This window comes from Methanosarcina sp. UBA289, from assembly GCA_002496565.1.
In the GTDB taxonomy this organism is placed as follows: domain Archaea; phylum Halobacteriota; class Methanosarcinia; order Methanosarcinales; family Methanosarcinaceae; genus Methanosarcina.
This window is the reverse complement of the sequence record DAKJ01000025.1, coordinates 60502-118172: the sequence shown is the minus strand read 5'-3', so window position 1 is coordinate 118172 and position 57671 is coordinate 60502. Positions and strand designations below refer to the sequence as shown.

The following is a 57671-nucleotide window of genomic DNA, read 5'->3' as shown; positions in this document are numbered from 1 at the left end:
CCTGTTATTCTGCCAATATCTATAAATATATTTTCTATTTAATATATTTTTCTTCCAATACTTTTTCACGTTTTAAATTCACAGAAATTCGGCATCTTCATCAACAGGCTCCTCAAGAACCTTTGCATTATAAGCGTTGATCTCTAGCGAGTTACGTTTCCCCTTTACTTCCCAGACAGGGATATAAACGAGCTCCATATCGAGCTGTATGTCTTCATGCCTAGGGCTGAGACACCTGTGCTCATATATAACTGCCTGTCCTTCCGTATTGTTAAAATGTATTTCGCGTGTGTTTTCCTCTATAATTAAGTCTAGAAGAATCTTCTCTGCCTGTTTTTTATCCACATTCGGTCTTTTTAACTCATACTGCACGGCTGGGATCCTTGTAGGCGCGCCAAGCCCCTCAATTTCCATCTCTTCTTTTGATTTGTTTAAAGCGTTAAGAAATCCCTTTCCCTTTTCGTCAATACTTAAGACTTTTGACCTGAAGCGTTTTTCAACTTCTACGCTATATCTATATTTCCAGAAAGGTACAAATTTTAAAATTGCATCCTTAGGGTTGCTTATGTATGGTTTCGAAATAATAATCGCCTGATTTTTAGAAATCCTTGGCTCTACAGACTGTATGTTTAGTATCTCGTACGATTTGGTCTCTGGAGCCTCAACCTGCTCCGGTTTACTTAAGCTTTTTCTCTCCTCAAAGCTTCGTGTTGGAGGTTGAGTTTCAAAAGAATCTTTTTCAACCTCTGAGTGTTGGTTCTGAAGAGGCAAGAGTTCTCCGTTAAAGTAGGGTTCTTCTCTGAACTTTTCTTTTAGCCCACAGTTTTCGACAGGTAATTCGGAAGTTGCTTGTCTGTGCTGATCTCGTGTCTCATTCTCTGCTTGAATTTCCGGTTCAGCATACGAGATCTTTAACTTCTTTTCCAGATTTACAAGAATCGCTCTTCCAATTTGAAGAGCCAGCTCGTTCCTGTCCCAAATATAGATCCCAAGTTCAGTTGCATAATTGATTATTTCTTCAGACCCTTTACGGGTCATTACGTAGATTCCTGTACAGTCCCCTATCTTTTCGGAAAAAGCTTTTATTTCCTCATAATCTGGCTGCAGGGCACACCTGATGTAAGCCTGATGCCCGTTTTTCTCCACAAGGATGTCACACTGGCTGGATATTGTGACATTGTATCCAGAGGATTTGAAGATGTCAACAAGGATTTCTAAAAGGTCTTGCTTCATGATTCTCACCTTCTTATATCCTACACAGCTAAAATAGTTTATGTTCACACCTTAAATTAAATAATTTGACATTTTTTTACTATAAGCCGGCTTTTCTCCTTTTTATATTTCCCCAATTCTTTTTTCTAAGGGTACAAATATTTAAGAAATTAAATCCTAACCAGATATTTATGAGTGGTATCAGGTTTGGAGCAGATTCCTTTTCCACATATGAAGAAGGAATAAAGAAAGAGTGGATCGTAGGAAATGGACTCGGGGGATATGCCTCATCTACAGTAATAGGGGCAGGCACAAGAACCTATCATGGACTGCTAGTAGCAGCTCCAGAAAACTCTCCAGGAAGGTTTGTATTGCTTTCCTCTCTTGATGAGGAAATCTCAATTAAAGATGAAGTTTATCGGCTTGCAACCCATAAGTATCCTGGTACTGTTTTTCCTTCAGGCTTCAATTACCTCTCCAAATTCGTCCTTGCTCCTTTTCCTCTCTGGGTTTATCGCCCTGGCGATTTTACCATAAAGAAAAAGGTCTTCATGATTCACAACAGCAACACAACCTGCATTCTCTATGACATCAGATCCAGAAGAGAAGGAGCTATGCTAAGAATTTTCCCATTGGTAAATTCCAGAAATTTCCATTACACCGTTCGCTCAGGAGAGCTTTCCTTCACTCAGAAAGCTAATCCTGCTGGAGTAAAACTTGAAAGCTCAAATGGTTTTACTTTTTCACTCTCATCCAATCTCCAGTACCATTCTGACCCCAAATGGTACTATAACTTTGAGTATGATATTGAGAGACAGAGGGGGCTCAACTTCCAGGAAGATAATTTCAACCCAGGTTATTTCGAAAGCAAACTCAAGCTGGGAACCTCACATTTCTTTATTGTTTCTTCAACCGAAGATGTTTCTTCTCTGAATCTCGAGCAAGTTAAGGAATTTTATACAAGGGAAGTCTATCGACAAAATCTCCTTGCCTTTAATTCAAGGCTTACCGAGCCCTTTGCTCTTAAGCTTCTCAGGGCAGCGGACCCTTTTATAGTAAAAAATCCTTCTTCGGGTGAAAACACGGTGATTGCAGGATATCACTGGTTTTCAGACTGGGGGAGGGACACCATGATCTCTATGCCTGGCCTGCTTTTAATCCCCCGGCGCTTTGAAGAGGCAAGATATATTCTCAAAAACTTTTCCAGGCATTGTAAGAGAGGTCTGATTCCTAATGCTTTCCTGTCGCTTGGAGGAGAACCAATTTATAACACTGTGGATGCTTCTCTCTGGTTTATTCACACTGTAGGCCGATATTTCGCATATACTAAGGACTTCCTTTTCCTTTCGGATGTCTGGGATACAATGGATAGTATCATAGATAATTACCGTAAGGGTACGGACTTTGGAATCGGTATGGATTCCGATTATCTTATCAGGCAGGGACCTCAGTTAACCTGGATGGATGCGAAAATTGGGGAGCAGGCGGTAACCCCAAGAGCAGGTAAAGCCTGCGAAATCAATGCCCTCTGGTACAATGCTCTGAAAACGGCTTCTAATCTTGGTAGTCTCTTAGGGAAAAACATTTCCTCATATGAAACTCTTGCAGCCGGAGTAGCTTCTAATTTTGAGAATGTTTTCTGGAACCCGGAGACTAATTGTCTCTTTGACCTTGTATCTCAGGACGAAGCAGGAAATCAGGTTAAAGATCCGGCAATCCGCCCTAATCAGATCTTTTCAGTGGCTCTACCTTATACCATGCTCTCTTCTGATAAAGAAAAAGCGATTGTAGACCGAGTTGAAAAAGACCTTTTGACACCATTTGGGCTTAGAAGCCTCTCGACTGATCATCCTTTATATAAGGGACATTATTGTGGAGACGCAGTAACAAGAGATGCGGCTTATCATAATGGGACCGCCTGGCCCTGGCTCCTTGGCGCTTACGTGAAAGCTTATCGGAAGGTTCACAACTATTCTAAAGAAAGTCTTGAAGATATGCGGGCTCTCCTTCAGGGTTTTGATGTGCACCTTGAAACAGCAGGTTTAGGTACTATTTCCGAAGTATTTGATGGCGACTATCCTTACTCTCCAGGTGGCTGCATTGCTCAGGCTTGGAGCGTTGCGGAAATTCTCAGGGCATACGTTGAGGATGTACTTGGAATAAAGCCTTGAAAAAGTACCAGGCTTACTGTTGTCTCTTCAGCAGCTTTTAAATCTAATTCCCTCCCTTTTTTATACTAGTTTTGCAATCTATCTCCCATGATTGATTTTGATACCTTAAAATCCGAGAAAGGTCTAATCCTTGCTGTCGTTCAGGACCAGCTTAGCAGGGAGGTGCTGATGTGTGCTTATATGAATCGAGAAGCTCTTGAGAAGACTGTAGAGACAGGAATTGCACACTTCTGGAGTCGAAGCAGACGACAATTATGGAAAAAAGGAGAAACCTCAGGACATATACAAAAAGTAAAAGATATCAGGGTTGACTGTGATATGGATTCTCTTCTCCTGCTGGTAGAACAGGTTGGTGGAGCCTGTCATATGGGGTACAGGTCCTGTTTTTATAGAAATCTTGATGGAGAGATTGTGGGAGAGAAAGTCTTCGAGCCGGATAATGTATATTAATCTAAAAATTTGGTAAATTTTTATTCATTTCTTTTTTCCTTTTGTATTCTTTATATCTTTATACTATTATGAATAGGACTTACGCAGTTAAATTGAAAAAAGATGGTGAAAAGATGGTATGGAACGTTATGTTTCCTTTAAAATATTTGCTACAGACCTATCTACGCTTCATTTTAGCTCTCTTCCTACGTAAGTCCTATCAGTAAAGACTCTTTAGTTAATTTTAAGAGTCTCGCTGCTTCTAATCAAATGTGGAATTTACAAATGGGTCGTTATTGGTATGGACTTATGACTAATTTGATCGTTGGCTGAATTTGTCAACATTAACAATCCCAACAGTCGTTGAACCAACCGTTGTCACAATATCTCTCGCCGCGTTCTGTGAAACAGCCACCGACGTTAAATAACTTTATTTTGAAATTGTCACGGAAGTCGCCCTTCCAACCGCCACCGAACCATTTATTTTCTGCAAAGCCTAAAACTTTGTTTTCCACTTTCTCTTTAACTACTTCTTTAACTACTACTTTTTCTTTAGCTACCTTCTTAACTACTTTCTCTTTAGCTACCTTCTTAACTACTTTCTCTTTAGCTACCTTTTCTTTAACGCACTTTTCTTTAGCTACTTTTTCTTTAGCGATCTTTTCATGAGGAGTGCTTTTACATTTTTCGTTGCTAGTCTTTGAGTACCACGCACTTGCTGATGCAGCTGTCAAAGATATTACAAGAAAGACAGCCAACAAAACAATAACAGTCTTTTTTATTTTGCTAAACCTTTTCTCTCCCATCTATTGCCTCCATCATTCTGGTTAATTAGATACAATTTCACTTTATTCGGCTTTTCAATCTCATATCATTAGACAAATATACTTACTCTCTGAATAAATGATCTAAGTATATTTTAAGAAGACAAATTAAATAGTATATTCCATTTATTCCTTATTTGCCGATAAAAAAGATTCTCCATTGTATCACTAGTGTATTATTATTCCAGAAATATAATAATTAGAGAAATATAAATTAGAAACCAATATTAATTAAAATTAGATCTTTTATGTCCAAAACTGTGATTAATATTTATTTAGTTACTATATTTTAGAATAAATCCTGATAAAAAAATCACGTTTCTATTATTATCAAAAATTTGTGTATTTAATTAATCATCTTTATTTTTATTAGTCAAAATTTAGCTTTCCCAAATCTTTATTCTTACTCTGCACCACTTTCTGGTTTCTTTCTTATAAAATAAATTGCCAGAAGTTTTATTATATACTTTCTAACTCTATATTTCCTTATATGGCTGATGAGAAGCGGATATGGAGAATTGTTCCGGATACAAGCGTGATTATTGACGGGAGACTTTCATCCCGAATTAAAAGTGGTGAGTTCGGGAGCGTTGAGGTTATCATTCCCGAAGCTGTAGTCTCGGAACTTGAGGCTCAGGCAAATAAGGGCAGAGAAATAGGTTTCAAAGGGCTTGAAGAACTTTCAGAACTTCGCAAGCTGGCAGACAGGGGAGAGATTCAACTTAAATTCAGCGGGGTTCAACCCACTCTTGAGGAGATAAAGCTCTCAAAAGAAGGTAGAGTGGATGCTCTTATCCGAAGTACTGCTATTGAGGTCGGAGGGTTGTTTTTGAGCGAAGACAGGGTACAGTCTCTTATAGCTAAAGCAAAGGGACTTAATGTTGAGTATATACATCCCAAAACCCTGGATCCCTCAGAGTTTACGTCTCTCAAAGTAGAGCATTTTTTCACTGATGATACTATGTCTGTACATCTCAAAAACGGAGTTTCTCCTATGGCCAAGAAGGGGCCTGTAGGGGATATACATTACGTAAGGATTCGTGATGAACCTGTTACTTCGTTGGAACTTTCCAGTATCTCGAAAGAACTTATTGAAAGGGCGAGACTGGACCCGGAATCTTTTATCGAGATGTCTTCAAGTGGAGCTACTGTCCTGCAAATCCGAAATATGCGAATTGCAATTGCTCACCCTCCCTTTTCCGATGATATGGAAATTACGGTTGTGAGGCCAACAGTTATTGTGGATCTTGAGCATTACCGGCTAAGTGATAAGCTCAAAGAACGGATTGTAAGTCAGCGTGGTATTCTTATTGCCGGTCCTCCAGGAGCCGGAAAGTCTACTTTTGCCGCCGGAGTTGCCCGATACCTGAATGACCAAGGGCAGGTGGTAAAAACTATGGAATCCCCAAGAGACCTCCAGGTGCCTCCTGAAATTACCCAGTATTCACCTCTGAATGGCAGGATGGAAAATACGGCGGATCTTTTGCTACTGGTCAGGCCTGATTATACGATATATGATGAGGTTCGGAAAACAAGCGATTTCTTAATTTTCGCGGATATGCGGCTTGCAGGCGTGGGAATGATTGGGGTAGTACATGCAACCAGGGCAGTGGATGCAATTCAACGCCTGATAGGAAGGGTTGAATTAGGTGTGATCCCTCAGGTAGTGGATACCGTTATTTTTATTGATAAAGGAGAAGTGGCAAAGGTTCTGGTACTTGAATTTACGGTTAAGGTTCCGCATGGAATGACCGAACAGGACCTTGCAAGGCCGGTAATTGTTATTTCAGACTTTGAGACCCGAAGAGTCGAATATGAGATCTATACCTATGGGGAACAGGTTGTTGTTATGCCAGTTGGGCCTTCTACCGAACTCAGGAAACCTGCCTGGAAGCTTGCGGAGGAGGAGATCGGAAATGTTATTGGCAGGTATGCCTCCGGTCCTGTTGAAGTAAAAGTGACTTCAGATGACAGCGCAATCGTAAAGGTCCGGGAAGATGAGGTGCGGAAAGTTATTGGCAAAGGAGGAAACGTCATTGACCGCATTGAAGATATCCTTGGGTTGCACATCGATGTAAGAGAACTGGAGGTTGGAGCTCCAAAAGCTGAAGAAAAAGGCAGGCGGAAATACGGAGCTGAAAGCAGAGCTCCCAAAGAGAAAAGAAGAACATCTAGCTTTGAGGAAGTGCCTGCTGTTTCTTCCGTTCATCCTTTTATCGAAAGAGATAAGAAGCATCTTATTCTTGGGGCTCCGGAGCTTGCAGGAAAGGATGTGGAAATATATATTGAAGACCAGTACCTTTTCAGTGCAACCGTAAGCCGGCATGGAGACGTTAAACTCAGGGCAAACTCAGACCTTGCATCCGATATTCTGGAAGCCCAGGATAAGGGAGAAACGATCGAGATCAGACTAATCTGACCTCTCCCAATTACCTTTTTTCGAGCTATTCTCTCTCTTTCCCACTATTTCTTAGTTTTTCTCCCCTTATTTTTCTATTTTACTGTTATTCATTCTTTATTTATTAATTCCTTTTTCCTCTCTCTCCTTCTTCTTCTCTTCCTTTTAGTATTCTGTTTTTCCTGTCCTTCTTCTCTTTTGTTCTTCTTTTTTGCTGCTTGCTTCATTCTATTAATTTAACAATCTCTAAACCTCAAAAATCTTATATAGTGTTTGACATAATTCTGTATTATTAAATTTCAGGGGTTGTGGTCAGATTGAGTAAATTACATCACGCAGAGCCAAAAGTCAGGGAGAATTTACAGTGTAGAATTGAGGTTTTTGACCAAAATTAATTTCAAATCCTTATGTTTGTGTATCTAGAAATGTGGAAATATGCTTAAAACCTTAATCTTTCTATTTTCTCTCTGCTATCTAAAACTATAATCTAGGAATGCGTTTTTCACTCATAATTGATGTTTACAAAATATGGGGGAGTTTAAAAGATGAATGATGACCTAGCTGGGATAATAGAATCATGCCCTTTACAACAACAGATTCTTTGTTTCATCGAAAGTGTAGGATTTGCAACAAGTACTGACTTATCTAAAACATTTGGGAAGGGAGAATATACTTTATCTGACCCTGAGCAACGAAATGTTTTACATGCTTTTGGACTTTCGGAATCAGTATGCATAGCATTAAATGCATTAATTGAAATGAGAGAACTTATTCCAGTGCCTTGCATGAGTATTCTTTTCGAACACTTCTCAGGTAATATTCCAGATTTGCCACTCTCTTGGGATCTTTCTGAAAGTGATACTCAAACTAAGTGTTGGCTTCCTGTGATCTTTGTAACTGTTGGCGAGTTCAAGAAGTTTGCAGATAAAGTATTTTCAGATAAAACTGAAGCTGAAGCTATAATCACTGAAATAACATCGGAACAACAAAACTGCAACATTAACAAAGCTTATAGTGAATGCATATTGAAAGTGCATTCTTCTGATATCGTCGTTTTGCAAGTCCCTTACGAACACTTTGATGAAGCAAGTAATAGATTAAAATTAGGAGGGGTGAACTACAGTATACATAAAGGCTGTGTACGTTTTGGTAAAAGAGAATTGTTTGTTGTGAAGAATACCGATGTGCCAATAATAGCCAAGTTGTTTATATCGGGGCGTTTAAACGAAAATTGTATGTATGCATAATTGATGACTGTCTTAAAATTCAATCAATTTATACAATTTTAGAGCTTACACACTTATGATTCAAAATTAAGTACAATAAACTCATAATTTTCTAAAACTCAAATTTTCTCTATAATGGTTAGTATACTCGATTTTGAATCATAAGTGCGTAAGTCCTAATTTTTGCATGATTGGAGAAAAAGGAAAACCAGAAAATAATAAAAAGTCTCTAATTTCGGGAGTAAAATATTGTGGCAAAAGCAGCAGCTAAAACAGGAGTAAGTCCAACAGTGCTAATCGCTATTGAGCAATATTTTCCAGAAAAGCAACGCATTATAGAGGATAACTTGGCATATCGTGTATTGCCATTCAGCGCAAGAGTGTTAGTATGATTGATGCGACCCAACTGGGTCAGAAGCTGTCTGATCCATGTGACCGAGAAAGATTTTCCCGGCATCTGGGATGGCTTGGCGTGTAAAAAGCGGTATATAGACGATAAACTAACGAGAAACTAATTAGACGAGAAACTAATCTATTCGAGCAATCAGATTGGAGCGGTAGTGAAGCTGGGTGCAGGATTTGATACCCGAGCATATCGTTTACCTGCTCTATATGACATACCTGTTTGGGAGGTCAATCAACTTGAAAACATCAAAGCCAAGCAGGGCCGACTTTGTAAGGTGCTTGGAAAAATTCCTTCACATATCAAACTTGTTGCAATAAACCTCGACCTCGAAGATCCTGGTACCATACTGGAATCACACGGTTATTCTACGAAACAAGCGGACCTTTTTCATATTTGAAGCTGTCACTCAATATCTGACAGAAAAAGGCATCAGGTCAACCTTTGATTTTCTGGCTAAGGCTGCACGGGGCAGCCGCCTTGTTTTTACGTATATTTGCAAGGACTTTCTTGATGGTCGATTCATGCATGGTTGGGAGAATTTCTACAAAAAGTACGTGGTAAAAAATAAAATCTGACTTTTCGAGATGGGGCCAGACGCATGGCCAAACTTTCTAAAAGAGTATGGTTGGCAGGCAATCGAGGACGTGGGTTACGACGAAATGGCCGAGAGATATATCAAACATACTGGTCGGATACTTGCCTCGACACCGATAGAGCGAATGGTCTACGCGGAAAATTGTAATAACTTTTTAAGACAATGCCGATTTTTATGATAAACGACATAATCTATGTTTTGTTGTTTCAATCATTACAACCTGATTTTTTTCCATATTTTATCCCTTTTAAATTTGTTAAATTATTCATGCTAAAGTTTCTTATATCTTTATGTTTATTTTTTCTCTTTTATTTTTAATCAAGCATTGTTTTATATAAATCAACTTTTTGATATCCTCATTGAAAACTATATATTTATATAGTTCTTTTACCCATAATTTTCTTATTATTGTAGAATAACCTTAACAATCAGAAACGAGGGGAAACAGTTTTTTGACTCAGGAATGCTCTGATGACTCAGACGAATCGGATCGTAACCGTAGTTTCTTGTGTTTTTTAGGACTGCATGAATGGAAACGAAAAAGCGGGGCATTGTGCTTTTTGCCAACAGTGCTCGAAAAACGCTATGAATGCATACATTGTGGCAAATACAAGGTGATTTTTGAAAGGGAGAAAAGCTCTTGCAGCCTTCCTGCTGGCAGGTCTTGACCGTAAAAGATTTACAATCTCCTTTATTTTTCGTCTTATTTTTCTTTCTTTTAATTATTTCCCTGCTATCTTTTTTCTTGCTCGTAAAGTTAATCTATCTTAACTTTGTTTGTTAAAGCTATGAAAAGAATTGTGATTCTCGATTACGGGCTTGGAAATCTCCGCAGTGTTCAAAAAGGGCTCGAACACGTCGGATCAAGTCCCGTAATCTCCGGGGATCCTGAGGAGATTCTTGCCGCAGACGGTTTAATTCTCCCTGGTGTCGGCGCTTTTGTGGATGCGATGAAGTGTCTTGACCCCATCAAAGGGATTATAGAAGAATATGTACGGTCAGGCAAGCCGATGCTCGGGATATGTCTCGGGCAGCAAGTTCTAATGAGTTCTTCGGAGGAAGGAAAGCTTACTGGCGGGCTTGACCTAATTTCCGGCAAGGTACTGCGCTTTCCAAAATCCGATTTAAAGGTACCTCACATTGGTTGGAACAATATTAAAATCAAGCAGGATCACCCCCTGTTTGAAGGGATTCCTGACAACTCTTTCGTATATTTCGTGCATTCCTACTACGTGGACACATCTTCTGAAAATACCCTTGCAGCTTGCAATTACGGGCTGGATTTTTCAGCTTCGGTTGTAAACTCTAAAGGCAATGTTATGGGCACCCAGTTCCATCCTGAGAAGAGTGGAGCTATTGGGTTGAAAATCCTGAAAAACTTCGTAGATATGTGCTAAAAGGAATTCTTTTGGGAATTTGCCCTCGTGCTCGAAATTTGTTTTTTCATTTTCTTTTGGTTGCTGAATTCTGATTCCTACTTATCTTATACTGAAGCATCTGAAATTAACAGACTACTTGAAATTAATAAACGATACCTGAATGCCAAATTATCCTGCCCTATACCTTTCAGGGCAGAAATATCTGCAAGAGATGGTGACTATGGATATAGAAGGCTACGCAAAACGGGCTCTCAGGGAGGACCCTTCAAACGAAGCAGGGCTTGAGGAAAAGCTAGCTTCAAGAATTCTTGAAATTAAGCATATAAGCTTGGAAAGAGCTCATGAGATAGCGGCTGCGGTCGTTTGTGAGGCAAAAGCAACAATTGATGTGGAAGGAGACGTGTTAAGTCCAACTTTCTCAGGAGTTTCTATGGGAGAATTCGGGGTAGGTTCCAGAGGTACAGGGGATTTCTACGTTCACTCCAAGCTTGGAGAAGTTATAGGTAAGACTGGTGCAGTTGTGGACAGCTCCCAGCTTGACGACTCCGGAGTTGTCAAAATTGGGGAAGATTACCTTGTAGTTACTATTGATGGGATTCACTCTCGCCTTAGCGACTTTCCTTTTCTCTCGGGCTTTCACGTAGCCCGGGCAGCTCTGCGTGATATATACGCTATGGGAGCTCGACCCCTCGCAATGCTCTCCGATATTCATGTAGCTGACGACGGAGATGTAGCAAAGATCTTCGACCATATTGCAGGAATAACCACGGTCTCGGAACTTACCGGGATACCTCTTATTACTGGAAGCACGCTTCGAATCGGCGGGGATATGGTTATAGGTGAACGCATGACAGGTGGAGTTGGGGCTGTAGGTATAACCTCTTTGCTTACCTCGCGCAACCGCACCAAAGCAGGAGACCTTATTCTTATGACTGAAGGTGCAGGCGGGGGCACGATTTCTACAACTGCGCTTTATTACGGGATGCATGAGGTTGTAGAGGAAACCATTAATATCCGTTTCCTGGAAGCCTGTGAGGCTCTGTTGCAGTCCGGGCTGCATGAAAAGGTTCATTCGATGACAGATGTTACTAATGGCGGAATCCGGGGTGATGCCAAGGAAATTTCAAAGACCGCACGTGTAAAACTGGTCTTTGAAGAGGAAAAGATAAGGGCTCTTGTGAACCCAAAGGTACTTTCAATGCTTGAGCATCTAAAAATCGACTATCTGGGAGTCTCTCTCGATGCCCTGCTTATAATTGTCCCCCCTATATATGCTAACGAGATCCTCGATAATATCAGGGCTGCAGGTATTAAGATTGACATTATAGGGCGTGTTGAGGAAGGAAATGGAGCTGAAATCTTCTTAAATGGAGAATGTAGGGACTTCACACCAAGATTTAGGGAGTCCGCCTACACACCAGTGAAAAAAGTACATGGGGAAGAAAATCCCAGGGACTTTGAAGAAATGAAAGCAGCAATTGATAAGGCTGCGCATGAAGCTATCGAAAAGAAACAAAAAGTCCTTGAAAAAATAAGAAGTAGATAAAGCTTTTTAAAAAAAGCCTTTTCAAAAAAGGCTTTAGCGAAAACTGCTTAAATTACCTAGTTCAGGTTAAGCTAAAGCCTTTTAAAAAATACTTTAGCGAAAAATTGCTTAATTCAGGGCTTAACCATGAATTATTAACTTCGTAATTAAAGTAAAGTCAAAAAGTAATTAAACTGGAGAAGAAGGAATAATTACACTTTTCTTTTTACTAAGAGTACTTCCCTTACTTTTCCAGTGATTTCTACTTCTACCTTCGGTTCAATTTTCTCTTCTGATTTGGCTTTCCAGTATTCGCCTTTATAACGAACAAAACCTGTTTTTCCAGGTCCGAGAGGATCTATGGTTTGCGCAGTATCTCCTATAAACTCTCCAATGACCGGTTTTTTCTTTCTTATCTCGTTTACTTTGTATATTGCAAAAACCAGAAACAGCCCAAAAACAATCGTTGGAGCAACAACTGTCAAGGTAAGAAGTCTCCTGAACTCGGGGGTGTAAATATTTTCGCTTCCCATGGGTACAAGAAGTATACTTCCTATTATGAGACTGATGAGTCCCGCAAGCCCGAATATTCCAAAACCAGGTACTTTGATTTCAATAATAAGAAGTCCTATTCCTAAAAGAATAAGAAAAATTGCCCCGATATTGATATCAAAGCCTGTACCTATCAATCCCAGTGCAATTGAGATGATTCCAAAAACCTCTGCTCCAGCTCCTGGACTTGCGATTCCAAAAATTAGACCATAAATCCCTAGGGTCAAAAGAAGGGAGGAAATTATCGGATTTGAAATAAGCCTTAAAAGGGATAGAGAAAGAGGAGGTTCATAGTTTTCGATCTCTGCATTTTCGGTTTGCAGGATTCTTCTTTTTACTTGTTGCCCGTCAATCTGTACTAATAGGTCTGGAATAGAAGGAGCTACATATTCTATTACGCCGGCCTTCAGGGCTTCCTGCGCGTCAAGATTTTTGTTTTTAGTTATTACTTCTTCTGCAAAGGTCTCGTTTCTCCCATGTTTACTGGCTGTTGCAACCGAAAATTTGACAAGAGCGTTTATTATTTTCTCGTCTTTAATGGGTTTTGTCCCTTCAGCCGACATCTGAACAGGCTGAGCTGATCCGATGACCGTAAAGGGCGCCATTGCAGCAATATCTGTTCCCATAAGGATAAGAGTGCCGGCTGACCAGGCTTTTCCGCTCTCAGGCACATACCCAATAACAGGCACGCTCGCATTCTCAATTGAACTTATGATTTTTTGGGTTTCATCCAGTCCTCCCCCTGGGGTATTCAAACTGATTACTAAAGCCTCAAAATTTTCGTTTTCAGCTCTTTCTATTGCATCCGCTATAATGTCATCCGAAGCTGGTGTAATAGCCTCAGATATCTCAAGCACAAGCACTTTCTGTTGAGGCCCGGCATCCACAGACGGTATATAAGCGGCTGTGAGGATGAAACACAGGAAGAAGATAAGGAGAAAATGGTGAATCCCTTTTACAGGCATTTTTATCAGTCCTTTCTTACTTATCCATCTCCTTCAGTTCTTTTTTGCATTATCATCCTTTTCTTCAGTTTTTTCCTTCATTGCTCTTTTCTGTCGGCAATAGCCTTAGATAAAGCCGCTATATTTCCGGTTTCAAGAGACTGGGACTGTGTTACTACTATGAGATTCTTTTCCCTGGCAATCTCGGCTAAAGTTTGTAGTTCTCTCAATTTAATCGCTGAGAGTGTTCCCTCATAAAAGGTTGCAGCTTCTTTCATTTTCTGTGCAGCCTGAGACTCTCCTTCCGCAAGGATAATCCTGGCACGCTTTTCCCTTTCGGCTTCAGCCTGTTTTGCAATTGCTCTTTTCATTGTTTCTGGCAGGGCAACATCCCTGATTGTAACGCCTGTAACTTTGATCCCCCACGGATCAGTATATGCGTCCAGAAGCTCTTGAATTTGTTTGTTGATATGTTCTCTTTCCGAAAGCAGTTCGTCAAGCTCCATCTGGCCCATTACGTCTCTCAGGGTAGTCTGTGAAAGGGTAGAAGTTGCAAACATATAATTTTCAACCTGAGTTATGGCAGCTCCAGGTTCCACGACTTTATAATAAACAACTGCATCCACTTCAACCGTGACATTATCCCTGGTGATTACGGCTTGCTTGGGCACATCGATGGCAACAACTCTCAGATCGATTTTTATAGCTTTATCAACAATCGGTATGATCAGGAAAACCCCTGGCCCTTTTACACCACTTAGGCGGCCCAGCCTAAAAATGACTACTCTTTCATATTCGTTAACTACTTTTATTGATTGTGAGAGTATTAATATTAAAACTAACAATACAGGAAGATATATTTGACTTGCAAAAATACTCATAATTGTTATGCCCTCTCATTCCATTAATGTTTAAATCATATCTAATAATAATTAAGTATTCTTTGTTAGGATTATTGATAATAAAAGTTTCTATAGAGTAAGTATTCATCATTCAAAAACTTTGCACCCTGAATTCTCAAAATAACTGAAAAACTATATTATACTATATTATCTATTCTTAATTTCTTCTCTAGATTTTCTATTGACTTCAATTTTTCAGATTTTGAGCGAGATCGGAGAAGGAAATGCGAGATCGGAGAAGGAAATAAGTGTTAGAAATGCAGATACCTGATTGTACAAAATTATGAAGTGGCTGCTTGAGAGACTCATTCTGAGAAATAGTTATCTCTGAAAATACTTATATTTGAAACATAGAAAATATAAAACAGGGAAAAGTGAGTTGACAGGGAAGAGAGCAGAATGGAATTAGTTTTCGGTCTGGGTAGGGCTGTATAGTTAGATCAACGTACTTAAAAGCTGACAATAAAAACGAGAAACACTGTCCAGGTTCAGGAACATGTTCTGGGCCGCAACAGTAGTTCAAGAAAACGCGGGTTCGGAAGAACCATTGGTGTTGGTATTATATGAGTAAGGAATGTCCAGACTGCCACGGACGTGGCTATGAAGTTGTTTCAACTGAAATCTGCCCTCAATGTAAGGGCAAAGGTAAATCAAAATCAATTGATTTCATGAAAATGTCAGAAAAAAATCTTGACAGTTTTCTAAAAAATGGTACTGCATGTGATAAGTGTAAAGGCACTGGAAGTATCGACATAACTACCCCCTGCAAAACCTGCGAAGGACTGGGAAAGATATACACATGCAAGGCTTGTGGAGCGCGTATTGAGAACCCTCAGGATCCTGATGAAGAACTATGTGATTCCTGTGTCCGTTCTCAGTATGTTTATGCCCTTGATGAATCCTGCGACCTTAAGGACGTGGAGGCAGGAAAGCTTTACCATGGGATAGTGAGCAGTAAAGCTTCTTTTGGGGTCTTTGTGGATCTTAACTCTCACGTAAGAGGGCTTATGCACTCTAGCAATGTCGGGGTTCCTCCTGAAGTCGGGGAAGCCGTAATTGTTCTGGTAAAAAGCGTCAAGGCAGGAGGAAAGCTGGATCTGATCCCGAAAACCCTTAAAAAATACGAAACTATCGAGCTTGAAAAAGAACTTCCACTCAAGAACTCAGCTGAAATTGACTCCAGTATGAAGGGCAGGCTACTAAGAATCGAAGGGGAAGTAATTCAGGTAAAACAGACTAGCGGGCCCACGATTTTTACCATCGGCGATGAGGGAGGTTTTGTGCCCTGTGCAGCTTTTGAGAGTGCTGGGAAAAGATCCTATCCACACATTGATGTAGGAATGATAGTTTCCATTACTGGAGAAGTGACTCTGCGAGATGACCAGATTCAGATCGAGGTCATGAGTATGAAAAAGCTGACAGGTGAGAAGGAAGCAGTTGTCAAGGGCAGAGTTGAAAGTGTAATTAACGAAAAAGCAGCTCCTGCGGATATTCCTTTCCTTGTCAAAAGCGAGATTATGGAGAAACTTAAACCTAAGATGCTCCATGTAGCCAGAGAGATAAAAAAAGCTATTCTCCATTCAACCCCAATTATTCTCAGGCATCATGCTGATGCGGATGGAATTACCTCGGCAATTGCACTTGAGAGAGCGATCCTACCCCTTATTACAGAAATAGGGGGAGCAGATGCGGAATATTACTTCTACAAACGCGCTCCTTCTAAAGCTCCTTTTTATGAGCTTGCTGACGTTACGAGAGATATTTCGTTTGCGCTTGAAGATCTTTCCAGGCATGGGCAGAAAATGCCGCTTGTGATTCTTGTTGACAATGGATCTACCGAAGAAGATGTTCCTTCAATGCGGCAAGCCAGTGTTTATGGAATCGATATGCTTGTAATTGACCATCACCATCCCGATGAGATCGTTGATCAATATCTTATAGGGCACGTAAATCCTGCGCATGTGGGAGGGGATTTCGGGGTTACTGCCGGAATGCTCTGCGCTGAAGTTGCTCGTATGATCAATCCCGACATTAGCGATACAATAAAGCATCTTCCAGCGGTTTCGGCAGTTGGAGACCGTTCAGAGGCTCCGGAAGCTGAAAGGTACATAGCTCTTGCCTCGGATTGTTATACCCTTGAAGAATTGAAAGAAATGGCTCTGGCTCTGGACTATGAACAGTTCTGGTTGAAATTTAGTAGTGGAAAGGGCCTTATCGATGACATTCTGGATCTTGGGGATCACGAGACTCATAAAAACTTGGTTTCCCTGCTCTGCGAACAAGCAAATTCCATGATACAGGAACAGCTTGAGACCTGCCTCTTTAATGTCAAGTCTCAAAAACTGGCAAATGGGGCTATTATGAATGTGATAGACGTTGAAAACTACGCCCAGAAATTCACCTTCCCGCCACCAGGAAAGACCTCCGGAGAAGTTCATGACGTGCTTACTAAAAAGTATCTGGATAATCCCGTGGTAACCATCGGATATGGTCCTGACTTTGCAGTTATCCGCTCCAAGGGCGTGCTTATGAATATTCCGAAAATCGTTCGGGAACTCCGGGAAGAAATGAAAGGTGCCGGCGTCAGCGGAGGAGGACATCTTGTTGTGGGCAGTATCAAGTTTGTAGAAGGAATGAGGACTGAGGTGCTATCAAGGCTTGCCGAGAAGATTGCATCCGCAGACGTCGAGTATTAAAGGGCTTTAATAGCCTCTTTCCTTCCTTTGCTTCTATTCTGGATAAAAAAATACTATTCTTAATTAGTTTATTTTAAGAAATTCTATTTTTACAAAAGCTCTGTTTTTTCAGATTTTTCCTTCAAAAAAGACTATCAAGCTTATTTTTATTCTAAAATTATGCAGATGATTTTAGTTATTAAAAATTTTAAAGATAGCTGCAGATTTTGGGAAATTTTTAGCTAGTAAACGAAAACGAGAAGAGAACTTCTTATTTATTTTGCTTGAAATCTCTAGACTATTTATTTTTAAAATTTGTGGTTCTAAGTAGTAAATTAAGTTATTGAAAAATATGTGCATAAGACTTTCCCTACACTTCTCTCAAATTTATACCAGCTTTTTCTCAATCCTAGTAAGTTGATCTTGTAGTCCTGCATCAGTTAGGGGTAAATAGTTAACTCATATAAAAGAAAGAAAATTAAGTTAAAAAGCTTGCCTTTCCTATTTATTTCACCAGGAAAGGCTTTCTGCGCAAAAAAGTTTTAACAATTTGTCCTTACTTTGCCTTTTAGTCCAAGCGTACAATCCTTACAAGAGACTGGATCGGGACATTAGCAATCATGTCTGCGCCTTTTTTGTCTACAAGAACCACTACGGCTCTAGGTTTCGCGCCCATTTCCCTAAGTTGCTCTATAACTTCCATCGTTGTAGAGCCTGTAGTAATGACGTCATCCACGATCACGCAGTTCTTGCCGGCAACGCTTCCGAAATTCCTGCTTATTGTTCCTTTCTGGCCTGGCTGAACCACGTCTTGTCCTTTACGGGAATGATAGAGGGCAAAGTCAGCTCCTAGCTCATTTGCCATCATGCTTGCTAGAGGAATTCCACTGGCAGCGACACCGACAACTACGTCGACTTCGGCGTTTGTTTTTTCCAGAGTCTCAAGCACCATGTCGCAGAGCGCAAGCGAGATGTAGTGGAGCCGCGTAGCACTTTTTCCTATACTGCTCCAGTTCACGGAAATATCCTTCGGAGCGGGGACTGCTACTTCTTTTTTTGAACGGGTTAAAAGCCAGGTAACCGTTTCCCTTGAAACGTTGAGTTCGTCAGCAATCTGGCCGGTTACAAGCCCGTTGCTTTGCAGTTCCACAGCTTTCTGGATTAAGTCTTCTATATTCTTCATGCCTCCATTCCCACCTGAGTTTTTTTATCTGGCTGTATTTTTCGACACATTTTACAACTTACTTATAATCTGCCTGGAATACTGCCTGGAAAACTATATTCAAATGTATATTCTCTCAATTAAAGACACTATTACATTATCAAGCATTATATCTTTTTCTTCAGCTCAAGAGTAACTCTTCTCTTTTCTACTTTTTTTTCTTTTTTTCTTAAGGGGTGAACCGCATATAGGGCAAACATCCCCCTTGTCAAAAGTTTTTTTGCAGCCAATACACTGTTTTTGCCAGATAATAATATCCTTTATTTTTTTCTGGGCAATGGGTTTTACCTGAATCCCAAGTTGTACGGCAACGTTTTGGACTGCATAATCATCCGTAAGCAATATGCCTTTGTCCCTGTATTCAAGAGCTTTTGCAAGGATTTCAAGGTCAGTTTTTGAGAGTTCCTCGGAGTCCCGGGTGTGCTCAGCCATTTCCCTAACTTCTTTTACCATTTTGGGATCTGGCCATTCCACACGTAACCCTCCTTCTTTTGCAAGATCAAAACGAAGTGCGGAGTCCCTACTTTTCAATTCTTCTGCAACCGAAGGGACGGTAATTATCAGGGAACTGTCCAGGTCACAGTTTCCCATTATAAAAACCGCTGAGTCTGCTATGTAATAGGTCATTTTTCTTCTCTTTTCTCTTTTAGTATATAATTGATTCCCGCCCCGAGTCCCGTCTCGGGAGGACGGGGTCCGTTTCGCTCACTTCGTTCGCTCAAGCGGACTAATTTACATAAAGATGCAATTCACTCAAAAAGGTTGACTCACGGGCAAAGGAAATTGTTTTTAAATTTGCTGAAGAAGGTTAGTTTGGATAAGCTCTTTTGGCTTTCGCTCGGTTAATGAATTAATTTATACAGTTAAATCTTTCCCGCATGTTCATTTTCTCTTGTAGGTACTGAATCAATGGTGAAACTTAAGTTAAAGCGGGTGCCCGTGTAAGAATTTGAATGATATGTTCTGTGCTTTTGGAGGAATTAATAACAAAATTGAGTCAAAAGAATGAGTTAAATATGTCTATTTAAGGGGTATTGAGATTTCTTAATGTGCATATCATAAGCTCTTGCCCTTTCATGGAATTTCTTATTTGGAGATTTCTTGAAAGGGCTTGAGCACGAATAAATTTTTTATTTGAAAGGCAGATACTCTTTCTGGGGTTTACTTAGCGCAAATTTCCTTGAGGCCAGCGGCTACATCGGCAAGAAGTTCGATAGGAATCCCCATAATCATTTCTTCATCTGCAATCTTGGTGTATGTCCTGCTGCCGCTGCAGCCGACTGTAACTCCGACTTTGCCTTCTTTATACGCCTGTACAACCCCGTCCGAGCACAAGCTCTGCTTTCCTGCAAAACTTGCTTCGACTCTGCCTCCCGTTTTATACATTAAGGCCTGTGTAAGTAACATAACCTGTTTGGGGGTGCAGATAACCACAACAACATCCGGAGTAAACGTAGCTTTTTCCAGGGGAGAATACAGGATAGCTTCTGTTGAATTCGCGGGAAGCTTGGGGACCCTTTCAAGAGTACGCCTTGCAGCCCCCTGCGTGCTGAACTGTTTGAGTTTATTAAAATAAAATTCTCCACTTGCAACTTTTGGAGGCATTTCGCCAAGGCCCATCGCGCCAGCTCCACCTTTACACATTTGATCTTCTCCCAGAGTATAGAACTCTTCTCCTGTTCTTCTCACTCTGTCAACCAGCTGGCAATGTCTCATAGTCTCATCTACTTTCTTAACTCCCTCCGGAACTTCTCCTCCCTTTGGGATCAGTTTTACTGCAACAGGGGAAGTCTTGAGTTTCAGGCAGTCTACAAGTTCTTGTCCGTACTTGTTTATCTCTTTTACATCCATGTTTTCAACTCGGGTTTTGAGATTATTGTTAGTTCTGAAAATAATGTTTTAGTAGTTCTCAAGTATTTTATAAGCGATTTGTCTAGTGTCTATTTATAAGTAAATTTATATATGATCAGGTTTTTATCAAACTTTTTCCTAAAAAAGTTTGAGACTTGTCTTGTCCACTTTTGGGCAAATTATACATGACAAGATTCGATATAAGCATTCCCGAGTTTATATGTATGCAGGCAATTTCCCACAGTACTACCATTTTCTGCTGGTTTCCTTCCGTACTGTCCATCTTTCCAAAGGAAATAAAGGGGTTGTTTGGGGAGTTGTTTGAAATTTAGAAAATTCACTCCAACTTATCAAAGATAATCTCCATCTTTCCCATTCCTCGAGCAAGATTCTTTGAAATCATGCCGTTTTCGAGCCAGCAAGCATTCATTACTGCTGCCGGAACAAGACAAGTAGGTGTAAGGGGCGCTTCAGTCATTTTTTGGTCAAGTACGCTTTCGGGGCCTCCCATAAGATCTTTCATTTCCACATCAAAATGTGTGCCCCACTTACTGAGCTTTTCGCATGTGGTCTTAATATGTATGTGAGTTGTCTTCCCTTCTTTTGTGGCAATTATTTTTGTTGTATGTCCACATATTGTATTCAATGAAATCTCTGTAGCCATTATTTTTCTCCCCTGGGTACTACATTTAAGATCCTGTAATCTATATTTACAACTCTCTAATTTTACAACTCTCTAATCTTATCTCCTTTTACAGGCGCAGGCATGATGCAAGATCAAGTTTTTTCTGAATGCCTGATCGCAAAGTTCTTATACGATTCTATTTGTATTGAATAGTCCATAGCAAATATGCTAGTTAAGCACTCCTGCTAATATAATTAATATATAATCAGAGCAATTAAGCAATAGGTATGCCTATGCCCTGACACGATCACCATATCAGGATCATCAGGATTATAGTATCTATAATCAGAAGTACAGAATTATAATAGGAATATAAATAATCATTAAAGAAGCATTGATTCTAATTTCAATACACGATGAGGTTTTAATATGAGATGGCAAGGTAGCTCCAAAAGAAAAGTGACCGGTGGGAAAGTTATTGCTGCCCGCGGGAAGCGCAAGTTTGAAATGGGCCGCGAATCTGCGGAAACCCGTATCAGTGATATAAAGAGGAAAAATGTTCACACAATGGGAGGCAACAGGAAGGTAAGACTTCTTCAGTGCAATATTGCAAATGTAACTAATCCCAAAGATGGAAAGACAACTTCTGCCCCCATTGAGAGAGTTCTCGACAACACTGCAAACAAGCACTATATCAGGCGTAACATTCTTACAAAAGGCTCCGTAATAAGGACCCCTCTTGGGACTGCTAGAGTTACGAGCAGACCGGGGCAGGATGGAGTCGTAAATGCTGTATTAATTGAATAAATTATATATAATATACCCCGGAAACGGGATTCTTTGTCAAATTCCCTTACCTTTGTGCCGGTGACCAATATGGATGAAAAGATTCGACATATACTGGAAATTCTTGAAACTGATGCACGAACGAGTCCAGAGGAAATCGCATCCCTTACAGATATGTCTGCACAGGAGGTTTCCCAGGCAATTGTAAAACTTGAAGAGACGGGCGTAATCCGGCACTACAAAACCATAGTTGATTGGGACTTAGTTGGGGAGAACTATGTTTATGCCGTTATTGAGCTGAAGGTTACTCTTGAACGCAATCAGGGCTATCAGGCAATTGCAGAAAGAATCTATAAGTTCCCAGAAGTCAGGTCAGTCAGGCTCTTATCAGGGAATTATGACATATCCCTTACTGTCCGGGGGAAATCAATGAAGGACGTGGCATTTTTCGTAGCAGAGAAAATTGCAACTCTTGATCAGGTACAGAGCACATCAACCCACTTCGTACTGAAAACCTATAAAGAAGACGGGGTCATCCTCCGTGAACCTGAAACAATTGAGAGGCTACCAGTATCATTTTAATACGAGCCAGTTCAAATTCTGATCTCCCTATTCAATTTTACATTTTATATAATTTATATGGTTTTTACAGGGTGTTTTGCTTGAGACCTTCATGCAATCCTTCTAAGTTTGTTGCCGACGCTGTGAAAGAAATTCCCCCTTCAGGAATACGCCGTTTTTTTGATCTGGTTTCCGGGCTTGAGGATGTAATCTCCCTTGGTGTGGGAGAGCCTGACTTTATTACTCCGTGGCACATCCGTGAGATGTGTATTCATTCTCTGGAAAAAGGGCAAACTTCATATACCTCAAACTACGGGCTTCCGGAACTAAGAGACGAACTTACCAGAACCTATTACAGACGTTACGGTCTGGACTATGATCCTTCATCCGAGATACTCATCACAACAGGTGTGAGTGAAGCTCTGGATATAGCAGTAAGGACCGTGGTTAATCCTGGTGATGAGGTTATTATCGTCCAGCCCTCTTACGTGGCATATATGCCTTCGGTTGTTCTTGCAGGAGGCAAGCCAGTTATCGTTTCCACCCACAGGGACGATGAATTTAGCCTGACTGCAGAAGCTCTCAAACCTGCAATCACTGACAAGACGAAAGCAATAATTCTCAACTTCCCTAACAACCCTACGGGAGCGATCATGGAACAGGAAGACCTCGAGGGTATTGCCGACCTTGTTGTGGAGAATGATCTGTTTGTTATCTCAGATGAGGTTTATGAGTGTCTGACCTATGGAGGCAAGCATGTTCCGTTCTCTTCCCTTGATGGCATGAAAGAACGGACTGTCATGCTCAACGGGTTCTCAAAGGCTTATGCAATGACAGGACTAAGGCTTGGTTTTGCAATGGGCTCTCCTGAGATTATACATTCAATGATGATGATCCATCAGTACTGCATGATGTGTGCTCCCACAACGGCTCAAATTGGAGCAATCGAAGCACTCCGTCATGGTAAAGAGGAAATGGAGAGGATGGTCAGGGAATATGACCGGCGCAGACACCTTATTGTCAGAGGCTTTAACAGGATAGGACTCGAATGCTGTAACCCTAAAGGGGCATTTTACGCCTTCCCTTATATAGGAAATACCGGTCTTTCTTCCTCGGAGTTTGCGGAGCGCCTTCTGGATGAAAAGAAAGTTGTTACAATTCCCGGAGACGTTTTTGGGGAGTCAGGCGAAGGGTTCCTACGCTGTTCTTATGCCGCATCCGTAAATGATATTAAAAAGGCATTGGAGAGAATGGAAGACTTTGTGGATGGATTAAAGCAGTAAACTTAACCGAGTTTCTCGGACATCTTTTAAATTTTTTTATTAAACTTTATTTTCTAAACCTTATTTTCTAAATTTTGTTTTCTAAACCTTTTGTGCTCCCTTGTAATTAGTTGACATTTTAATGTACTTACAACTTAGTAAGTCATTAAAATTGTAATATTCAAATCTAATGTATGAAATCAAATAAATATAAAATAGTACTTAAACTTTCGAAAAATAAATTAAAGTTATAGGATTTCCATATTACTATACAAAAATTTTATAAACGTTCGGCTTTAATTTATTTTTAGAGTTGGTTATACTTTCCAAAGTTATCTGAACTCTACTATACAAGGAGTAAATAAGTATGATAACAAATAAAAGACTTGGTATAAGAATGATGCTTTTTTCAATGCTACTGGTAAGTATATTTTTTTGTCAGTAGTAAGCGCAACATCTGATAATATAAAAGAAGCAAACGAAAAGTGTACTGTTGGCAGTAAGGAAATTATATTTAGCAATCATCCAGATTCAAATAGCGCTACTTTGATGAAACATCAAACAATTCTACAATTTTCTATACTGTGAACGTCGATAAATTAGATAATACATATAGAGCAAAAATATATAATATTGATAAAAATTAATAAAGACAAAATCTTATTCTTCAAATCCATTGCTTTCGTCTGATGGTCGTGCTCCTGCAATAATAGATTCGATTATTGTAGAAGCAAGTGTGGATATTTATCCAGACAAGTACTTGTATACTAAAGGATCTGAAGGAACTGTCAATCTTGTTGTTGACATTATGCTCTTCCAGACGGATTTACTATTATTATTTAAGAATACCATTACCAGCTAAATACATAAATGTATATGATGGCTTGAGTCCAGACTATGTATACAACCTTTCAACAAGTAGTAGCTATGCCTTTATACAGAAACTATGAAGGTTAAAGTTAAATATGATAATACAGGAAGCTTCAACTTCTATGCATATGACCATGAACAAGAGGTAGCTAGTGGCCTTCCTGCATGGGATAATGATAGTTCCACTGTAACAGTGTCTTAAATATTTTAAAGGGGGATAGTAATGTCGCTAAAAATATCGAGGGATTTTTTAACAATGATATTTTTAATGATATTACTATTTATTACACTATTTTATTATATTTTCCCAATGTGTACTAATTTGTTGACAAATTTAAGTACTTTTATAGGTACCGTTGCTTATATTTTTACCATGATTGCTATAATAAGTATAATTATTGTAATTGTTAAATCTGTTAGTAAGTATATTAAATTTTGGTAATTTTGAAATGTAAAGTATTTCAAAATCGACAGGTGAACCATCAACAATATCTAGTATATTTTCCAATTAATTACCCTTTTTAAACTTTATATTGGCATTTTGTGGATATAGTTTTATATGTGCAATTATAGCCTTTATTCTGTAAACAAAAAATTAGTTCTCCTCCATTAATTAACTGATATTTTAATATATTTACAACGTAGTAATTCTTTTAATATTTGTTTCTTTTTCGTAATTCCAGATCTTCTGTGTCTTTTTTCTTGAATTTCTACGTTCTATTCCTTTTTTAACCTCTCTACGATACCTATAAAAGTTAAAATGGATGCAATAAAGTCTCATTTGGTTGTAAGTGTTCTAAATTTCTTTGAAAATCCGATTGTTTTTCTTGAGGTTCTATTATTATCCTATCTAAAAGTTAGATTTTATCTTTCAAGTGAACTCGTTAAGATTTCACTTTGATCTATATTTTGACCAAAGATAATCATTTTTTCAACATAAACTTTATTTATTAAATTTTTTTGTTTGATTCTACTCATGATTTGTTTTTGGGACGAGAACGATTATTTTAATGAGGAAACTTATTTTTACCGTCCATTATCTCGATTAACTCCTTTTTTGTTTGATTCATTTTTGAAATATTTCTCAAACCTATGACTTCTGAGGCTGCCGATTCAGTTAATTATATATACAATTTCCAGGCTCAATTAGTGAAGTCTATGAAACCAATTATTCCTGAGGAAGAGCGCTCTAAAGAACCTCTTGACACTGATAGGGTAATTTATCACCCGGATATGATAAGGGCTAATGAATGGGTACTTAATGAGTATGAAGCTCCTTATAGGGAACTCTGTATTTTTGTTCCCTGCGCCAAAAGAAAACCCTATCATGAAAGCCCTTCCCATAAAAAATTCGACAGGGTGATCTTCGGGATTGTAAAACCTGAGGATGTACATATAGTAACCTTCGGAACCTGTGGAATTACTCCCAGGGAACTTGATACGCAATATCCTTTCATGCATTACAGTTTTATGATGGGCAAATGCAATGTGGCAAAGATTAAACGAGATTTCATAAAAATGGAAAGCGAAAGACTTGCCGCTTATCTTGAAAAGACAAGGGATAATTACAAACACAGAATCGCTTACTGTATAGGGGATTTCCGGACTGCGATGGAAAAAGCCGTGGAAATGGTTGACATAAAAGTTGATATCGTGCCCAGGGAATCAACAATTCAGAAAATGATCCAGCCAGATAAGCCTTTTATCTATAACAGCCTCTCCTCAAAAGAATACCTTCAGGACTTTTCAGACGCAATTACGGATGCTCTTAAGCTCCCAAGGAGAAAAGTAGGACTTAAAGAAAGTTTATCGGTTGATGATACTGACTGGTATCTCCTTTAAAATTTAACTCTAGTTTCTCTTTTTTAATCAAATAGCGCTTAAGTTCCACTCTTTTTGGCTTTGTAGAAATTCACAGGAACAGCTAATCTCTATTAACTTAAACTCATATCATAACATCTTTTTGTCGATTATTACCTCTTGAAGCTTGATAGAGAGGTTTCTACAAAGCCTTTTTTCGATTTAAGATCTTATTTATTAACTACTATATATCTGGACCTAGTTTCAGTACTGCTGCTTTCTGGATTATCTACGGTTAAACTAACAGTATATCGTCCTGTCTCATTGTATACATATACAAGATTCTTTTCTGTTGAATTATTTCCATCTCCAAATGCCCATTTCCATGAAGTTGGTGATCCGGTGCTGTTGTCAGTAAAACTGACATTAAGCGGTGCAGGCCCCGATATCGGAAATGCAGTAAAAGAAGCTACAAGGGAGTTTGAAACCGCAATATAGCCGGTTTTCGTCAGCACATTACTGCCGTTTGCATTACTTGCTGTCAATGTAACAGAGTATAGTCCTGATTTATTGTATGTGTGTACTGGATTCTTTTCTGTTGAAGTGTTCCCATCTCCAAAAGTCCATGTCCACGCAGTTGGTGATCCTGTGCTCTGGTCAGTAAAACTAACATTAAGAGGCACTTTTCCCGATGTAGAGGACGCAGAAAAGCTGGTAGCAGGAGTGTTTAAAACTCCTGAGACAGCAATATAGCTCTTTTTTGTCAATGCATTACTGCCGTTTGCATTACTTGCTGTCAATGTAACAGAATATAGTCCTGATTTATTGTATTTATGTACCGGATTCTTTTCTGTTGAATTATTTCCATCTCCAAAAGTCCATTTCCATGATGTTGGCAATCCTGTGCTCTGATCTGTAAAATCAACAGTTAGTGGGGCTTTTCCTGAAGTTGAAGATGCGGAGAAACTTGTAACAGGAGCAGCTAAAACGCTTGAAACAACAATGTTGCTGGATTTTGTCAATACATCACTGCCATTTGCATTACTCGCTGTCAATGTAACCGTGTATCGCCCTGATTTATTGTATTTATGTACCGGATTTTTTTCTGTTGAAGTGTTTCCATCTCCAAAAGTCCATCTCCATGCAATTGGTAACTCTGTGCTCTGATCCGTAAAACTAACAGTCAGAGGCATGCTTCCTGAAGTAGGGGATGCAGAGAAACTTGTAACAGGAGCAGCTAAAGTATTTGACACATAAATATAGCTGGTTTTTGTCAACGCATCACTGCCGTTTGCATTACTTGCTGTCAATGCAACAGAATATAGTCCTGACTTACTGTATTTATGTACCGGATTTTTATCTGTTGAATTACTTCCATCTCCAAAATTCCATCTCCATGCAGTTGGTGATCCTGTGCTCTGGTCAGTAAAACTAACAGTCAGAGGCGTACTCCCTACAGTTGGAGTTCCTGAAAAGGCAGTGGTAGGAACAATATAATCTGGATTCGATGCCACACTGTCGTTTTCAGAAATTACATTTATATACCTTGACTTTTGCACCTTATCACTGCCTCCCGCATTAGTTGTCGTTAAAGCAACAGTATAATTTCCTGACTTATTGTATGTGTGTACTGGATTCGTTTCTGTCGAATTACTTCCATCTCCAAAATTCCATTTCCATAGCATTGGCGATCCTATGCTCTGATCAGTAAAACTAACATTAAGAGGCGCTTTTCCTGAAGTAGGAGATGCAGTGAAGCTGGTAGCAGAAGTATTTAAAACTCCTGAGACAGCAATATAGCTGGTTTTTGTCAACGCATCACTGCCGTTTGCATTATTTGCTGTCAATTTAACTGCATATAGCCCTGATTCATTGTATGTGTGTACCGGATTTTTATCTGTTGAATTACTTCCATCTCCAAAATTCCATTTCCATGACGTTGGTGACCCTGTGCTCTGGTCTGTAAAATCAACAGTTATTGGGGCTTTTCCTGAAGTAGGGGATGCAGAGAAGCTGGTAGTAGGAGTATTTAAAACTCCTGAGACAGCAATATAGCCGGATTTTGTTAACGCATTACTACCTTTTTCATTACTTGCTGTCAATGTTACAGAATAAAGTCCTGACTTATTGTATATATGTACTGGATTTTTATCTGTCGAATTACTTCCATCTCCAAAATTCCATTTCCATGACGTTGGTGACCCTGTGCTCTGGTCTGTGAAACCAACTGCAAGAGGCACTTTTCCTGATGTAGGTGACGCAGAGAAGTTGGTGGCAGGAGCATTTAGAATGCTTGAAACTATGATATAGCTGGATTTTGTTAATCTATTGCTGCCGTCCTCGTTACTTGCTGTTAATGTAACAGAATATAATCCTGGTTTACTATACGTATGTACAGGATTCTTCCCGGTTGAATAAGCTCCGTCTCCAAAATTCCATTTCCATGATGTTGGTGATCCTGTACTCTGGTCAGTAAAAGTAACTGTATGAGGCGTTTTTCCTGAAGCTGAAGATGCAGAGAAAGCAGCAACGGGAGCTTCATACCCATTTGAAGCAATAATATAGCTGGATTTTGTTACTGTACTACTGTTCCCTGTTTCGTTTAATATCAATGTAACGGAGTATTTTCCTGATTTTTTATATATATGCACAGGATTTTTTTCCGTTGAATAACTTCCATCTCCAAAAGTCCAGTTCCATGAGGTTGGAGATCCTATGCTCTGGTCAGTAAAACTAACGCTAAGTGGAGTTTTTCCTGAAGTCGGGGATGCAGAAAATTTTGGTTGTGCTAGAACAGTTACTGTGGCGAATCTCGAATTAGTGCCGTTTGCATTGTTTACTTTAAGCGTTACATTGTAATTCCCTGCACTAGAATAAGTGTGTACTGAATTCTGCTGTGTTGAACTGGATTTATCTCCAAAGTTCCAGTCCCACTCATCCGCATTCTTCGATAAATCCATAAACTGGACCGAAAGAGGAGCATAACCGAATGTGAGGTTGCTGCTGAAGTTTGCAGTAGGATAAACTGGTTGTGCTGGGAGAGGACTAATAAATTGACCGAAAGCAACAGGACTGAAACCTGTATTTACCGTGGCTGTAACCTTGTTTGTGGCTGTATCAATTACCGAGACTGTTTTTCCGAGATTATCATTGTCGCCGGAGTTCGCTACATATGCCTTTGTTCCATCCGGTGTTACTGAAATTCCGTATGGATTTTTTCCGACTTTTACAGTAGCTATAACAGTTTTTGTTTCTGTGTCAATTACCGAGACATCGTTACTGCCTTCATTTGCCACATATACTACTTCTCCGTCCGGGCTGACTGCAATTCCCATGGGCCATTTTCCTACAGTTACTGTGGAAGTAACAGTGTTTGAACTCGTGTTAATTACAGAAATCGTGTTACTTTCGCAATTTGCCACATATAGTTCTGTTCCATTCTGGTTACCTGTAACCCCACAAGGGCCAAGTTCAACCTTCACAGTCGCTATAACGGTGTTAGTGGTGGTATCAATTACAGAAACATTGTTGCTATAACGGTTCGTCACATATACTTTCGTTCCATCCGGTATGATTGCAACCCCTAATGGATTAGTTCCTACAGGCACTGTGGCTGTAACAGTGTTTGTAGATGTATCAATTACAGAGACACCTTTAACATCACGATCCGCCACATAGAGTTTTTTCCCATCTTGGGTGATTGCAATTCCACAGGGACTGTATTTATATCCTATATCCACGGTAGCTGTAACCTTGTTTATTGCCGTGTCAATTACCGAGACAGTCCCACGGTCGCCGTACTTGGTATTAGTCACATATGTCCTTGCTCCATCCGGGCTGACTGCAACTCCCATAGGATTGGTTCCTACAGGTACCGTGGCTGTAACATTGTTGTTTCCTGTGTTAATTACAGAAACAGTATTGCTGTTGAGATTCGTAATAAATGCGTATGAAGGTGCAGGAGAGCCTTTTGGTACAACATTTACTGTAGCCAACTTTGAATCTGTGCCATTTGAATTGCTTACTGTCAGGCTAACAGTATAGATTCCTGCTGAAGAATAGGTATGCGTGGGATTCTGCTTTGTTGAACCAGACCCATCTCCAAAGTCCCAAACCCATTTGGTTGCATTCTTTGAGAGATCTGTAAACTGGACAGGTACAGAAGGAAAAACGTAATCTGATGTGATGTTGCTGCTGAAGTTCGCTGAAGGATAAGATGGTTGTACCGGGATAGAACCTATAAATTGGCCAGAAGCATAAGGACTGTTTCCTACACGCACTGTGGCTGTAACAGTGTTAGTCGTAGTGTCAATTACAGATACGGTATTATAGAAGTTGATCGCGACATATACTTTTTTTCCGTCCGGTGTGACTGCAACTCCCATAGGATTTGATCCTACAGGTATTGTGGCTGTAACTTCATTTGTTGCCGTGTCAATTACCGAGACAGTGCTGAAATATTCATCGTTATTAGTCACATATACTTTTTTTCCATCTGGATTGACTGCAACTCCAAAAGGAACTCCTCCCCCAACCTTCATTGTGTTTGTTACACTGTTTGTTGCCGTGTCAACTACAGATATACTCTTACTGTCGGAGTTCGCTACATACACCCTTGTTCCATCTGGTGTGACCGCAATTTCCTTTGGACCTTTTCCTACGGATACCGTAGCTATAACAGCTTTTGTGGCAGTGTCAATTACCGAGACAGTATTATCCCCATAATTTGTAACATATATCTTTTTTCCATCTGGACTTACCGCTACTCCTTCAGGGTATTTTCCTGTGTTCAACGTACTTACAACAGTATTTGCACCGGTATCAATTACCGAAACATTTTTGCTGTTACGATTTACCACATATACCTTTTTTCCATTAGGGCTGACTGCAACCCCTTGAGGATAACTGCCTACAGGCACTGTTGCTGTAATTTTGTTTGTTGCCGTGTCAATTATAGATACATCGTTGCTGTAAGCATTTACCACGTATATCTTTGTTCCATTGGGATCAATTACAACTCCTATAGGATTGGACCCTACAGATATCGTGGCTGTAACTTTGTTTGTGGCTGTGTCAATTACAGAGATATCATCACTCTCTGCGTTTGTAATGTATGCAAATGGTGAGGCACCTGCGATGCTCACCAACATTAAAAAAGTAAGTGCTATTATTCCCAAAATTTTATTGAAGCTCTGCCCCCTAAATCTTCTATTACAATTCGTTCCTTTCATTTAAGATCCCTGAGTATATGTATTTTTAAATTTATTGAAAACTTCAAAGAACCTTAAAACTTGACCAGTTTTCATAAGGTAATATAACAATTCGTTGAAGTCATAGTTTTTTAGATTACATTGGTTACTGCAACAAGGTACGGCTATAAAAACGACGATGTGAAGAGAAAATCACAAAACATTATTGAATAGTTGTAAATTAATGGATAATAATCTTTCTTTTATTAGCCGGTTTAATAAATATATGTTCTTTTTTTAATATATATATTTATTTTTTAATATTACTCTTCCTCAAAAATACCTTCTGAATGAAAAATTCCTAGAGAAAAAATCTTTGTTATAGGAGACACCGTTAATTGATGAGACCAAACAGAATTAAATTTCAGTATAAAAACAAGGAAAAATTCGAAGATATTAGGAAGATTTTACTATAAGAACTATAAGAAGACAGATACAATAAATCAATCATTTTCAATGCTTACGGTCTCTCCTACAGAAAGCATGAGTTCTCCGTAGAGCAGCTTTTCCAGAGTTTCTGCTACATATTTCCTTTGCTGGTATTTCTGGATATCCTCATGCATTCTGAGGTCAGAATCTACTTGTACTCTCACGAGGGCGAAATGAAAGGCTTTTTCGTTCTTAATAGGTGCGGTATAGAAAGTTTCCAGCAGGTAAGGGAGTTTGAGGGGATCTTCTATAACTTCGCTTAAAAGCAGCATCTCTTCAGGAATATCCTGATAGTGTGAGGATATATCTTTTCTCCCTGTAATAAGTTGCAGGTTTTTTTCGGAATACTTTTTTTCGAGGATAATAATTTCGCCAATTATGCTTTTCACCTCTTGTTCAGATTAAGTTTCCCTATACAGGCTTTAGGGTAAGTTGTCAGTATTCTCTGAATTTCCCTGAATGATACTGAAGCGGTAATTCTACCTACTCTTTGTAAAAGGGAATAAAAAGGCTTCAAGCCAGCATTCCCTTTACTATAGTGTCAATAGCGTCGTCTTCTTCAAGACCGCGAGCCATGAGGGTTTCAACTTCTTTTTTGTCCACACACCCGATTGCAGCCTCGTGGGTTACCTTGGCAAGAGGATTATCGACCCGTACAATGGGGATAGCTTCGGCTTTTGCATTGCCCTGGATAACCTCCATGCAGTCTACATGACCTCTTGCTCTTGGGGCATGGCCTTCGGTAATTCCCCTGAACTCTGATTCTGCGTTATCGGTAATGGCTAATCGGCTTTTGATTACGCTTCTGGCATTTTCCCCATTAAGGGATACTTTTTCTATGACTTTTATTTTATCGTCTTTTTTCCCATAAACCTTGGTAACCATCTCACAGACGGAGTCTTTCTCGGCATCTACGCTGTAATCAAACTCCAGATAACCTACCCTACCCGAAACCAGAGAGAAATTAGTACAGTAACTGCCTCCTTCCTCTATCTTTATATGGGCCCTCGGAACCACCTGAATTCCTCCATGGGGGCCGTGAAAGTGGGTTTCTATATACTTTAATGAGGCGTTTTTTCCTATATGCATCTGAGCGTCCATTCTATGAATAATCTTTACGGCATTAGGAAATGTACAATGGGCAATGAGTTCAACAGCCGAGTCTTCTTCGGCCACGAAATTCATATTTATTTCTTGGAGTCCGTCTTCAGGAATAAGCCCGAAGCAAAGGTGGACAGGAAGTGGAATCTTGTACCCTTTTTTGATGGTCATTTTAACATCCACTCCATGTTTGGTCTCCTGGGTTTCTAGCACGATTCCTTCTGTCCCATTCGCATTGAGTACCTTATTTCCGCTAATCACAAGGCTTGCAAGTTCGTGCTGATGCAGGACTGCAGCATCTCCCCCGGCTGCCGAATAAGCTGCATCCATACTTTCAATTTCATTGGAAAGCGTATTAATAGTTATTTGAGTCATTTTTCAGGCCGCCTTTGGTGGGGATACTCTGCTGTCACACGGTATGCACCTGTTTTTGAAAAATTCACTAATTTCCAGAGGGTCTCCGCTTCTGAGGATAACTCCTTCACACATAAGGGATGCTTTATCGGAAGCGGCTGCAATTTCTTTCCGATGGGTAATTACAAGTACCGAGGAGCCGTTTTCCTTGAAAGTCTGGATCAGGTTTACGATTTCCTTTAAGGAAACAACATCAATTCCGGAGTCGGGTTCATCGAGAATTGCAAGCTTCGGTTTCATTGTAATTATGGAAGCAAGTTCTATGCGTTTTCTTTCGCCTCCGCTGAGCGCCTCGCCAACTTCCCTATCAAGGTATTTTTCGGGTTTAAGGTCGACTTTCCTCAGGGCATCTTTCAGTTCCTCTTCAGTAATGCCTCCCTTATTTTTTGCCCCGATTGCCAGGTAATCTCTGACCTTGAGCCCTTCAAAACGGGCTGGTTCCTGCCAGGCAAGGGTAATGCCCTTTCTTGCGCGTTCGGTTATTGAAAGTTTTGTAATATCTTCCCCATCAAAGATGAGGCTGCCTTCTTCGTGTTCATAACCCTGGAGTCCCATCAGGGTGTAGGCAAGGGTACTTTTTCCTGCACCATTTGCACCGATAATGCTGTGAATTTCCTGGTCGCCGACCTCAAGATTGACCCCTCGTAGGATTTTCTTCCCATCACGGCTCAGCACCAGGTTTTTTAAAGATAGAATCTACGACACCTCTATAATTTTTTAGTTTTTGCCCTGCAGCAGATCCTTGCAGTGCTGCAAATCCTTTACGGTATTTACATTTATTGCTAGTTCGGGATTATCAAGTATCAGATTAAAGTCTTCCTGTTCTTGTCGGATTTGAGAACTGTCCAGAATATTAACTCCGGCAGGTACTATCAGCTTTCCATCCTTGTTAAATACCGTATCCGGCCTGATTCCGGCTCCTTTGCAGATATTGATAGGAACATAGACAGAAAGCGCCGGCTTTCCTTCTTCCTTATATTTTTCGATTACCGAATCGATCAGCTCAGGGGTTATCAGGGGAAGGTCTGACATAATAATCATTACAGGGCCAACTGTTTCCGCAGTTTCAACCGCATGGATCATATCCCCGACATAATTTCCGCCAAAAGTCCTGATTACACGGACTTCTCCTTTGTAGCGTTCCTGGATCATAATTTCGGTCTTGGGGGTAACAGGAGAGACCGCTACAAAAACCCTGTCTATATTCTTTGAGGCCCTGAGGGTATCTATCACGTAGGCTATAAGCGGTTTTCCAAGTAACTCTACACAAGGCTTTTCCCCCATCCCAAGCCTCTGTCCGAATCCCCCTGCCATTACAATAGCGTCCATTTTAAACCTCCCATATATCCGTTAAATGAAAGTTTCAGGAGAACTGCGAGAACAATGAGCGCAGTTACCCGACCAATTTCGTTAGCAGTACCTATTCCGTCGCCATTTAAGCCTCCGAAATGGGCATAGCTTCGGTTAAGAATTACCAGAGCCGAGATACAGGCTCCCAGATAAGGCAACAGTCCTATCCACCCGAAAGGCAGAAAGCAAACAATGGCCCCGAATACAAATCCTATCAGGAAATTCTTTCTGGTTGCCCCGCTTATAGTCATGGCTCCCAGGCCAGGATAGGCCTGTTTTTCCTGCGGAGGTATGGGCTTTCCAAAGGCCGCGATAGTTAGCATTGACTGCTTTGCACTGACCTCTGCAATAAACATTGATGCAAACATTAAAACCGGAAGGTTAGCCCCGAAAACAGCGGAGCCTCCTTCATGGACTGCCCTTATAGAACTGTATAGAGTAAGTAACAACAGAATGCAGAAGGACACGCCTCCTGTCCCGATGGTTGTATCTTTCAGGGCCTTAATCTTCTTCTCAATAGACCCATGGGCCATAAAACCGTCCCCTATATCCGTGACTCCATCGAGGTGGTTAAAGCCAGTAAGATAATATATGAATCCCATGATAAGGACTGCAAGTACAGGCCCGGGAAATATTACCTGTCCTATGTATGCAACTGTCCCTATCAGAAGCCCAAGTACGGCTCCAACAACGGGATAGAAATAGATTTTCTTCATGAGTTCGTCAATTCCTTCCATGCTGATCCCCACAGGGATCGTGGACAGGAAGCCAAACCCCGATTTAAAAGCAAGCAAATATGAATTCATTGTGAACCGCCTGTTTTTCAATCCTTTCTGTCTTTCAGTCCTTCCCTACAAATTCTGCCATTCCTCTTGAATACATATTTGAAGACACGCCTCCTATAAGACCTCCGATCACGTCATCCATAAAAGGCCCGAGCTTTGCAAGTATTCCAGGCTTTTGTTTATCAAACCTGACAAACTCAAAAGCGCCCTTGGAGCCGCTGATATAGGTTGCAATACTTGTACCGAGCACTTCATCCGCAATTATAAAAGTAAGGTCCTTTTCATAGGAACTTTTGCTGAGGTTCGGAAGGGTTCCTGCCCTTCCTTCTCTCTCCAGCAGGATTCCGGAATAGATCAGAAGGCAGAGGTTTGGATCCGAAAGTGCGTACTTGAGTTCCCTTTTAAATAAAGCATCGGCTTTCTCACTGGTCTCAATCCCTGGATGGGGGACATACATTTCCAGAGCAGTATCAGCAAGGTCCTGAACACTGATGCCTTCTTCAGCAAGGACATCGAGGATGTCGACTGTAGCTTTTTCTTCTACTTTCTCAGGCTGCCCTTTTTTAAGGTCTCTTTCCTCAATATCGGATAACTTCATATGATCACTTCGGGGTTGTTAAAACGGTTCTATTAATTTTTGAAAATCTTTAACATTATAAGCCGACTTTTCACAGAGTCCCTGTTTCCGTAGAATACAGATTATCTCAGGAACCGGGCTTCTGGCAGGTAAAGGAAGGGTCATGGGTGCAGGTATGTCCCTGCTAACTGAATTACTGCAGCACAGGCAGCAAGCGAGAAGCCTGAAGCAACTGCTATTAATTGGGATACCCTTTTTATATCTTTTACTTCGGTCGGGGGATATAAGGCCCCAAGTATATAAGTACCAGGTTTTTCGAGTTTGACTCCGAGCGCTCCTGCAGTAGCTGCCATGGGATAGCCGGAATTAGGGGACGGAGTTTTCATTCCATCTTCAAGAGCACTCTTTATGCTGTTGAAGGGGGAAGTTTTTCCCTGTTTTTTCGAGAGCAGACTCACTGTGAAGGCTGCCACAAGAATAAATATGACTGAGATGCGGGCAGGAATCCAGTTCAATACGTCATCGGATTTCGCTGAGAAGTATCCGAGTTCCCTGTAGGGTTCGGTTTTGTACCCAACCATTGAATCCAAGGTACTTATGGCTTTAAATGCATATGCCGCCACAAGCCCAAATTCTCCGAAAAGGGCATAATAGAAAATGGGACTCAGGATGCCGTCAACATAGTTTTCTGATACGGATTCAATAACTGCGGAAGACATCTGGGTTCTGGTAAGTTTGGAAGTGTTCCGGCTTACGTATATTGGGAGGAGTTCCCGAACTTTATCAAGCCTGTTTGCTTCAAGATGCCCATAAATTTCCCTTGCAGGGCTGAGCAGGCAGTTAACAGCAAAAGTGGCTTTCAGGAAATAAGCTTCGAGAAGAAGGGCAAGCACTCTGGGAATTCCCGGAAGGGTGGCAATGTAAAGCACGGAGTACCCCAGCAAAGCTGCGAAAAAGACACAGCAGAGAGCCATTGCAACTCCGTAGGCTTTCCTGTGGGTTTGAGGAGCCGCATTTTTTAATACATTAATTAATTTTCCTATCCACACAACAGGGTGTACGGCAGCAGGCGGCTCCCCAAAAAATATATCTATAGCGGCTGCTAGCAAAAGCACAAGGGCAAGGTGCCCGCTGTCCGGCACAATCATAGGATAGGCTCCATTACTTTCTTCCAGGCGACTTTCACAAGTTCATCCGTATTTCCTTCCTGCATAAGGCAGTCAAGGATCTTCTGCGCGGTTTCCGTATTGTGAACCAGATGACAGTCAACGCAGCTCCAGACTTTTCCGCCTCTTGAGCTCTGGATCCATTTTCCTCCTGTGCGCTCGTCTTCACAGGGATAGAACGGACAGAAGCAGAAGGTACAGTTCTGGCCTTCAAAGTGACAGGGATAGTATTCACAGGTTTTCCTACCTCCTATGCCTTCTTCAGAGGCTTTTTCAATCACATTCTGGAGCTCTTGTTTTGCCTGTTCTTTGCCCCACTGGGTAATTACATCCCCGATTGCAGCAATTAGCCTGTCATTTTCTTCTGCAGTCCGAACTGCAAGCCTTATGTAATCCTTTCCAAGGCCATGGAGGGAAGAACAGTCCCTTATAAGTACTCCACGTGCTGCCAGACGTGCAGTTAATTCCGTTGAATCAAGCATGAATTTGCTGATATTGACTAAGATAAAGTTTACATTCACTTCCCCGGCTTTAAAACCCCTGATCCTGTCGAGTTTGGCTTTAAACTTCTCTCCTTCTTCTTTGATCATATCCCTTGCTTTTTTGAGGTACGGATTTTCAATTCCGCCTTCAACATTAAGAAGAGCAATCCCAATAGCGTTTGCCACAGTTCCTAAGTTCCAGGAGAGCCTGGCAGTATCCAGGATTTCAGCCACTTCAGGGGAAGCTATTCCAAAACCCATCCTGATTCCCGGGATTGCAAAGTCCTTTGTAAGGGAACGCATGACAAAAACGTAATTATTGCTTGCTGCAAGGTCTGCAACGCTTTGTGTAGGATCAGAGAGCTCAATAAAAGCCTCATCTACGAAGAGGAGGGTTTTGTGCTTAGTGCAGCGTTCTGCAAGGGTTTTAATTTCTTCTCGAGTACGGAGTTTCCCGGTTGGGTTATTAGGGTTGCAAATAAACAGGATTTTTGCTTTTTCCAGAAGCTCGTCAGGAAGCGTTTCAACTTCGTCCTGGCTTGGGTACTGCAGTTCTGCTCCCATAATCCGGCACTGCATTTCGTATTCTCCGAAAGTGGGCCAGGGCAGAAGGACAATATCTCCTTTTTCAACCACGCATTCCACTACAAGCCTGATAATTTCCGTTGAGCCGTTACCCGGAATTATATTCTGCGGGCTTACTCCAAGTCCTACGAACTTTGCAGCCGCCTCTCGAAACTCAGGATATCTGTTGTCAGGATATTCGGTAAGTTTCTTAAAACCGGTTTTAAGAATTTCATCGAGGTTCAATCCGGTTTCCGGATGCTCAAAAGGGTTTCCCAGGGGATTAAAGTTTGCACTGAAGTCAAGAATTTCGCTTTCAGGAATCCCATAAGTCTCAGATGTTTCCTGAATCAGCCCTCCATGCCTGCAGGGTTTCAGGTCCAGTAGATGTTTCCTTAAAGGTACACTTCTTTGCTCGGACACGGTGATCGCAAATATTTAGTGTAAATCATGTATATTAATCTGCTTATTATATTATTCAACGTAAACTTGCCTTTATTTGCTTTACAATTGTTTGATTGCGAAAACTTTGGTTTTCGGAATCCATTCTACTTTATTTTACAGATTAACTATATTAATTCTGTCTCTAAAGCTTCCATTTCCTGCTGGTTTTAGATAGCATCGAAAAAGTAAAATAGCTTGCTTTTAACTAGTACAATCCAGAAGCGCTAAAAAGCTCCAAATTATGCCTTAAAATAATTATTTTATATCATACCTTAAAATAGTTGTTTTAAATTTGAGATTATCAGGTGCATTTAAAAATGACAGTTAATAGACCAAGAGGGACCCGGGACTTTTTACCTGCCGATACTGCCCGGAGAAGATACGTGGAAAGTGTTATGCGAGATGTTGCCCGCAAATGGGGCTACAGTGAAATCATTACGCCCACGTTTGAACATCTGGATCTTTTCACCCTGAAGTCAGGGGAAGGAATCATAGGGGAACTCTACAACTTTACGGACAAAGGTGGCAGGGAAATGACCCTCAGGCCTGAGCTTACTGCTCCTGTCATGCGCCTGTATGTGAACGAACTTCAGCCATTTCCTAAGCCTTTAAAATTATTCTACTTCGAAAACTGTTTCCGTTATGAGCGCCCCCAGAAAGGCCGTTTCAGGGAATTCTGGCAGTTCGGAGTTGAACTTATAGGAAGCGGAAAATCCGATTCTGATGCCGAGGTTATTGCCCTTGCCGCTGCCATGTTAAAAGCTGTCGGAGTAAAGGGCGATATGAAGCTCGGAAACCTTGCAGTCATACGCACGCTTTTGAGCGGACTTGAACCCGAAATAGTGAGCAAGGTCATGCGGCTTGTGGATAAGAAAGAGTATGCAGGTCTTGAAGCCCTGCTTGAAGAAATCGGAGCCGAAGAGCAGCTCAAATCTGACCTTTTCCACCTGATTAAGCTTGAAGGCAAGCATATCCTCCCCGAGGTAATAAAAATCGTAGGAAATATCCCTGAGCTTGTAAGCTTTGAAAAAACCCTAAAGCTTCTCGACGCATACGGAGTCGATTACTCCCTTGACTTCGGAATCGCCCGCGGGCTTGACTACTACACAGGCATGGTTTTTGAGGTCTATGCCGAGGGTCTCGGCGCCCAGAAGCAGGTCTGTGGAGGCGGCTCTTACCAGCTTATCCAGCTTTTCGGAGGCGGAGACGTGCCTTCAACCGGCTTCGGGATAGGTTTTGACCGGATTATGGAAATCTGTCCTCTTACCCCGCCTGCCCCTAAAACCCTTATGATGATCTCGAAACTCGATGTCCATCTGAAAGCAATAGGCTTTGCCAACGAATTGAGAAAATACGTGCCAGTCCATGTAGACATCATGGAACGCAATTTCAAAGCCCAGCTCTCCTATGCAAATACCATCAACGCTGACTACGTGGTCATAGTCGGGGAAAAAGAACTCGAAGCCGGAAAACTTACACTGAGAGATATGGTTTCAGGAGAACAGGAACTTTTAACGCTGGAAGAGATTATTGAGAAGGTTTGTTAAATGCGGGATTAAGACAACTCGCTTTCTATTTTTTTCAAATCTTTTGTAATTGTTCCCATTTTAATTTTTTAATTATCATATGACCTATGTGGTTGGACTGAGAAATCGATAGCATTAATCTATATTCTTACTGGATCGTAAACGAAAGTTTAATATCTACGTAAGTAATTTCCATTTATATACTTTGTTTATTGAGATAAACTTTGGTTTCAAAAACTTCATTAGAGTCTGTTATTAGGCATCTTAACTAAGTTTTATAAATTTTTAAAGAAATAAACTCAAATTTTACGCTAAATTAAAACGTATTTTTAAGGGGAGATTTAATTTAGTGGTATTTATAGAAATAAAACGCTCTGTAATGTGTTATTTTCTAAATATTTTTAAGGCCTAAAATTTTCCCTTAAATTTAAAGGGGTACAAAATTGTATTAGTGGAGGGATAGACTTGAATAAACAATATTTGTCAGGTTTTGCTGCAATCTTTATTGCGCTTCTCATAATTGCTCCGGGTATTGCAGGAGCAGCACCTAAAATTGGTTGTACTGTTCCAGATGCATATCCGAATGTTACGGCTTGTCAAGCTAAAAACATACTCGAAAATAAAGACGTATTCCTTCTGGACGTTCGTACGCCTGCAGAGTATAACTATTCTCACATTGAAGGAGCGACATTAATACCTTTAAAAAATGTACCGGCACATGATCCTATTAATCTGTCCGACGATAAGCTATTGCCTAATCGAATGAAAGAACTGCCAAAAGACAAAAACACAAAAATAGTTGTTTACTGCTATTCCGGGAAACGGGGTGGCATTGCAAGCCAAATGATAGCAGATGCCGGTTATAAGAGAGTATATAACATTCAAGGCGGTCTCACAGCATGGGTAAATGAAGGATATCCAGTTGTAATTGATTCTGCAAAATGGTCAGCTAATTATCCTCATTATCCGTAAAGAAATAATATATGCATATTCCCAGCTTTTGTAGAAATTATCTTATTTAGGAATTTCCAAATACTTATACCAAGGTACAAAGTTAGATTTCAGTGATTGAATAGAGGATTTCTACAGAGCCTAAATTATACATTTAGGACTCACGCGATTGAACTAGATACTCAATAATGTTAAGTCCTATTGTTGTTCCATATTTAATTAATTTACTTCTCATGTTATAAAGTAAGTTGCTGAAAATAATAGTACAGTAAATAAATAATAGTACAGCAAATTCTTCATATTTCGATTTTTACTTTCAGCAGATTTTCGAGATATTGTACATAACAATATCTTTAACTGTAAGTAAGTAATTACTTACTTACATGGAAGATACAGAACAAAGAATATTAGACGCAGCTTTGAGGGTATTCGCCAGCGAAGGATACACGGGTGCGACTACTCGGAGAATTGCGAAAGAGGCAAATGTTGCCGAGGTAACTTTGTTCCGAAAATTCAAGTCAAAAGAAAACCTGCTGAAAGAGGTATTAATTAATAATCGAACTATTTTTTCATCGTTGGATGACTTATCTCATTTATTCCCAAAAGAAAAAAATGTAGATCTTGAGACAGAGCTTCGTATTTTAGGGAAAAATATTGCAAAAGCTATGAGAGATAGAAAGAAGGATAGTAAACGCCGGATGTTTATGCTCATGCTGTTTGAAGAAGGGAGAAGGAGACCTGAAGTCGCTGAGGCTCTATCATCTCTTCTCCAAATGAATATAAACCCTTTAAGTGAATATTTTGAGCTACAAATTAAAAATGGGAAAATGCGAAATATCAATCCTCGATCGGCTTCAATAACTTTTGTCGGTTATTTTGTCCACACATCTTTACTCCGAGAGGTAATCGGTGACGGTTTTTTGGGTAATAATGATGAGGAGATTGATGGATTTATTGACATATTTACTAAAGGTATCCTGAAAGTTGAGGATATGAAAAATAGGTGAGTAAATGGAGCCAATTATTGAGGTCAAAAATCTTGTTAAAGTTTTTCATTCACGAAGAAGGAAAATCACTGCAGTTAATGACGTCAGCTTCGATGTATTCAAAGGAGAAATTTTTGGCATGATAGGACCAAATGGAGCTGGCAAATCCACTACGTTTTCCATGCTTACCACATTAATAAAACCTACTAGTGGCAGTATAAAAGTTGCGGGCTTTGATGTTGAGAATCATGACTACAAAATAAGACCACTTATAGGTATAGTTCCGCAGAAGCTCAGCCTTTACCCACTCCTTACAGCCAGGGAAAACCTGGAACTTATGGGGAACCTCTACCATGTTCCAAAAAAGGTCATGGAAGAAAAAATCGATTACTATCTAAAGCTTGTAGGGCTCGAAGCTAGTGCTGACCGGTATACAGGAGGCTTTTCTGGCGGTATGAAGCAGCGCTTATCAGTCATCGCCGCAGTATTACACGACCCTCAGATTCTATTCTGGGATGAACCTTCAACCGGGCTTGATCCCCAGACTAGGAATGTTATCTGGAAACTTGCTAGGAAATTCAACGAGGAAGGAAGAACCCTAGTTTTTACAACTCATTACATGGAAGAGGCGGATAATCTCTGTGACAGGGTTGCTGTAATGGACTCAGGAAAAATGGTAGCTCTTGATAACCCTGAACGTTTAAAGGAAACTACAGGGAGTACAAATCTTGAAGAAGTTTTTGTACACTTTACAGGGGAAGAGGTACGTGATTAAATGACAATAAAAACTGAGTTAAAGGATTCATTAATAGTAGCGAAAAAGGAATTCAAAATACTCTCCAGAAAAAAAGCGCTCATTTTTCCTTTGTTTTTATTTCCGATAATCATGATAGTCTTTTTCGGCTACGGCATGGGTGGCACGGTAAAAGATGCTCCTATTCTCATAATCAATGACGACGCTGGCAGGGCATCAAGTTCCCTTGTTCAGGAAATCGGAGGCTATACCCCCAAATACGATGCAAACCCAATGTTCTCGGTAACCTACACAAAGGACATGTCGCAGTCGGAAGCTGAGAGTAAAATAGATGCAGGAATTTATAAAGGCGCTCTGATTATTCCACAAAATTACAGCGATAGCATAGCCAAAAACGAAAGTACGACTTTGACGCTTCTGACTGATTCCTCAGATACTACAACAAGTGGCGCAATCATAAATGCTTTGAGGCAACTGTTGGCAAAAACCGGACTAGTATCTTTAAACATTCCCAGTATTTACGGCGATCTTGAATATCTTGACTTTATCACACCAGGTGTTATCGCTCTTACCGTGTTTATGGGTTGTATATCATCCATAGGTTCTGCGATTGCAGGAGAAAAAGAAAACGGTACCCTTGTTCGTATGTTAATGACGCCTGTGAGTAAGAGATCGGTAATTCTAGGGAAAACTATCTACCAGCTAATATTGCAATTAGCCAGAACTGTCGTCCTGATATTTGCAGCATATCTTCTTGTGGGATTTAATATGAATGGTAGCTGGCTCGCTGTCGCTCTCGTGCTTATTGTTTTCACTCTTAGTGGCGTAGGGATAGGGATAATCATGTCTTCAAGGGCAGAAGATATGGAATCTTTCATTCAATTAAACATGCTGGTTACCATGCCATCCATGTTTGTTACGGGTGTATTTTTCCCCTTGAGTTCGGTCCCTGGCTGGATGCGTTGTATAGCTTACTTTTTGCCTCTGACATATGCAATTGACGCTATGCGTACTATCATGATTAAGGGTCAGGGTTTGAGCGCCATATCTACCGATTTTATAATACTCACGCTCTTTGCAATTGTTACTTTCACTTTAGGTGTCCATCTTTTCAGGAGGGAAGCATAAAATGAAAAAAGTGATAATCATCTCTTTAATTTCTCTATTAATTGCTATGATATCATGTGCTGCAGGCGCTTCTAATACTCCGGATAATTATAATATCCCCCAAAGCTTTGATTTTGGAAAAAATTATTATAACGTATATGGTAGTCCTGATCTTAATGCCAACATTATTGGAAGTAATGAGTTTGATAGAGATCAAACGGCTACTTTGAATATTGATATAATGAACAAAGGCAAATTGTTAGGATTTAAGAATGACAAAACTCCTTATGATTCCGATGAAATCTATGCAGCTCAGACCGAAATGAAACTTGAGAGTGGGATAGTGGATGCTACAAACGTAGTAGCCTCTCTTTCAACAGATCCGGGAAGCCCAATTGAAGTTAAGTCAGTCAGTCAGCAGATAGGTTCCATAAAAAGCGGAGAGAACTCCCCAGCACCAGCAAAATTCGATATAAAAATTGATAAAAAAGCAAAGGCTGGAGAATACAACCTTTATTTGAATCTTTCTTACGATTATCAAAAAAATGTGCATATTACGAATCCGAACGTTGCTGCTCAGACCTATGACGTGAGCCACTGGTATGGAATAATGAACCAGAACCAGACATTAAAGATTAAAGTGAAAGATCAGGTCGATTTTGAGATTGTAAATACTACAGGCAGTCTTTCCCCAGGTGGGGAGAACATGATCGATATAACAATTAAAAACATTGGTGAGGAAGAAGCAAGAAACGTTAAAGCAATTATTAATCCAGCTGACCCTCTAAGTACAACCGATAGTACGGCATTTCTATATTCTGTAGCACCTGGTAGTACGGCTGTTGCAAAGATTCAGATTAAAGCAGATAGTGAAGCTGTGCCCAAAGTATATGGAGTTGACACTGTATTAAAATACGAAAATCCAGAAGGTGATATTAAGTATACCGATATCCTTGATGCTCCGGTAGAAGTAAAAGAAGCTGGATTCTTCGAGAAGCTTTTTGGGTGGATTTAATGGAAGAAACTCTTGGTTTCTTTTTATAGCTCAAGTGTAGACATTTTGCTCAGGTGAGGGACTTTATATCTTTATCTCTCATCTTACCAAAGGCTGAAGAGTTCTTATCCATTTTTATTCGACTTTTTTGTTGTCTTAAAGAAATGAATATAGAATAAGCGAAAATATGTAAAAACTTATATCTTAAAGCAGCAAAATTATTCAGAGTCATTCAAGCCTTGAGAATTTACACGATACTGGTGCTTCGATTCTGAAATAAATTCATTACTGATTGGAATCTGTGACTTATGAATTTATTCGAAATTCAAGTTTTATGAATCTGTTTTGGAATCACAATACTACTGGGTTTTTATTTCAAATAAACATCTAGAGATATTATGCTATGATTTTTCAGTTAACTGCCTAAGTCTTAAAGTAATATCGGTAGATAAACTGGGAGATCGGTAGATAAACTGGGAGTATTGAGAATGGAGAAGACTGACGAATTTATTAATTATTGTTACAGCAAGATTTTAGGTCGAGTTCCTGATCATGAAGGAAAAGAACATTATCTTAAATTATTGAGCAAAGGTGTACCAAAACATGAAGTATTAATCTCTTTTTTGGATTCTAATGAATATGCTGGTCGCCTAAAAAATTTCGTAACGAATACACCCGAAAATTCGAAAACGGAGCAGACTTTTGACGAGTTTATTAATTATTGTTACAGCAAGATTTTAGGTCGAGTTCCTGATCCTGAAGGAAAAGCACATTATACTAAATTATTAAATAAAGGTATACCAAAACACGAAATATTAATCTCTCTTTTGAATTCTGATGAATATGCTGAGCGCATAAAGTATCTTATGAGTCCTACTATAAAATTCGCTCCTCCAGGACATTTCTACTCTCCATTGCCAAATCTTGATAACATCTCAAGTTTATATCAAAAAATCGATAAATCCCGGAATCCTACTGGAATTGAGATCAACGGTGATAAGCAGATAGAATTACTCAAACAATTCCAGAAATATATCTCCATAATTCCATTTGGAGATGGTTTCAAGCAGAATAATACCAGATATTTTTTTAACGGTAATGAGTGGTACAGTTACGGAGACGCAATTGTATTATTTTGCATGATCAATTACTTTAAGCCAGAACGGCTTGTTGAAGTGGGATCGGGTTATTCGTCACTTGTTACTCTTGACACCTGCGAATTATCAAATCTTAATACGAAAATTACCTTTATTGAACCTTATCCAGATCTTATTTTAAGTCTATTGTCTGATCGAGATAATCCAGAAAAGCTTATTTTAAGAAAAGAGGTTCAAGCGGTAGATCTATCTCTTTTTGAAGATCTGAATAGTGGGGATATTCTATTCGTAGATAGCTCCCATGTTGTAAAATTTGGTAGCGATGTTCTTTTTATTCTTTCCGAAGTACTTCCCCGTCTTAAATCTGGTGTAATTATTCATTTTCACGATATCTTCTGGCCTTTTGAATATCCTCTTGAGTGGCTAGAACGTGCATGGAATGAGGCATACTTTTTAAAGACATTACTTATAAACAATAAAAATTACGAAATTTTGTATTTCAATGATTATATGGGGCAAATGCATCCAGATTTGGTGAAGCAATACATGCCGCTTGCATTGAAAAATTTCGGATGCGGAATTTGGTTAAAAAAACTTTAATCTGAGTTTTTCGTTGGTTGAATGTTTGAATAAGTGTTTATCATACCGTTTCAAAACTAGATTTAAATATATCTGGCGTTAATCTTCAATCTTCAGTTTTTCGCTTCCTGAGTGTAGAAAAACGTGTTTATCATAGAGGCTTTTCAGCCTGATCGTAGCCAGACGCCTCCATGTCCCAACACAAAGTATATATGTTATGCTGCGTTCTCTAGTGATGTTTTTACCGAAAAACTCATGCTTTTCCAGGGATTCCTGAAAAGTCACACAGCAGTTTGTTGTGGCGGATTAAAATCTCCCGATCGATGTGTTGGTCCGTTATAGTCGGTAAAGATATAACTTCAGCCCGAAGATTCTCTTCAGGGCATCGATCAATTAATATCAGGAGAAATATTATGGCAAAAATGCATACCAAAAGAAGAGGTAAGTCAGGTTCCACCAGGCCTATCAGAACCGAGCCGCCTGAGTGGTGCAAGATCAGTGCAGAAGAAGTTACTTCGATCACCCTTGATCTCTGGAAACAGGGTGTTTCCACTGCCGAAATCGGAATGATTTTAAGGGACCGCTACGGGGTTCCAGATACCAAACTTATTACAGGCAAGAAGATCACAACCATCCTCAAGGAAAACAGCGTTTCTCCAAACGTTCCGGAAGACCTCACAAACCTTATTGTTAAGGCTCTGAGACTCAGGAAGCACCTTTCTATTAACAAGAAAGATGTCCACAACAAGCGTGCCCTTAACCTGACTGAATCCAAAATTAGAAGGCTTGTTAAGTACTACCAGCAGGAAAAGGTACTTCCGAGAGACTGGTTCTACAAACCTGAAACTGCAGAAATGATGATTACCAGGTAAAAACCTGGAAATCTTTCTCTGGTCGGCTTTACCTCTCCGGCAAACCGCACCGCTATTTTAAAATCTACTTTTATTTTTTCTTTTATACTTTTTTCTCTGACGACTTTTTAATTTGTTATTTACTCTTTATCTTGTTTTTCTCTCTGCATTATCGGTTTTTATAAGTTCTGAGCGAGCACCACTTCAGGACTCCCAGGAACTACACAGCGCATACCTGCAATTTCTCCTATTATTACGGGGAGACCATACACTTCCTCGATAACCTGAGGCGTAATTACCTCGGCCCCTCCATGAGCGTGAACTTTCCCTCCTTTAAGGAAAATAAACCGGTCTGCGTACCTTAAGGCCTGATTGAGATCGTGCATTGTCATTACGGCTGCAATCCTGTGTTCAAGGACGATCTGCCTGATTATGGCCAGAATCTCAACCTGATTTCTCATATCAAGGCTGCTTGTAGGTTCGTCAAGGAGAAGGATTTTTGGCTCCTGTACGAGTGAGCGTGCGATTGCGACCTTCTGGAGTTCGCCTCCGCTCATTTCATCGATATATGCCAGGCGGAGTTTTTCCATGGAAAGTAACCTGAAAACCGAATCGACTATTCGGAGGTCTTTTTCTGTAACATCCCATTTAATATGGGGCCGCCTTCCTAGCAGGACTGCATCAAAAGCGGTCAGCCTTCCGGTTTCCACCCGCTGGGGAACATACCCGATAAGGCGTGCAATCTCCATTGTTCCAAGGTCAAAAAGGTTATTTCCATCAAGATGAACTGCTCCTCCTTTGGGGCGGAGAATCCTGTTAAGGCATTTTAAAAGTGTAGTCTTGCCAACTCCATTGGGCCCAAGGATTGCTACAACTTCCCCTTCCTCTATGGAAAAGGCGACTTCATGTAGAATTTTACGGTTGCGATACAAGAATTCAAGTTCTTCTACTGAAAGAATCATCGTTTGTACCCCTTAAGAAGTAAGTATATGAAAACAGGTGCTCCCATGAACGCAGTAAGAATAGATACGGGCAGTACATATGGCGAAATTATAAGCCTTGCCGCAGTATCGGATGCCAGAAGCAGAATTCCTCCAAACAGGATAGAACCTGGTATCAGGTAACGCTGGTCATCACCTATGACTCTTCTGACCATATGAGGACAGACCAGCCCTACAAATCCTATAACCCCAAGAAACGCAACAATCACTGCAGAGACTAGGGCTGCGACTACCATGCCTACCAACCTTGTCCTTTCCACATTGACCCCGAGGCCTTTTGCAGTTTCATCTCCAGCATCTATGGCATTGTAGTTCCAGCAGTTAGTAATGAAGAAGATAATCGCAAGCAGCACGACGGCTGTCATTATTTCAAGTTCCAGCCAGTTCACTCTTCCTACATCACCAAAAGTCCAGAAAACGACCGCTGCAAGCTGGGTATCGTCAGCAAAGTACTGGAGAAACGCCGTGCCTGCGGTAAAGAGGGAAGAAAGCGCAACTCCTGCAAGTACCATTACCTCGGGTGAAGCCCCCCGTATACTTGAGATTAGCAGAATTACTCCGGTTGCAAGGAGGCAAAAGAAAAAGGCTACTATTGTTGTCAGGTAAGGGTTGTTAATTGTTACAGCATCTGCAACTGTGGACTGTACTTTTCCGGTGCCGAGAACCACAACAGATACTGCAGCTCCGAAAGCACCGGCATTTGAAATTCCAAGCGTGAAAGGAGATGCAATGGGATTACGCAGGATAGACTGCATCACAACTCCTGCAACTGAAAGTCCGGCTCCTGCGACTATTGCAGCCAGGGCTTGAGGGAGTCGGATGTTCCATATTATTAAATCCCATTTTGTAGAAACACTGTGCCCCATTATGGTTTGCAGCACTTCATAAGGCGGTATTGTCACCGCGCCTACCGAGATTGAGTAAACAAGCATAATAAAGAGGAGCAGAAGCCCCCCCATGATCCAGAAGTATTTTCTGCGTATATACACGAGATAATCTTCCGGAACTGCTCCTTTGGCGAAATGCACCTGTTTATACCCTCCATCATAGTGGGATCTGCTTGAATCCCATGTTATTGTACTGTCCGTTCAGGTCTGAGAATACAGGTTTTCCAACAAAGAAAGTGTATATCTCGTCAGCTTTTGCTTCCGGATCGATATCTTCAAACCTGTCAGGATAGAGCACTTTTCCAACAAAATAAGCGTTTGCAAGCACGGATTCATAGTTGGTGCTGTAGAAGTTGTAAGGAATTACTCCATAGACCCTGCCATTCTTTACAGCCGAGAGCCCTGCGAGGGACGTATCATTCTTGAGCTCTCCGATCGCTCCTTCATTTCCAAGCTGGAGGGTGCCAACATCGATAAATATATAATCGGGATCCCAGTCTACAAGTGCCTCTTTGGCAATATCCGCATGCTCTGTGCCCATTCCGGCTGCAACATTCTTTGCATTCACCCAGAGGAATGGCGCATAAGCGGGCTCTGTGGAGATTATCCCGTGAGCGCCTGCCATACTCACCCCGCCAACATAGACAGTTTTTCTTTCAGATTCCGGAATGTCTGCAGTCCTGTTTTCAAGGTCCTGCATGGTAGCTTCGATATACGAGATTACTTCTTCTGCCCTTTCCTGTTTCCTCACGGCCTCGCCCATGATCCTGAGAGAGCTATACATTTCGGTTTTCTGCTCCTCATTATTCAAAGACCCGTAAGGGAAGGAAACCACGGGAATAACTGTTTTTTCCTGAAGAGCGTCGGCATCAGTGGCAGTTGATGATGATGCCTGGCCAATCATACTGCTTTTCAGGATAACCTGAGGGTTAACCTCAAGGATCTTTTCAGGGTCGTCTTCCCCTCTTGCCTCCCCTATTAGGGGATATTCTTTAAGCTGCGGATTAGCATGGACATAGGGGCGCCCCTCAATTTCGTTTTCCTTTTTCTCCATGCTGTCAACCCCTACTATATGATCCTGAGCCTGCAGGTATACAAGATAGCGGAGGCATCCGGCTCCTGAGCAAACAACCCGTTCCACATTCTCAGGTATGGTGACTTCCCTGCCGAACCCATCCGTAAGTGTAATCATTCCAGATTCTGCTGCTTTGTCAGCATCCACAGCCCCTGAAGCTTCTGCTGGAGCCGATACTTCAGGATTTTTATTAGATGCGGATTTGTCTGTGCATCCTGAAGTCATTACCAGGGCAGCAATGAGTATTCCTATTAAAATAATTTTATTTAATTTATTACTATGACCTAGTTTCATGTTACTTCCCTCTATGATCAAAGAGTAAAAGTATTACATATAATTAACTAAATTTTCTTATTTATTATCTAGACCTCAATAACTTTCCGAAAGTGATGAGCTATTGTGAATTTTAAAGCCAGACAAAGATAAACTTGCGGTGTAATCTGATCGGCTTGTTTTTTATTACTGAAAACGAGAACCTATGATTGCGGCTGTTCTTTGGTGGGTTTATGCCTGTAAAAAGTTAACTCTGTGAAAGCTGACCCGGTAAAAATATGAACTAAAAGGGAATAAAATTGTAAGAATTAGATAAAAACACCACAGTAAAAAACAACAAAAATAGAATAAATGTAGTTTAAAAAATAAACAAAAACTGTATGAAGTAATTATTGAGCGGATCCCAAAGCTCAAAATTACTTCTTTGAAGCTCGAATCTTCTCTACTAAAATCAAGTAAATGTATGAAAATGATGAGTAGAAGCTCCCATAATTAGGAAGTATTTCCTCCTTACGTAGGCTAGGTAATATTTCGTAACTGCTTAATTGCCAGAATGCACTTCTTTATATCTCTTTCATAATGGAATTGGTTTGAATCCAAGGTTGTCGTACTGTCCATTAAGATCAGAGTATAAAGGTTTGCCAAGGAAGAAGGTATAAATCTCGTTGGCTTTTGCTTCCGGATCGATATCTTCAAACCTGTCAGGATAGAGCACTTTTCCAACAAAATAAGCGTTTGCAAGCACAGATTCATAGTTGGTGCTGTAGTAGTTGTAGGGGATCACTCCATAGACCTTTTTATTCTTTACAGCTGAAAGTCCTGTAAGGGATGTATCATTTTTTAGCTCTCCAATCGCTCCTTCTTTACCAAGCTGAAGGGTGCCGATATCGATAAATATATACTCTGGATCCCAGTCTACGAGTGCTTCTTTGGCAATATCCGCATGGTCTGCACCCATTCCAGCTGCAACATTCTTTGCATTCATCCAGAGGAATGGCGGATAAGCCGGTTCCGTTGAGATAATTCCATGAGCTCCTGCGCTGCTCACTCCTCCAACATAAACAGTTTTTCTTTCGGATTCCGGAATGTCTGCAGTCCTGTTTTCAAGGTCCTGCATGGTAGCTTCGATATACGAGATTACTTCTTCTGCCCTTTCCTGTTTTCCCACAGCTTCGCCCATGATCCTGAGAGAGCCATACATTTCGGCTTTCTGCTCCTCGTTTTTTAAAGACCCATATGGGAGCATTACAACAGGAATGCCGGTTTTATCCTGAAGCGAGTCGGCGTCAGCAGTATTAGTTGCTGTCGGCTGACTGTTTGCACCGGTTTTCAGGATGACCTGGGGGCTGATGGCAATTATTTTTTCAGGATCATCCTTGCCTCGGAATTCTCCAATTAGGGGATAATCTTTAAGCTGCGGGTTTGCAAGGGCATAGGGACGACCATCGATTTCGCTCTTCTCTTTTTCTATGCTGTCAACCCCTACTACATAGTCCTGAGCTTGGAGGTATACAAGATAGCGTAGGCATCCGGCTCCTGAGCAAACAACCCGTTCCACATTCTCAGGTATGGTGACTTCCCTGCCGAACCCATCCGTAAGTGTAAACTTTCCAGATTCTGCTGCTTTGTCAGCATCCACAGCCCCTGAAGCTTCTGCTGGAGCTGATACTTCTGAACTTTTATTTGATGCTGATTTGTCTGTGCATCCTGAAGTCACTACCAGGGCAGCAATGAGTACTCCTATTAAAATAATTTTATTTAATTTATTACTATAACCTATTTTCATGTTACTTTCCTCTATGACCAAAGAGTAAAAGTATTACATATAATTATCTAAATTTTCTTATTTATTACTAAAGTCCCAAAAGTTTTCTGAAAATGACGAGTTATTATAACTTTTAAATCAAGATGAAGATAAACTTGCAGTGTAACCTGAAACCAGCTTGCTTTTAATTATTGAACGATTGTGGTTGCTTTTGGTGGAATTGATGCCTCCAAAAAGTTAACTCCATGAAAAACTGTCCGGTAAATATTTGTCAAAAACAGATATAATAAATGGTATGAGTATTATAAAAACATATAAATTTGTAAAAATTAGGTAACTATATCCTGAATAGTTACCACATCTTTTTTTAGTTTATAGGTTGCTCACTTTAGCTTCCTTAATTAGGCTTTAACTAACCTTAATTAGGCTTTAACTAATTATCTCCAGGCTCATATCTATCCATCTCGATTTATGGATAAGGGAACCCATAGATATGACATCTACTTCCGTTTTTGCATAATCTTCAAGGTTTTCTTGGGAAATTCCTCCGGAAGCCTCCACAATAACTGAGTTTCTAATCCCTTTTCCTTTAAGTATTTCAAGGGTTTTTTGGACGGCTTCGGGCTGCATATTGTCCAGCATTATAATATCAGATCCCATTTCTGCGGCGAGAACAGCATTTTCTGCAGACTCTACCTCGACTTCTATTTTCCTTGTGAAGCTGGTTTTTTTTGCGGCTTCAATTGCGGCTTCTATTCCCATAAGTTTGATGTGATTGTCTTTAATCATAACTGAGTCCGAGAGGTTGAATCTATGAGTGTCTCCTCCGCCTGCAGCTACAGCCAGCTTTTCAAACTTCCTTATGCCTGGAGTGGTTTTTCTGGTACAGGCCACTCTTGTAGTCTCGGAAAACTTCCTTACCGTATCCACGCAGGTTCTGGTAAGGGTTGCAATCCCGCTAAGGTGCCCGAGGAAATTTAGGGCAAGCCTCTCTGCCCTGAGAAGGGATACTGCTCCCCCCTTTAGCCTGAAAATTATCTCTCCTTCTTTGAGACAGTCTCCGTCTTTTAGAGTGGTTTCGGCCTGAATTCCAAGATAGCAAAAAATTGATTCGGCTTCTTTTATCCCTGCAACGGTACAGGCTTCTTTTGTAAAAATAATGGCTTCGGCTGGTTTGTCAGGTACAACAGTGCACGAAACGTCATCGTATCCCAGATCTTCTTCTATAAAGCTTTCAACCTCTTTGATAAGCATAATTTTTACCCGCTGTTTTTATGTTGCCCGGATTTATAAGAGGTACGGGCGTTTTTTATTTTCCTCTCATTTAAAAAATAATCTCAACAGAAGGTTTTAAGAGAGGGAAATGAATACAGTACCCCGGTTCTTAGGCTTTTAAAGCCGAGTACTAATATCTAAAGATCAAGGTTTATTGATTATTTATAGGAGCCTGGAATTCTGAAAATAGGAGTTATTGGTTGCGGATTTATTGGTGGACAGATTTGCAGGGCTATTGATAAAGGAGTTATTAAGGCCGAGTTGTATGCCCTCTGCGACTCTTCTGAGCGCAAAGTTAAGGAACTCAAAGCATCTCTTGAAAGATACAGCCCTGCCTCAATGACAATTGATGAGCTACTGCAAAATGTGGATCTTGTTGTAGAAAGCGCCTCTCAAAAAGCTGTCAGGTTGATGGTACCGCAGGCTCTTGAAGCAGGGCGTGATGTGATGGTTCTAAGTGTAGGCGCTCTTGCGGATGAAGAACTCAGAGAAAGACTCTTCAGACTTGCAAAACAAAATAACTGCAAGCTCTATTTCCCTTCAGGCGCAGTTGCTGGTATTGATGGGATAAATTCGGCTTCAGCAGCGGAAATCTCCTCAGTTACCCTTACTACCAGAAAACCGCCTATGGGCCTTGCAGGCGCTCCCCATGTTGAAGCTCTGGGAATTAAGCTTGAAAAAATCGAAAAAGAAACCCTTCTTTTCGAGGGGCCAGCCTCGGAAGCAGTTAAAGCCTTCCCTGCAAATGTAAATGTTGCAGCCACAATAAGTCTGGCAGGCATAGGCTTTGAGCGGACTAAAGTAAGAGTAATTGCCGATCCTACTTTGTCCAGAAACGTACACGAGATAACTGTAGAAGGTGAATTCGGGAAACTTACAACAAGAGTCGAAAACCTTCCCTCTCCTGAAAACCCGAAAACCAGTTACCTTGCAGCCCTTTCTGCAATTTCCACCCTGAAAAAGATCCTCAGCCCTGTCCAGATCGGCACCTGAATTGACAAACAAAGGCGTGAAATTAACATCCCTTCTCATCTTCTTTTTACAGCAACCGTTGAGCTGCAACCGTTAGGCCGCAACCGTTGCGCCGGTTGATCACGCCGAATAGGGTTTGGGGATAAGGCTAGCAAACTCAAACGTAGCTAGGGGGGTTTCGATCAAGCCTTTTTTGAAAAGACTTGTGGGCAAGCAGTTTTTTAAAAAGGTTTGCGGGACTCGGACAGCGACTCGAAGGTTCACAAAAATACAATTCCAAATATTATTCACAAATATTATATAGTGCGGGAGAGTTAAGCACGTAAGCTCTCAGGAGCAAATGGCATGCGTGCAAAAAGAGCGCGCTGGATGAAATATCCATCGTTGCACTCCTTTTTACGTTCACTCGCCTGTTAAAATTCCTTTATGTCTAAACTGATTGTTTTAAGCTTGATCTTCAATTTCAGCCCCGGATTTATTTTCCGGATTTTGTTTCAAAAACTTATGGTGGTCCCATGCAGCAAGCAGAGCTAATAGAAAGGATCAAAAAACTGAAAATAAAACGAAATGCAGTTATTCTTGCTCATTATTATTCCCGTCCTGAGGTTCAGGATATTGCAGATTTTGTCGGAGACTCTCTAGGACTTAGTCAGGAAGCTGTCCGTCAGACTGCTGACGTTATCGTTTTCTGCGGCGTCCATTTCATGGGAGAAAGTGCTGCAATTCTTTGTCCTGACAAAACTGTCCTCCTGCCAGAAATCGATGCCACTTGCCCTATGGCAGACATGGTGGATATCGAAGGTCTTAGGAGAGAAAAAGAAAAGCATCCTGATGCCCCTGTGGTCTGCTATGTTAACAGCTCGGCTGCAATCAAGGCTGAATCTTATATCTGTTGCACGTCTGCCAATGCTGTTGAGGTGGTAAACTCTCTGGAAGCCGATGAGGTTATTTTCGTGCCTGATAAAAATCTGGCTGCCTACGTTGAAGCCCGGACTGACAAAAAAATCATTCCCTGGGAAGGGCATTGTCCCACGCACCACCAGATCCTAAGAGAGGATGTCCTGAAAATGAAGGAGAAGCATCCTAAAGCTAAGTTCATTGCACATCCTGAGTGTCGCCCCGAGGTTTTGGAACTTGCAGACCATATCGCAAGCACTCGAGGAATGATAATGTATGCAAAGAACTCTCCTGCACAGGAGTTCATTATAGGTACGGAATGTGGACTTCTTCACGGGCTCTATAAGGCAGCTCCCGAAAAGAAATACTACTGCATCTCCGAATTTGCCTGCTGCCCAAGCATGAAAATGGTTAATCTTGAAAAAGTCCTAGTCTCTCTTGAAAAAATACAGCATATCGTAACTGTCCCATACGATGTAAGAATCAAAGCAAAAGAGGCGCTTGACCGAATGCTTGCGGTAAAAATTCGATAAATACTTGGTGTTTTAAACTTCTTTTTAGATTCACTTGATTTCAAATAAGGGAAAAATATAAGGAGTAGGTGGGAAGAGAAATTTCACCTATTATTTCACCTACTTCATTTAAGGCATAAATGTACATTTTTCTCAGATCTTTTTCTTTAATATACAATATCCAATAAGAAGCATGAAAAGCGGTAAGGAGAGTGCCATAAATATCCTAGCTGCTCCCATCGGATTCTTTATTTTACTGTTTTTTTCTGTATCTCCATTAAGACTTCCTCCGCTTCCCAAACTTCTCAGGGTTTCCTTTATTTTTCCTGCCCCACTGACTTCTTTTACAGTTTGTCCGGTATATTCTGTTATTGCAAAGGAAGAATAGCCAGGAGTTTCCGATTTAAAGTAGACGTAATTCTCGTCTTCTCCAGTTTTTTCCGTATTAAGGGGCTGCCACTCTTCATCGTATCGTTGAAGTATTACGCGAGCATCACTGATATTGTTATCTTTGATCCATGTCTTCTCAACCTTGAACTCTACAAATCCACTTCTAATGGAACTAGGAAGCCCTGCTCCCTTATCTCCTACCCAGATATTCACATATTCATATACCGTACCTTCAGGAGAGATCGGGACGAGTGTGGATCTGTTTTTAAGTTCCTCTACAATGGTTGTTGTTTTTCTGAACGTCTTCTTCGGATCAAATTCAATCTTTGTAATGCATGTGACATTTTCTATAAATTCGAATCGAACAGGATAACCACCCATGACACTCCTAGTAGAAAGTTCCTTAACTGCAATGTTGGTCGCTTTCTCGCTGGAAACAAGATTCATACCTGAACCGCTAGAAGAATCCGAATCCTCATCTTCAGTATCGGAATTTCCGCTATCTGAGTTTTTAGTATCTGGACTTTTGGTATCTGAACTTGTTCTATCCGAGTCTTGAGTATCAGAATCCCCACTATCTGATTTTACGGTATCCGATTTTTTGGTATCCGATTTTTTGGTATCTGATTTTTTGGTTCCTGAATTTCCATTGTCTGGACTTGTGCCTGAGTCTCCACTACCTGAGTTTGAATCTCCTTTGCCAGAATCTCCCTCATCCGAGCCGGGAGTTGAGCTTCCATCATTCGAGTCCGAATCTGATTTTCCATCATCTGATCCAGAATCTGAATCCCCATTATTTGAATCGGGATTTGAATTTCCATTATCCGAGTCTGAGTCTGAGTTCTTATCATCTGATCCTGAATCTGAGTTCCCTTTATCTGAATCCTCATTATTTGAATCGGGATTTGAATTTCCATTATCCGAGTCTGAGTCTGAGTTCTTATCATCTGATCCTGAATCTGAGCTTCCATTATCCGAGTCTGAGTCTGAGTTCTTATCATCT

Annotated in this window: 48 protein-coding genes; 24 read left to right on the top strand and 24 right to left on the bottom strand. The window is 40.5% G+C overall.

What is annotated here, in order from left to right; all coding sequences use genetic code 11:
- Window positions 1-78: 78 nt before the first annotated feature.
- Window positions 79-1233, bottom strand: a complete 1155-nt coding sequence (locus BP549_RS14280; protein ID WP_292381727.1) for a hypothetical protein — start codon at window positions 1231-1233, stop codon at window positions 79-81.
- Between the two features lie 170 nt (window positions 1234-1403).
- On the opposite strand from BP549_RS14280, the gene BP549_RS14275 reads away from it, so the two are divergent.
- Together BP549_RS14275 and hisI are read left to right on the top strand one after the other, a co-directional pair.
- Entirely contained in the window at window positions 1404-3383 is a 1980-nt protein-coding gene (locus tag BP549_RS14275) for an amylo-alpha-1,6-glucosidase (RefSeq protein WP_292381724.1), read from the top strand.
- A gap of 87 nt (window positions 3384-3470) precedes the next feature.
- Window positions 3471-3833, top strand: a complete 363-nt coding sequence (hisI, locus tag BP549_RS14270) for a phosphoribosyl-AMP cyclohydrolase (RefSeq protein WP_292376046.1) — start codon at window positions 3471-3473, stop codon at window positions 3831-3833.
- 323 nt (window positions 3834-4156) lie between these two features.
- Here the strand turns inward: hisI and BP549_RS14265 are convergent, their stop codons facing one another.
- The gene (locus BP549_RS14265; RefSeq protein ID WP_292381722.1) at window positions 4157-4618 is read right to left on the bottom strand and encodes a hypothetical protein; all 462 of its coding nucleotides are present in this window, start codon (window positions 4616-4618) and stop codon (window positions 4157-4159) included.
- A gap of 508 nt (window positions 4619-5126) precedes the next feature.
- Between BP549_RS14265 and BP549_RS14260 the strand changes: the two genes are divergently transcribed.
- The 6 genes from BP549_RS14260 to BP549_RS14235 all read left to right on the top strand — a co-directional run bounded on the left by BP549_RS14260 (window position 5127) and on the right by BP549_RS14235 (window position 12186).
- Window positions 5127-7055 (top strand): PINc/VapC family ATPase, encoded by a 1929-nt coding sequence (locus BP549_RS14260; RefSeq protein WP_292381719.1) that lies wholly within the window; start codon window positions 5127-5129, stop codon window positions 7053-7055.
- Window positions 7056-7579: 524 nt separating this feature from the next.
- Window positions 7580-8281 (top strand): hypothetical protein, encoded by a 702-nt coding sequence (locus BP549_RS14255; protein ID WP_292381716.1) that lies wholly within the window; start codon window positions 7580-7582, stop codon window positions 8279-8281.
- A 230-nt stretch (window positions 8282-8511) separates the two neighbouring features.
- Window positions 8512-8652: a hypothetical protein gene (locus BP549_RS14250; protein WP_292376038.1), complete on the top strand. Its 141-nt coding sequence runs from the start codon at window positions 8512-8514 to the stop codon at window positions 8650-8652.
- Between the two features lie 168 nt (window positions 8653-8820).
- A complete protein-coding gene (locus BP549_RS14245; RefSeq protein WP_292376036.1) occupies window positions 8821-9063 on the top strand; it encodes a class I SAM-dependent methyltransferase in 243 nt (80 codons plus the stop codon).
- Between the two features lie 986 nt (window positions 9064-10049).
- Entirely contained in the window at window positions 10050-10658 is a 609-nt protein-coding gene (hisH, locus tag BP549_RS14240; protein ID WP_292381714.1) for an imidazole glycerol phosphate synthase subunit HisH, read from the top strand.
- A gap of 202 nt (window positions 10659-10860) precedes the next feature.
- Entirely contained in the window at window positions 10861-12186 is a 1326-nt protein-coding gene (locus BP549_RS14235) for an AIR synthase-related protein (RefSeq protein WP_292381711.1), read from the top strand.
- A 191-nt stretch (window positions 12187-12377) separates the two neighbouring features.
- Here the strand turns inward: BP549_RS14235 and BP549_RS14230 are convergent, their stop codons facing one another.
- Complete coding sequence (locus BP549_RS14230) at window positions 12378-13682, bottom strand: NfeD family protein (protein ID WP_292381708.1); 1305 nt, start codon at window positions 13680-13682, stop codon at window positions 12378-12380.
- 77 nt (window positions 13683-13759) lie between these two features.
- Window positions 13760-14542: a slipin family protein gene (locus BP549_RS14225; protein WP_292381707.1), complete on the bottom strand. Its 783-nt coding sequence runs from the start codon at window positions 14540-14542 to the stop codon at window positions 13760-13762.
- 584 nt (window positions 14543-15126) lie between these two features.
- On the opposite strand from BP549_RS14225, the gene BP549_RS14220 reads away from it, so the two are divergent.
- A complete protein-coding gene (locus BP549_RS14220) occupies window positions 15127-17259 on the top strand; it encodes a DHH family phosphoesterase (RefSeq protein WP_292381704.1) in 2133 nt (710 codons plus the stop codon).
- 547 nt (window positions 17260-17806) lie between these two features.
- Here BP549_RS14220 and BP549_RS14215 read toward each other — a convergent pair.
- The 4 genes from BP549_RS14215 to BP549_RS14200 form a co-directional block, all read right to left on the bottom strand.
- Window positions 17807-18421 (bottom strand): orotate phosphoribosyltransferase-like protein, encoded by a 615-nt coding sequence (locus BP549_RS14215; RefSeq protein WP_292376027.1) that lies wholly within the window; start codon window positions 18419-18421, stop codon window positions 17807-17809.
- A gap of 165 nt (window positions 18422-18586) precedes the next feature.
- A complete protein-coding gene (locus tag BP549_RS14210) occupies window positions 18587-19087 on the bottom strand; it encodes an NOB1 family endonuclease (protein WP_292376025.1) in 501 nt (166 codons plus the stop codon).
- A gap of 534 nt (window positions 19088-19621) precedes the next feature.
- On the bottom strand, window positions 19622-20311 hold the full coding sequence (locus BP549_RS14205) for a DUF169 domain-containing protein (RefSeq protein ID WP_292376023.1): 690 nt from the start codon (window positions 20309-20311) through the stop codon (window positions 19622-19624).
- A gap of 337 nt (window positions 20312-20648) precedes the next feature.
- Window positions 20649-20975 (bottom strand): DUF6951 family protein, encoded by a 327-nt coding sequence (locus BP549_RS14200; protein WP_292381701.1) that lies wholly within the window; start codon window positions 20973-20975, stop codon window positions 20649-20651.
- Window positions 20976-21365: 390 nt separating this feature from the next.
- Between BP549_RS14200 and BP549_RS14195 the strand changes: the two genes are divergently transcribed.
- From BP549_RS14195 to BP549_RS14175, 5 genes are all read left to right on the top strand, one after another.
- Entirely contained in the window at window positions 21366-21743 is a 378-nt protein-coding gene (locus BP549_RS14195) for a 30S ribosomal protein S8e (RefSeq protein WP_292381698.1), read from the top strand.
- Between the two features lie 69 nt (window positions 21744-21812).
- On the top strand, window positions 21813-22304 hold the full coding sequence (locus tag BP549_RS14190; RefSeq protein ID WP_292381696.1) for an Lrp/AsnC family transcriptional regulator: 492 nt from the start codon (window positions 21813-21815) through the stop codon (window positions 22302-22304).
- An 80-nt stretch (window positions 22305-22384) separates the two neighbouring features.
- Window positions 22385-23566 (top strand): aminotransferase class I/II-fold pyridoxal phosphate-dependent enzyme, encoded by a 1182-nt coding sequence (locus tag BP549_RS14185; protein ID WP_292376015.1) that lies wholly within the window; start codon window positions 22385-22387, stop codon window positions 23564-23566.
- 655 nt (window positions 23567-24221) lie between these two features.
- Window positions 24222-24407: a hypothetical protein gene (locus BP549_RS14180; protein WP_292381694.1), complete on the top strand. Its 186-nt coding sequence runs from the start codon at window positions 24222-24224 to the stop codon at window positions 24405-24407.
- Between the two features lie 1166 nt (window positions 24408-25573).
- Window positions 25574-26257: a DUF5591 domain-containing protein gene (locus BP549_RS14175; protein ID WP_292376011.1), complete on the top strand. Its 684-nt coding sequence runs from the start codon at window positions 25574-25576 to the stop codon at window positions 26255-26257.
- A 188-nt stretch (window positions 26258-26445) separates the two neighbouring features.
- On the opposite strand, the gene BP549_RS14170 is transcribed toward BP549_RS14175, so the two are convergent.
- The 9 genes from BP549_RS14170 to cobD all read right to left on the bottom strand — a co-directional run bounded on the left by BP549_RS14170 (window position 26446) and on the right by cobD (window position 38755).
- A complete protein-coding gene (locus BP549_RS14170; protein ID WP_292381693.1) occupies window positions 26446-31365 on the bottom strand; it encodes a PKD domain-containing protein in 4920 nt (1639 codons plus the stop codon).
- 542 nt (window positions 31366-31907) lie between these two features.
- Window positions 31908-32282, bottom strand: coding sequence for a hypothetical protein (locus BP549_RS14165; RefSeq protein WP_349681021.1), 375 nt, complete (start codon window positions 32280-32282; stop codon window positions 31908-31910).
- 124 nt (window positions 32283-32406) lie between these two features.
- Entirely contained in the window at window positions 32407-33369 is a 963-nt protein-coding gene (locus BP549_RS14160) for a SufB/SufD family protein (protein WP_292376007.1), read from the bottom strand.
- A 3-nt stretch (window positions 33370-33372) separates the two neighbouring features.
- Window positions 33373-34083 carry an ABC transporter ATP-binding protein gene (locus BP549_RS14155; protein WP_292381690.1) on the bottom strand — a complete coding sequence of 237 codons (711 nt, stop codon included), beginning with the start codon at window positions 34081-34083 and terminating at the stop codon, window positions 33373-33375.
- Window positions 34084-34125: 42 nt separating this feature from the next.
- Complete coding sequence (locus tag BP549_RS14150) at window positions 34126-34737, bottom strand: NTP transferase domain-containing protein (RefSeq protein WP_292381687.1); 612 nt, start codon at window positions 34735-34737, stop codon at window positions 34126-34128.
- On the bottom strand, window positions 34722-35564 hold the full coding sequence (gene cobS / locus BP549_RS14145; RefSeq protein ID WP_292381685.1) for an adenosylcobinamide-GDP ribazoletransferase: 843 nt from the start codon (window positions 35562-35564) through the stop codon (window positions 34722-34724). Before cobS ends, BP549_RS14150 begins: the two co-directional genes overlap by 16 nt.
- A gap of 34 nt (window positions 35565-35598) precedes the next feature.
- The gene (gene cobZ, locus BP549_RS14140) at window positions 35599-36141 is read right to left on the bottom strand and encodes an alpha-ribazole phosphatase CobZ (RefSeq protein WP_292376000.1); all 543 of its coding nucleotides are present in this window, start codon (window positions 36139-36141) and stop codon (window positions 35599-35601) included.
- Window positions 36142-36281: 140 nt separating this feature from the next.
- Window positions 36282-37268 carry a cobalamin biosynthesis protein gene (locus tag BP549_RS14135; RefSeq protein ID WP_292381683.1) on the bottom strand — a complete coding sequence of 329 codons (987 nt, stop codon included), beginning with the start codon at window positions 37266-37268 and terminating at the stop codon, window positions 36282-36284.
- A complete protein-coding gene (gene cobD, locus BP549_RS14130) occupies window positions 37265-38755 on the bottom strand; it encodes a threonine-phosphate decarboxylase CobD (RefSeq protein ID WP_292381681.1) in 1491 nt (496 codons plus the stop codon). The genes BP549_RS14135 and cobD overlap by 4 nt, the downstream gene beginning before the upstream one ends.
- Window positions 38756-39093: 338 nt before the next feature.
- Here cobD and hisS point away from each other — a divergent pair, with 338 nt between their 5' ends.
- The 7 genes from hisS (at window position 39094) to BP549_RS14095 (ending at window position 46791) form a co-directional block, all read left to right on the top strand.
- On the top strand, window positions 39094-40323 hold the full coding sequence (gene hisS / locus BP549_RS14125; RefSeq protein ID WP_292381678.1) for a histidine--tRNA ligase: 1230 nt from the start codon (window positions 39094-39096) through the stop codon (window positions 40321-40323).
- 444 nt (window positions 40324-40767) lie between these two features.
- Window positions 40768-41274, top strand: coding sequence for a rhodanese-like domain-containing protein (locus BP549_RS14120; protein ID WP_292381675.1), 507 nt, complete (start codon window positions 40768-40770; stop codon window positions 41272-41274).
- 362 nt (window positions 41275-41636) lie between these two features.
- A complete protein-coding gene (locus BP549_RS14115; RefSeq protein ID WP_292381673.1) occupies window positions 41637-42260 on the top strand; it encodes a TetR/AcrR family transcriptional regulator in 624 nt (207 codons plus the stop codon).
- Window positions 42261-42264: 4 nt separating this feature from the next.
- Entirely contained in the window at window positions 42265-43014 is a 750-nt protein-coding gene (locus tag BP549_RS14110; protein ID WP_292381670.1) for an ABC transporter ATP-binding protein, read from the top strand.
- Window positions 43015-44121: an ABC transporter permease gene (locus tag BP549_RS14105; RefSeq protein ID WP_292381668.1), complete on the top strand. Its 1107-nt coding sequence runs from the start codon at window positions 43015-43017 to the stop codon at window positions 44119-44121.
- 1 nt (window position 44122) lies between these two features.
- Window positions 44123-45115: a COG1361 S-layer family protein gene (locus BP549_RS14100; protein ID WP_292381666.1), complete on the top strand. Its 993-nt coding sequence runs from the start codon at window positions 44123-44125 to the stop codon at window positions 45113-45115.
- 467 nt (window positions 45116-45582) lie between these two features.
- Complete coding sequence (locus BP549_RS14095; protein WP_292381663.1) at window positions 45583-46791, top strand: DUF4214 domain-containing protein; 1209 nt, start codon at window positions 45583-45585, stop codon at window positions 46789-46791.
- Between the two features lie 78 nt (window positions 46792-46869).
- On the opposite strand, the gene BP549_RS14090 is transcribed toward BP549_RS14095, so the two are convergent.
- A complete protein-coding gene (locus BP549_RS14090; protein WP_292381661.1) occupies window positions 46870-47055 on the bottom strand; it encodes a hypothetical protein in 186 nt (61 codons plus the stop codon).
- Window positions 47056-47183: 128 nt separating this feature from the next.
- On the opposite strand from BP549_RS14090, the gene BP549_RS14085 reads away from it, so the two are divergent.
- Window positions 47184-47642 carry a 30S ribosomal protein S15 gene (locus tag BP549_RS14085; protein WP_292375980.1) on the top strand — a complete coding sequence of 153 codons (459 nt, stop codon included), beginning with the start codon at window positions 47184-47186 and terminating at the stop codon, window positions 47640-47642.
- Window positions 47643-47800: 158 nt separating this feature from the next.
- On the opposite strand, the gene BP549_RS14080 is transcribed toward BP549_RS14085, so the two are convergent.
- From BP549_RS14080 to nadC, 5 genes are all read right to left on the bottom strand, one after another.
- Window positions 47801-48583, bottom strand: a complete 783-nt coding sequence (locus BP549_RS14080; RefSeq protein ID WP_292375978.1) for an ABC transporter ATP-binding protein — start codon at window positions 48581-48583, stop codon at window positions 47801-47803.
- The gene (locus BP549_RS14075; RefSeq protein WP_292375976.1) at window positions 48580-49650 is read right to left on the bottom strand and encodes a FecCD family ABC transporter permease; all 1071 of its coding nucleotides are present in this window, start codon (window positions 49648-49650) and stop codon (window positions 48580-48582) included. Before BP549_RS14075 ends, BP549_RS14080 begins: the two co-directional genes overlap by 4 nt.
- 16 nt (window positions 49651-49666) lie before the next feature.
- Window positions 49667-50878, bottom strand: coding sequence for an iron ABC transporter substrate-binding protein (locus BP549_RS14070; RefSeq protein WP_292381659.1), 1212 nt, complete (start codon window positions 50876-50878; stop codon window positions 49667-49669).
- 553 nt (window positions 50879-51431) lie between these two features.
- Complete coding sequence (locus BP549_RS14065) at window positions 51432-52643, bottom strand: iron ABC transporter substrate-binding protein (RefSeq protein ID WP_292381657.1); 1212 nt, start codon at window positions 52641-52643, stop codon at window positions 51432-51434.
- Window positions 52644-53051: 408 nt separating this feature from the next.
- The gene (nadC, locus tag BP549_RS14060; protein WP_292381655.1) at window positions 53052-53876 is read right to left on the bottom strand and encodes a carboxylating nicotinate-nucleotide diphosphorylase; all 825 of its coding nucleotides are present in this window, start codon (window positions 53874-53876) and stop codon (window positions 53052-53054) included.
- Window positions 53877-54074: 198 nt separating this feature from the next.
- On the opposite strand from nadC, the gene BP549_RS14055 reads away from it, so the two are divergent.
- Together BP549_RS14055 and nadA are read left to right on the top strand one after the other, a co-directional pair.
- Window positions 54075-54890, top strand: a complete 816-nt coding sequence (locus tag BP549_RS14055; protein WP_292381735.1) for an aspartate dehydrogenase — start codon at window positions 54075-54077, stop codon at window positions 54888-54890.
- A gap of 494 nt (window positions 54891-55384) precedes the next feature.
- Window positions 55385-56299 carry a quinolinate synthase NadA gene (nadA, locus tag BP549_RS14050; RefSeq protein ID WP_292375969.1) on the top strand — a complete coding sequence of 305 codons (915 nt, stop codon included), beginning with the start codon at window positions 55385-55387 and terminating at the stop codon, window positions 56297-56299.
- 132 nt (window positions 56300-56431) lie between these two features.
- Here nadA and BP549_RS14045 read toward each other — a convergent pair.
- Window positions 56432-57671: PGF-pre-PGF domain-containing protein (locus BP549_RS14045; protein ID WP_292381649.1), on the bottom strand; the 1240-nt coding region annotated here is incomplete at its 5' end.

Bases quoted from the DNA above. Each gene is read 5' to 3' on its own strand.
- BP549_RS14170 (WP_292381693.1), bottom strand. From the start codon at position 31,365: ATGTTGGTGAGCATCGCAGGTGCCTCACCATTTGCATACATTACAAAC.
- BP549_RS14205 (WP_292376023.1), bottom strand. From the start codon at position 20,311: ATGGATGTAAAAGAGATAAACAAGTACGGACAAGAACTTGTAGACTGC.
- BP549_RS14200 (WP_292381701.1), bottom strand. From the start codon at position 20,975: ATGGCTACAGAGATTTCATTGAATACAATATGTGGACATACAACAAAA.
- hisH (WP_292381714.1), top strand. From the start codon at position 10,050: ATGAAAAGAATTGTGATTCTCGATTACGGGCTTGGAAATCTCCGCAGT.
- BP549_RS14110 (WP_292381670.1), top strand. From the start codon at position 42,265: ATGGAGCCAATTATTGAGGTCAAAAATCTTGTTAAAGTTTTTCATTCA.
- BP549_RS14160 (WP_292376007.1), bottom strand. From the start codon at position 33,369: ATGACTCAAATAACTATTAATACGCTTTCCAATGAAATTGAAAGTATG.
- BP549_RS14215 (WP_292376027.1), bottom strand. From the start codon at position 18,421: ATGAAGAATATAGAAGACTTAATCCAGAAAGCTGTGGAACTGCAAAGC.
- nadC (WP_292381655.1), bottom strand. From the start codon at position 53,876: ATGCTTATCAAAGAGGTTGAAAGCTTTATAGAAGAAGATCTGGGATAC.
- BP549_RS14260 (WP_292381719.1), top strand. From the start codon at position 5,127: ATGGCTGATGAGAAGCGGATATGGAGAATTGTTCCGGATACAAGCGTG.
- cobS (WP_292381685.1), bottom strand. From the start codon at position 35,564: ATGAATTCATATTTGCTTGCTTTTAAATCGGGGTTTGGCTTCCTGTCC.
- BP549_RS14255 (WP_292381716.1), top strand. From the start codon at position 7,580: ATGAATGATGACCTAGCTGGGATAATAGAATCATGCCCTTTACAACAA.
- hisS (WP_292381678.1), top strand. From the start codon at position 39,094: ATGACAGTTAATAGACCAAGAGGGACCCGGGACTTTTTACCTGCCGAT.
- BP549_RS14065 (WP_292381657.1), bottom strand. From the start codon at position 52,643: ATGAAAATAGGTTATAGTAATAAATTAAATAAAATTATTTTAATAGGA.
- BP549_RS14225 (WP_292381707.1), bottom strand. From the start codon at position 14,542: ATGAGTATTTTTGCAAGTCAAATATATCTTCCTGTATTGTTAGTTTTA.
- BP549_RS14195 (WP_292381698.1), top strand. From the start codon at position 21,366: ATGAGATGGCAAGGTAGCTCCAAAAGAAAAGTGACCGGTGGGAAAGTT.
- BP549_RS14150 (WP_292381687.1), bottom strand. From the start codon at position 34,737: ATGGACGCTATTGTAATGGCAGGGGGATTCGGACAGAGGCTTGGGATG.
- BP549_RS14265 (WP_292381722.1), bottom strand. From the start codon at position 4,618: ATGGGAGAGAAAAGGTTTAGCAAAATAAAAAAGACTGTTATTGTTTTG.
- cobZ (WP_292376000.1), bottom strand. From the start codon at position 36,141: ATGAAGTTATCCGATATTGAGGAAAGAGACCTTAAAAAAGGGCAGCCT.
- BP549_RS14280 (WP_292381727.1), bottom strand. From the start codon at position 1,233: ATGAAGCAAGACCTTTTAGAAATCCTTGTTGACATCTTCAAATCCTCT.
- BP549_RS14095 (WP_292381663.1), top strand. From the start codon at position 45,583: ATGGAGAAGACTGACGAATTTATTAATTATTGTTACAGCAAGATTTTA.
- BP549_RS14080 (WP_292375978.1), bottom strand. From the start codon at position 48,583: ATGATTCTTTCAGTAGAAGAACTTGAATTCTTGTATCGCAACCGTAAA.
- nadA (WP_292375969.1), top strand. From the start codon at position 55,385: ATGCAGCAAGCAGAGCTAATAGAAAGGATCAAAAAACTGAAAATAAAA.
- hisI (WP_292376046.1), top strand. From the start codon at position 3,471: ATGATTGATTTTGATACCTTAAAATCCGAGAAAGGTCTAATCCTTGCT.
- BP549_RS14190 (WP_292381696.1), top strand. From the start codon at position 21,813: ATGGATGAAAAGATTCGACATATACTGGAAATTCTTGAAACTGATGCA.
- BP549_RS14070 (WP_292381659.1), bottom strand. From the start codon at position 50,878: ATGAAACTAGGTCATAGTAATAAATTAAATAAAATTATTTTAATAGGA.
- BP549_RS14220 (WP_292381704.1), top strand. From the start codon at position 15,127: ATGAGTAAGGAATGTCCAGACTGCCACGGACGTGGCTATGAAGTTGTT.
- BP549_RS14275 (WP_292381724.1), top strand. From the start codon at position 1,404: ATGAGTGGTATCAGGTTTGGAGCAGATTCCTTTTCCACATATGAAGAA.
- BP549_RS14235 (WP_292381711.1), top strand. From the start codon at position 10,861: ATGGATATAGAAGGCTACGCAAAACGGGCTCTCAGGGAGGACCCTTCA.
- BP549_RS14115 (WP_292381673.1), top strand. From the start codon at position 41,637: ATGGAAGATACAGAACAAAGAATATTAGACGCAGCTTTGAGGGTATTC.
- BP549_RS14135 (WP_292381683.1), bottom strand. From the start codon at position 37,268: ATGATTGTGCCGGACAGCGGGCACCTTGCCCTTGTGCTTTTGCTAGCA.
- BP549_RS14210 (WP_292376025.1), bottom strand. From the start codon at position 19,087: ATGACCTATTACATAGCAGACTCAGCGGTTTTTATAATGGGAAACTGT.
- BP549_RS14100 (WP_292381666.1), top strand. From the start codon at position 44,123: ATGAAAAAAGTGATAATCATCTCTTTAATTTCTCTATTAATTGCTATG.
- BP549_RS14105 (WP_292381668.1), top strand. From the start codon at position 43,015: ATGACAATAAAAACTGAGTTAAAGGATTCATTAATAGTAGCGAAAAAG.
- BP549_RS14085 (WP_292375980.1), top strand. From the start codon at position 47,184: ATGGCAAAAATGCATACCAAAAGAAGAGGTAAGTCAGGTTCCACCAGG.
- BP549_RS14175 (WP_292376011.1), top strand. From the start codon at position 25,574: ATGAAACCAATTATTCCTGAGGAAGAGCGCTCTAAAGAACCTCTTGAC.
- BP549_RS14230 (WP_292381708.1), bottom strand. From the start codon at position 13,682: ATGCCTGTAAAAGGGATTCACCATTTTCTCCTTATCTTCTTCCTGTGT.